This window comes from Gemmobacter caeruleus (assembly GCF_008271655.1).
Classification (GTDB): domain Bacteria; phylum Pseudomonadota; class Alphaproteobacteria; order Rhodobacterales; family Rhodobacteraceae; genus Gemmobacter; species Gemmobacter caeruleus.
This window is the reverse complement of record NZ_VKKX01000051.1, coordinates 108,713-163,532: the sequence shown is the minus strand read 5'-3', so window position 1 is coordinate 163,532 and position 54,820 is coordinate 108,713. Positions and strand designations below refer to the sequence as shown.

Annotated in this window: 60 protein-coding genes (2 of these 60 cut by a window edge); 45 read left to right on the top strand and 15 right to left on the bottom strand. The window is 66.8% G+C overall.

Features of this window, described 5'->3' with window-relative positions; translation table 11 throughout:
• From FOA17_RS16390 to FOA17_RS16380, 3 genes are all read right to left on the bottom strand, one after another.
• Positions 1-142, bottom strand: the 5' portion of a protein-coding gene (locus tag FOA17_RS16390; protein WP_238991855.1) for a UbiH/UbiF family hydroxylase. 1,049 nt of this gene lie to the left of the window's left edge; 142 of the gene's 1,191 nt are visible here — the first part of the coding sequence; the start codon lies at positions 140-142; its stop codon lies beyond the left edge, outside the window.
• Between the two features lie 81 nt (positions 143-223).
• The gene (locus FOA17_RS16385) at positions 224-463 is read right to left on the bottom strand and encodes a hypothetical protein (RefSeq protein WP_149142585.1); all 240 of its coding nucleotides are present in this window, start codon (positions 461-463) and stop codon (positions 224-226) included.
• An 83-nt stretch (positions 464-546) separates the two neighbouring features.
• A complete protein-coding gene (locus FOA17_RS16380) occupies positions 547-1,194 on the bottom strand; it encodes a pyrimidine 5'-nucleotidase (RefSeq protein WP_149142584.1) in 648 nt (215 codons plus the stop codon).
• Positions 1,195-1,308: 114 nt separating this feature from the next.
• Between FOA17_RS16380 and FOA17_RS16375 the strand changes: the two genes are divergently transcribed.
• The 3 genes from FOA17_RS16375 (at position 1,309) to FOA17_RS16365 (ending at position 3,511) form a co-directional block, all read left to right on the top strand.
• Positions 1,309-1,944, top strand: a complete 636-nt coding sequence (locus FOA17_RS16375) for a GntR family transcriptional regulator (protein WP_149142583.1) — start codon at positions 1,309-1,311, stop codon at positions 1,942-1,944.
• A 119-nt stretch (positions 1,945-2,063) separates the two neighbouring features.
• Positions 2,064-2,717 (top strand): rhodanese-like domain-containing protein, encoded by a 654-nt coding sequence (locus tag FOA17_RS16370; protein ID WP_149142582.1) that lies wholly within the window; start codon positions 2,064-2,066, stop codon positions 2,715-2,717.
• Entirely contained in the window at positions 2,714-3,511 is a 798-nt protein-coding gene (locus FOA17_RS16365) for a LysM peptidoglycan-binding domain-containing protein (RefSeq protein WP_149142581.1), read from the top strand. Before FOA17_RS16370 ends, FOA17_RS16365 begins: the two co-directional genes overlap by 4 nt.
• Here FOA17_RS16365 and moaA read toward each other — a convergent pair.
• Positions 3,508-4,506 (bottom strand): GTP 3',8-cyclase MoaA, encoded by a 999-nt coding sequence (gene moaA, locus FOA17_RS16360; protein WP_149142580.1) that lies wholly within the window; start codon positions 4,504-4,506, stop codon positions 3,508-3,510. The genes FOA17_RS16365 and moaA overlap by 4 nt on opposite strands.
• Before the next feature lie 112 nt (positions 4,507-4,618).
• On the opposite strand from moaA, the gene FOA17_RS16355 reads away from it, so the two are divergent.
• Entirely contained in the window at positions 4,619-5,128 is a 510-nt protein-coding gene (locus tag FOA17_RS16355; RefSeq protein ID WP_238991854.1) for a D-galactarate dehydratase, read from the top strand.
• Between the two features lie 144 nt (positions 5,129-5,272).
• Here the strand turns inward: FOA17_RS16355 and FOA17_RS16350 are convergent, their stop codons facing one another.
• Positions 5,273-5,956 carry a DNA alkylation repair protein gene (locus FOA17_RS16350; protein ID WP_149142579.1) on the bottom strand — a complete coding sequence of 228 codons (684 nt, stop codon included), beginning with the start codon at positions 5,954-5,956 and terminating at the stop codon, positions 5,273-5,275.
• Between the two features lie 123 nt (positions 5,957-6,079).
• On the opposite strand from FOA17_RS16350, the gene FOA17_RS16345 reads away from it, so the two are divergent.
• Positions 6,080-6,514 carry a hypothetical protein gene (locus FOA17_RS16345; RefSeq protein WP_149142578.1) on the top strand — a complete coding sequence of 145 codons (435 nt, stop codon included), beginning with the start codon at positions 6,080-6,082 and terminating at the stop codon, positions 6,512-6,514.
• Positions 6,515-6,526: 12 nt separating this feature from the next.
• On the opposite strand, the gene FOA17_RS16340 is transcribed toward FOA17_RS16345, so the two are convergent.
• Entirely contained in the window at positions 6,527-7,219 is a 693-nt protein-coding gene (locus FOA17_RS16340) for an HAD-IA family hydrolase (RefSeq protein ID WP_149142577.1), read from the bottom strand.
• A 612-nt stretch (positions 7,220-7,831) separates the two neighbouring features.
• Between FOA17_RS16340 and glmU the strand changes: the two genes are divergently transcribed.
• From glmU to FOA17_RS16325, 3 genes are read left to right on the top strand one after another with little or no spacing between them, the layout of a single operon-like run.
• Positions 7,832-9,181, top strand: coding sequence for a bifunctional UDP-N-acetylglucosamine diphosphorylase/glucosamine-1-phosphate N-acetyltransferase GlmU (glmU, locus tag FOA17_RS16335; protein ID WP_149142576.1), 1,350 nt, complete (start codon positions 7,832-7,834; stop codon positions 9,179-9,181).
• A gap of 5 nt (positions 9,182-9,186) precedes the next feature.
• Entirely contained in the window at positions 9,187-11,001 is a 1,815-nt protein-coding gene (gene glmS, locus FOA17_RS16330; RefSeq protein ID WP_149142575.1) for a glutamine--fructose-6-phosphate transaminase (isomerizing), read from the top strand.
• 49 nt (positions 11,002-11,050) lie between these two features.
• A complete protein-coding gene (locus FOA17_RS16325; protein WP_149142574.1) occupies positions 11,051-12,274 on the top strand; it encodes a DegT/DnrJ/EryC1/StrS family aminotransferase in 1,224 nt (407 codons plus the stop codon).
• Positions 12,275-12,443: 169 nt separating this feature from the next.
• Here FOA17_RS16325 and FOA17_RS16320 read toward each other — a convergent pair whose 3' ends face one another.
• The gene (locus tag FOA17_RS16320) at positions 12,444-12,902 is read right to left on the bottom strand and encodes a CreA family protein (protein WP_149142573.1); all 459 of its coding nucleotides are present in this window, start codon (positions 12,900-12,902) and stop codon (positions 12,444-12,446) included.
• A gap of 150 nt (positions 12,903-13,052) precedes the next feature.
• Here FOA17_RS16320 and FOA17_RS16315 point away from each other — a divergent pair, with 150 nt between their 5' ends.
• Complete coding sequence (locus FOA17_RS16315) at positions 13,053-14,213, top strand: isovaleryl-CoA dehydrogenase (protein WP_149142572.1); 1,161 nt, start codon at positions 13,053-13,055, stop codon at positions 14,211-14,213.
• A 68-nt stretch (positions 14,214-14,281) separates the two neighbouring features.
• On the opposite strand, the gene FOA17_RS16310 is transcribed toward FOA17_RS16315, so the two are convergent.
• Positions 14,282-14,875, bottom strand: a complete 594-nt coding sequence (locus FOA17_RS16310) for an OmpW/AlkL family protein (RefSeq protein WP_149142571.1) — start codon at positions 14,873-14,875, stop codon at positions 14,282-14,284.
• Between the two features lie 188 nt (positions 14,876-15,063).
• On the opposite strand from FOA17_RS16310, the gene FOA17_RS16305 reads away from it, so the two are divergent.
• The 30 genes from FOA17_RS16305 to FOA17_RS16160 all read left to right on the top strand — a co-directional run bounded on the left by FOA17_RS16305 (position 15,064) and on the right by FOA17_RS16160 (position 43,287).
• Complete coding sequence (locus tag FOA17_RS16305; protein WP_149142570.1) at positions 15,064-16,668, top strand: carboxyl transferase domain-containing protein; 1,605 nt, start codon at positions 15,064-15,066, stop codon at positions 16,666-16,668.
• A gap of 107 nt (positions 16,669-16,775) precedes the next feature.
• Positions 16,776-17,225 carry a thermonuclease family protein gene (locus FOA17_RS16300; RefSeq protein WP_149142569.1) on the top strand — a complete coding sequence of 150 codons (450 nt, stop codon included), beginning with the start codon at positions 16,776-16,778 and terminating at the stop codon, positions 17,223-17,225.
• Complete coding sequence (locus FOA17_RS16295; protein ID WP_149142568.1) at positions 17,222-18,268, top strand: NAD(P)H-dependent flavin oxidoreductase; 1,047 nt, start codon at positions 17,222-17,224, stop codon at positions 18,266-18,268. The genes FOA17_RS16300 and FOA17_RS16295 overlap by 4 nt, the downstream gene beginning before the upstream one ends.
• A 1-nt stretch (position 18,269) precedes the next feature.
• A complete protein-coding gene (locus tag FOA17_RS16290; protein WP_149142567.1) occupies positions 18,270-20,171 on the top strand; it encodes an acetyl/propionyl/methylcrotonyl-CoA carboxylase subunit alpha in 1,902 nt (633 codons plus the stop codon).
• Complete coding sequence (locus tag FOA17_RS16285) at positions 20,168-20,827, top strand: glutathione S-transferase family protein (protein WP_149142566.1); 660 nt, start codon at positions 20,168-20,170, stop codon at positions 20,825-20,827. The genes FOA17_RS16290 and FOA17_RS16285 overlap by 4 nt, the downstream gene beginning before the upstream one ends.
• Positions 20,820-21,674 (top strand): hydroxymethylglutaryl-CoA lyase, encoded by an 855-nt coding sequence (locus tag FOA17_RS16280; RefSeq protein WP_149142565.1) that lies wholly within the window; start codon positions 20,820-20,822, stop codon positions 21,672-21,674. The genes FOA17_RS16285 and FOA17_RS16280 overlap by 8 nt, the downstream gene beginning before the upstream one ends.
• Before the next feature lie 63 nt (positions 21,675-21,737).
• On the top strand, positions 21,738-22,520 hold the full coding sequence (locus tag FOA17_RS16275) for a crotonase/enoyl-CoA hydratase family protein (RefSeq protein ID WP_149142564.1): 783 nt from the start codon (positions 21,738-21,740) through the stop codon (positions 22,518-22,520).
• A gap of 340 nt (positions 22,521-22,860) precedes the next feature.
• Positions 22,861-23,226 carry an NADH-quinone oxidoreductase subunit A gene (locus FOA17_RS16270; RefSeq protein ID WP_149142563.1) on the top strand — a complete coding sequence of 122 codons (366 nt, stop codon included), beginning with the start codon at positions 22,861-22,863 and terminating at the stop codon, positions 23,224-23,226.
• Complete coding sequence (locus FOA17_RS16265) at positions 23,217-23,750, top strand: NuoB/complex I 20 kDa subunit family protein (protein ID WP_149142562.1); 534 nt, start codon at positions 23,217-23,219, stop codon at positions 23,748-23,750. The genes FOA17_RS16270 and FOA17_RS16265 overlap by 10 nt, the downstream gene beginning before the upstream one ends.
• Before the next feature lie 12 nt (positions 23,751-23,762).
• Positions 23,763-24,368: an NADH-quinone oxidoreductase subunit C gene (locus tag FOA17_RS16260; RefSeq protein ID WP_149142561.1), complete on the top strand. Its 606-nt coding sequence runs from the start codon at positions 23,763-23,765 to the stop codon at positions 24,366-24,368.
• A complete protein-coding gene (locus FOA17_RS16255; RefSeq protein WP_149142560.1) occupies positions 24,365-24,796 on the top strand; it encodes a thioesterase family protein in 432 nt (143 codons plus the stop codon). The genes FOA17_RS16260 and FOA17_RS16255 overlap by 4 nt, the downstream gene beginning before the upstream one ends.
• 1 nt (position 24,797) lies before the next feature.
• Positions 24,798-26,039 carry an NADH-quinone oxidoreductase subunit D gene (locus FOA17_RS16250; RefSeq protein WP_149142559.1) on the top strand — a complete coding sequence of 414 codons (1,242 nt, stop codon included), beginning with the start codon at positions 24,798-24,800 and terminating at the stop codon, positions 26,037-26,039.
• Positions 26,039-27,253, top strand: coding sequence for an NADH-quinone oxidoreductase subunit E (locus FOA17_RS16245; protein ID WP_149142558.1), 1,215 nt, complete (start codon positions 26,039-26,041; stop codon positions 27,251-27,253). Before FOA17_RS16250 ends, FOA17_RS16245 begins: the two co-directional genes overlap by 1 nt.
• A gap of 9 nt (positions 27,254-27,262) precedes the next feature.
• Positions 27,263-27,499 carry a DUF5337 domain-containing protein gene (locus FOA17_RS16240; protein ID WP_149142557.1) on the top strand — a complete coding sequence of 79 codons (237 nt, stop codon included), beginning with the start codon at positions 27,263-27,265 and terminating at the stop codon, positions 27,497-27,499.
• A 9-nt stretch (positions 27,500-27,508) separates the two neighbouring features.
• Positions 27,509-28,804, top strand: coding sequence for an NADH-quinone oxidoreductase subunit NuoF (gene nuoF / locus FOA17_RS16235; protein ID WP_149142556.1), 1,296 nt, complete (start codon positions 27,509-27,511; stop codon positions 28,802-28,804).
• 1 nt (position 28,805) lies between these two features.
• A complete protein-coding gene (locus tag FOA17_RS16230; RefSeq protein ID WP_149142555.1) occupies positions 28,806-29,162 on the top strand; it encodes a hypothetical protein in 357 nt (118 codons plus the stop codon).
• A complete protein-coding gene (locus tag FOA17_RS16225) occupies positions 29,159-29,479 on the top strand; it encodes a hypothetical protein (protein ID WP_149142554.1) in 321 nt (106 codons plus the stop codon). The genes FOA17_RS16230 and FOA17_RS16225 overlap by 4 nt, the downstream gene beginning before the upstream one ends.
• Positions 29,476-31,494 (top strand): NADH-quinone oxidoreductase subunit NuoG, encoded by a 2,019-nt coding sequence (gene nuoG, locus FOA17_RS16220; RefSeq protein WP_149142553.1) that lies wholly within the window; start codon positions 29,476-29,478, stop codon positions 31,492-31,494. The genes FOA17_RS16225 and nuoG overlap by 4 nt, the downstream gene beginning before the upstream one ends.
• Positions 31,495-31,498: 4 nt before the next feature.
• Positions 31,499-31,897 carry a hypothetical protein gene (locus tag FOA17_RS16215; protein WP_149142552.1) on the top strand — a complete coding sequence of 133 codons (399 nt, stop codon included), beginning with the start codon at positions 31,499-31,501 and terminating at the stop codon, positions 31,895-31,897.
• 27 nt (positions 31,898-31,924) lie between these two features.
• Entirely contained in the window at positions 31,925-32,962 is a 1,038-nt protein-coding gene (nuoH, locus tag FOA17_RS16210) for an NADH-quinone oxidoreductase subunit NuoH (protein WP_149142551.1), read from the top strand.
• A 1-nt stretch (position 32,963) separates the two neighbouring features.
• Positions 32,964-33,467: an NADH-quinone oxidoreductase subunit NuoI gene (gene nuoI, locus FOA17_RS16205; protein ID WP_149142550.1), complete on the top strand. Its 504-nt coding sequence runs from the start codon at positions 32,964-32,966 to the stop codon at positions 33,465-33,467.
• A gap of 5 nt (positions 33,468-33,472) precedes the next feature.
• Positions 33,473-33,883, top strand: a complete 411-nt coding sequence (locus FOA17_RS16200) for a carboxymuconolactone decarboxylase family protein (protein ID WP_149142549.1) — start codon at positions 33,473-33,475, stop codon at positions 33,881-33,883.
• On the top strand, positions 33,880-34,494 hold the full coding sequence (locus FOA17_RS16195; protein WP_149142548.1) for an NADH-quinone oxidoreductase subunit J: 615 nt from the start codon (positions 33,880-33,882) through the stop codon (positions 34,492-34,494). Before FOA17_RS16200 ends, FOA17_RS16195 begins: the two co-directional genes overlap by 4 nt.
• A gap of 90 nt (positions 34,495-34,584) precedes the next feature.
• On the top strand, positions 34,585-34,890 hold the full coding sequence (gene nuoK, locus FOA17_RS16190) for an NADH-quinone oxidoreductase subunit NuoK (RefSeq protein ID WP_054302297.1): 306 nt from the start codon (positions 34,585-34,587) through the stop codon (positions 34,888-34,890).
• A gap of 4 nt (positions 34,891-34,894) precedes the next feature.
• Positions 34,895-37,081: an NADH-quinone oxidoreductase subunit L gene (gene nuoL, locus FOA17_RS16185; protein ID WP_149142547.1), complete on the top strand. Its 2,187-nt coding sequence runs from the start codon at positions 34,895-34,897 to the stop codon at positions 37,079-37,081.
• Entirely contained in the window at positions 37,081-38,622 is a 1,542-nt protein-coding gene (locus FOA17_RS16180) for an NADH-quinone oxidoreductase subunit M (protein ID WP_149142546.1), read from the top strand. The genes nuoL and FOA17_RS16180 overlap by 1 nt, the downstream gene beginning before the upstream one ends.
• A 12-nt stretch (positions 38,623-38,634) precedes the next feature.
• Positions 38,635-40,071: an NADH-quinone oxidoreductase subunit NuoN gene (gene nuoN, locus FOA17_RS16175; protein ID WP_149142545.1), complete on the top strand. Its 1,437-nt coding sequence runs from the start codon at positions 38,635-38,637 to the stop codon at positions 40,069-40,071.
• Entirely contained in the window at positions 40,061-40,819 is a 759-nt protein-coding gene (locus tag FOA17_RS16170; protein WP_149142544.1) for a biotin--[acetyl-CoA-carboxylase] ligase, read from the top strand. The genes nuoN and FOA17_RS16170 overlap by 11 nt, the downstream gene beginning before the upstream one ends.
• Positions 40,820-40,831: 12 nt before the next feature.
• Positions 40,832-41,611, top strand: coding sequence for a type III pantothenate kinase (locus FOA17_RS16165; RefSeq protein ID WP_149142543.1), 780 nt, complete (start codon positions 40,832-40,834; stop codon positions 41,609-41,611).
• Positions 41,608-43,287: a ribonuclease J gene (locus FOA17_RS16160; protein ID WP_149142542.1), complete on the top strand. Its 1,680-nt coding sequence runs from the start codon at positions 41,608-41,610 to the stop codon at positions 43,285-43,287. Before FOA17_RS16165 ends, FOA17_RS16160 begins: the two co-directional genes overlap by 4 nt.
• Positions 43,288-43,360: 73 nt before the next feature.
• On the opposite strand, the gene FOA17_RS16155 is transcribed toward FOA17_RS16160, so the two are convergent.
• From FOA17_RS16155 to FOA17_RS16135, 5 genes are all read right to left on the bottom strand, one after another.
• On the bottom strand, positions 43,361-44,968 hold the full coding sequence (locus FOA17_RS16155; RefSeq protein ID WP_149142541.1) for a DEAD/DEAH box helicase: 1,608 nt from the start codon (positions 44,966-44,968) through the stop codon (positions 43,361-43,363).
• Between the two features lie 148 nt (positions 44,969-45,116).
• Positions 45,117-46,133 carry a glycosyltransferase family 2 protein gene (locus FOA17_RS16150; protein WP_149142540.1) on the bottom strand — a complete coding sequence of 339 codons (1,017 nt, stop codon included), beginning with the start codon at positions 46,131-46,133 and terminating at the stop codon, positions 45,117-45,119.
• A gap of 151 nt (positions 46,134-46,284) precedes the next feature.
• A complete protein-coding gene (locus tag FOA17_RS16145; protein WP_149142539.1) occupies positions 46,285-47,883 on the bottom strand; it encodes a peptide chain release factor 3 in 1,599 nt (532 codons plus the stop codon).
• Positions 47,884-47,934: 51 nt separating this feature from the next.
• Positions 47,935-48,354, bottom strand: coding sequence for an FG-GAP repeat protein (locus FOA17_RS16140; RefSeq protein ID WP_149142538.1), 420 nt, complete (start codon positions 48,352-48,354; stop codon positions 47,935-47,937).
• A 61-nt stretch (positions 48,355-48,415) separates the two neighbouring features.
• On the bottom strand, positions 48,416-49,411 hold the full coding sequence (locus FOA17_RS16135; protein ID WP_238991853.1) for a Hint domain-containing protein: 996 nt from the start codon (positions 49,409-49,411) through the stop codon (positions 48,416-48,418).
• A 161-nt stretch (positions 49,412-49,572) separates the two neighbouring features.
• Here FOA17_RS16135 and FOA17_RS16130 point away from each other — a divergent pair, with 161 nt between their 5' ends.
• Entirely contained in the window at positions 49,573-50,352 is a 780-nt protein-coding gene (locus FOA17_RS16130; RefSeq protein WP_149142537.1) for an SDR family oxidoreductase, read from the top strand.
• Between the two features lie 138 nt (positions 50,353-50,490).
• Entirely contained in the window at positions 50,491-51,573 is a 1,083-nt protein-coding gene (locus FOA17_RS16125) for an ABC transporter ATP-binding protein (protein WP_149142536.1), read from the top strand.
• On the opposite strand, the gene FOA17_RS16120 is transcribed toward FOA17_RS16125, so the two are convergent.
• Together FOA17_RS16120 and FOA17_RS16115 are read right to left on the bottom strand one after the other, a co-directional pair.
• Entirely contained in the window at positions 51,527-52,246 is a 720-nt protein-coding gene (locus FOA17_RS16120) for a helix-turn-helix transcriptional regulator (RefSeq protein ID WP_149142535.1), read from the bottom strand. The two genes, FOA17_RS16125 and FOA17_RS16120, sit on opposite strands and share 47 nt — an antisense overlap.
• Before the next feature lie 32 nt (positions 52,247-52,278).
• A complete protein-coding gene (locus FOA17_RS16115; protein WP_149142534.1) occupies positions 52,279-52,647 on the bottom strand; it encodes a hypothetical protein in 369 nt (122 codons plus the stop codon).
• Positions 52,648-52,812: 165 nt separating this feature from the next.
• On the opposite strand from FOA17_RS16115, the gene FOA17_RS16110 reads away from it, so the two are divergent.
• The 4 genes in view from FOA17_RS16110 to FOA17_RS16095 are tightly spaced (at most 27 nt apart) and all read left to right on the top strand, a layout consistent with a single transcriptional unit that may run on beyond the window.
• Entirely contained in the window at positions 52,813-53,031 is a 219-nt protein-coding gene (locus tag FOA17_RS16110) for a twin-arginine translocase TatA/TatE family subunit (RefSeq protein ID WP_149142533.1), read from the top strand.
• A 27-nt stretch (positions 53,032-53,058) separates the two neighbouring features.
• Positions 53,059-53,604, top strand: a complete 546-nt coding sequence (gene tatB, locus FOA17_RS16105; RefSeq protein ID WP_149142532.1) for a Sec-independent protein translocase protein TatB — start codon at positions 53,059-53,061, stop codon at positions 53,602-53,604.
• On the top strand, positions 53,601-54,458 hold the full coding sequence (gene tatC, locus FOA17_RS16100; protein ID WP_149142531.1) for a twin-arginine translocase subunit TatC: 858 nt from the start codon (positions 53,601-53,603) through the stop codon (positions 54,456-54,458). The genes tatB and tatC overlap by 4 nt, the downstream gene beginning before the upstream one ends.
• Positions 54,451-54,820, top strand: the beginning of a protein-coding gene (locus FOA17_RS16095) for an ATP-binding protein (protein WP_149142530.1). Its footprint extends 476 nt past the window's final position; the window shows 370 of its 846 coding nt (coding positions 1-370); the start codon lies at positions 54,451-54,453; its stop codon lies off the right edge, out of view. Before tatC ends, FOA17_RS16095 begins: the two co-directional genes overlap by 8 nt.

Sequence of the window (54,820 nt, the reverse complement as noted above, 5' to 3'; positions counted from 1 at the left end):
CCGATCCGCTGGCCTCTTCGGCCGTGACGGGCGGGTTCGGCTCCACGCAGATCACGCGAAACCCGGTGGCGCCAAAGGCGCAGGCGGCGGCAAGGCCCGCGACCCCGCCGCCGGAGATCAGGATGTCGGTCATGTCGCGCATCGTTCGCTCCGCTGCTTTGCCTTACCTAGATAGGGCAAAGCGGCGGGGGCGTCCACGCGACCGCTTGTCAGATCGCGTGGTTCAGCCGCGGGTGATGGCGATCAGCAGCGCGAAATAGACCGGCACCAGTGCAACGGCGGTCAGCGACAATGCGACAAGGCCCCAGGTCATGACGGCCAGCGTCAGCAGGGTCACGAAGATCGTCAGCAGGTAGAAGACGACATTCACGTCGCGGGCGATGTCGCGGGCGATGAAGCCGATCAGGGGCAGGGCGGCAAAGCCCGTCGGGCGGGGGGCAAGCGGGGTCGTGAGGCTGGTCATGGCATGTCTCTCCTGTTCGCGGGGCCGTTATGGCGGCGGCGAAAAGGCGAATCCAGAATGCATCTTGTCGCAGGCTTAGCCGGTCAGCCGGTCAGCCGGGCGAGGAAGGCCGCCAGATCGTCGGTATGGTGATGCACATGCGGCGCCGGTTGCGGAGTGGGGGCGACATGCACGGTGCGCATCCCCATCTCATGCGGGGCGGCAAGGTTGCGGGCGTCATCCTCGAACATCGCGGCGGTATCGGGCGCCAGGCCATCGGCGGCAAAGACGGTTTCAAAGGCCGCGCGGTCGGGCTTGGGACGAAAGCCCGCATGTTCCACGCCATAGACCGCGTCGAACAGGCCCGTCAGGCCGCGCGCCGCCAGCACCTTTTCGGCATAGGGGCGGGTGGCATTGGTATAGACGATGCGCCGCCCGGGCAGTGCCGCGATGCCGGCGGCAAGCTGCGCATCGGGGGCCAGCACGCCAAAGTCGATCTCATGCACCTCGTGCAGGTAGCCATGCGGATCGACGCCATGTTCGGCCATCAGGCCCGCCAGCGTGGTGCCATAGAGATCCCAATAATGCTGGCGCAGGCGGTTGGCCTCGGGCTGCTCAACACCCAGCTCGCGCATGACCCAGGCGGTCATGCGGATCTCGATCTGGTCAAAGAGCCGCATCGCCGGCGGATAAAGCGTGTTGTCCAGATCGAAGACCCAGGTCCGGACGTGAGAGAAGTCTTGTGCCACCATGCCGCAGGGCTAGCGCAAAGCCCGGGCGCGGGCAATGGTGCGCGCGTGGCGCGACGCTCTTGTCAGGGCGGGGGACGGCGCTTAGGGTCGGCGCGGGAAAGACAGGAAGGTTCCGTGCAGAAAGACGCCTATACGCTGATCCTGGAGGCCATCGAGGCCGGGGTCTACAAGCCGGGCGACCGGCTGGTCGAATCGGAACTGGCCGAACGGCTGGGCGTGTCGCGCACCCCGGTGCGCGAGGCGCTGCAACGGCTGGAGACGCAATCCATGCTGTCGCGCGACGGGCGCAGCCTGATCGTCGCCTCGCTCGATCACAACCAGTTGGCCGAGCTTTATACCGTGCGCACGGAACTGGAGGGGCTGGCCGCGCGGCTGGCCGCCCGCCACGCGACCGAGGAGGAGATCCGCGTGTTGCGCATCATGGCCGAGGAGGATCGCGCGCTTCTGGGGGGGGATCCGCGGGCGCTGAGCCGGGCGAACAAGCGGTTCCACAAGCAGATCCATCTGGCCAGCCACAACCGTTTCCTGGTGCAGCAGCTTGATCTGGTGCATCGGTCGATGGCCTTGATGGCCAATACATCCTTCGCGGCCGAGGGGCGCGACGAAGTGGCGCTGGCGGAACATGAGGCGATCGTGGCGGCGATTGCCGCGCGCGATGGCGACGCGGCCTATACTGCCTTGCGGGCGCATATTTCCAAGGCATTCGAGACGCGGCTGCGGGTCGAGGCGGGTGAGCTGAAGCTGCGCTGATCGCGCGGGGCGAGAGCCAAAAAAATCATACGGAACCGCAATATATAGGCGATTTTTACGTCCCGCCACGATAGGATGCGGCGGGTGTTGGGTTAAGGGCGTTTGGTGGGGGTGTGTTCATGGCGGGCAGGACGGGGCTTCTGTGGCTTTGCGCCATGGGTCTTGGGATCTGTGCGACGGCGGCAAATGCCGAAGGCAACCGCCTGACGGTCGATCTGGCCGGGGTGCAGCTCTCGGTCAATGGCCAGCGCTATGACATCGCGCGCAGCGCCGATCCGCAGGCGCGGCTGAGCGGCGATTTCGCCAAGGTGGCGCGGCAATGCCCGCCTTTCTGTCTGCAACCCATGCAGGCGCTGCCGGGGGTGCAGACGCTGGGCGAACTGGAGCTTCTGGCCTTCATGCAGGGGCCGCTGACTACGGGCGAGGGGGCGCTGATCGACGCGCGATTGCCTGACTGGTTCGACAAGGGCAGCATCCCTTCGGCGGTCAATGTGCCCTTCACCACGCTGGCGCCGGCCAATCCGTTCCGCAACGATATCCTTGTCGCGCTTGGCGCGCGGCCGCTGGGCGGGGCGGCCTTCGATTTCAGCGCCGCGCTCGATCTGGTGGTGTTCTGCAATGGCGCCTGGAGCGATCAGGCCCTGCGCGCGCTGACCGCGCTGCGCGAGGCGGGCTATCCGGCGGAGAAGCTGCGTTATTACCGTGGCGGCATGCAGGATTGGGTCATGCTGGGTCTGACGCAAAGCGCCCCGGCGGGGGGCAGCGGCGGATGATCCGGCTGGCGCTGATCTATCTGGCCATCGTCGTGGTCATCGCCGGCATCTTTACCGGCGCTCCTTGGGTGTTTCTGGGCCGGGGCAGCGAGGCGGTGACGCTGTTGCCCGACGGGCCGGAGCCGCTGGCGGTGCTGCGGGGTGACGGGCAGGCGGGATCGGCGGCCGACCGGCTGCTGGACAGCCTGCCGGAGGCCGCCGGGGCGGCGGTGCCCGCGCCGGTGCTGCGGCCCGAAGGGGCGGGGCTGGAACAGACCACCGCCACCATCCTGCGCGATCTGGCGCTGCTCAAGGCGGGCGATCCCGAACAGGTGGCGTTGCAGCGCATGTCCTCGGGCGCGATCGAGGCGCTGAACGGCCTGCGCGGGCAGGCCGCCGCCCCGGTCACGCTGGAGGGGCTGGTGGCGCAGGCCCTGCGCGAGGGGCAGACCGATGCCTATATCGACGCTCTGGTGAACGAGGCCGCCGGCGCCGGGCGCATCTCGGTGCCCGAGGGGCTGATGACGGCGGGCGGCAAGGTCGATACGGCGGTGCTGCTGGCCGCGCTCTTGCGCGAGGCGCAGGCGGCGGCGCGCAACACGCCCGCACAGGTCGCCCCGCCGCCCGAGGCGACGGCGCAGGGCCAGACCTATATCGTGCGCGAAGGCGACAGTCTGGGCGCCATCGCGCTGCATTTCTACGGCAGCATGGCGCTCTATCCGGTGATCCTGAAGGCCAATGCCGACCGCCTTGCCGGCCCTGACCGGCTGACGCGCGGGCAGGAATTGCGCATCCCCGCCCTCGGGGCGCCCTAGCCGCCGGTATGGCTCATGTGGCGCGAGATCTGGCCGGCGACGCGCTGGCGGGAATAGTCGAAATCATGGCCCTTGGGCTTGCGCGCGATGGCGGCGCGGATCGCGGTTTTCAGCACGGCCGGGTCGTCGCTGGCGCGCAGCACGCCGCGCAGGTCGCTGGCCTGTTCCTGGCCCAGACAGGGGAACAATTCGCCGGTGCAGGTCAGCCGCACCCGGTTGCAGCTTTCGCAGAAATTATGGGTCAGCGGCGTGATGAGGCCGATCTTCTGCCCGGTTTCCTCCAGCCGCAGATAGCGCGCGGGGCCGCCTGTGCGTTCGTCCAGATCGGTCAGGGTGAAACGCGCGGCCAGCCGGGCGCGCAGGTCGGTCAGCGGCCAGTATTGGTCCAGCCGATCCGCCATGTCGCCCATCGGCATGACCTCGATGAAGGTCAGGTCATGGCCTTCGCGCGCGCACCAGTCGGTCAGGGTGAACAGTTCTTCCTCGTTCACGCCTTTCAAGGCGACGGCGTTGATCTTGATCCGCAGCCCGGCGGCACGGGCGGCGGCGATGCCCTCCAGCACCTGATCCAGCCGGCCCCAGCGGGTGATCGCGGCGAATTTCGCCGGATCCAGCGTGTCGAGCGAGACATTGACCCGCCGCACCCCGCACGCCGCCAGATCATCGGCAAACCGCGCAAGCTGGCTGCCATTGGTGGTCAGCGTCAGTTCGTCCAGCGCGCCGCTCTCCAGATGCCGCGCCATCGCCTGAAAGAAGGTCAGGATGCCGCGCCGCACCAGCGGCTCGCCCCCGGTCACGCGCAACTTGCGCAGCCCCAGCCCGATAAAGGCGGAACAGAGCCGGTCCAGCTCCTCCAGCGTCAGAAGGTCGGCCTTGGGCAGAAAGGTCATGTGTTCCGCCATGCAATAGGTGCAGCGGAAGTCGCAGCGATCGGTGACCGAGACCCGCAGGTATCGGATGGCACGGGCGAAGGGGTCGATCAACGGCGCGGTCATGGGGCGGACCCTACGCCCTGCGGCGAAACCCGGCAAGACCCGGCACCGACAGTTGATCGGCCGCGAGCGTCTGGGTAGGCTTGGGCAAGGACCACAGGCAAGGGGGTGCAGGATGCAGGTGCAGGTCATGATGCGGCTGACGGGGGCAGGGGTGCTGGCGCTGGCACTGGCGGGATGCGCGGGCGGGCTGCCCTTTGGTCGGGGCGGTGCGGCCGCCCCCGCGCCGCAGAACAGCCCGGTGCCGCCCGCCGACCCCGCCCCGCAGGTCAGCCTGCCGGAACTGGCCGCGCCGCCGCCGCGCCCCGGCGCCCGCACCGCCGAAACGCTGGACACCACCACGCCTGAGCAGCGCGCCGCCGCCACCGCGACGCCCGCCCCCGCCGCCGAGGCCGCCCTGGGCCGGGTATCGGTGACATTGGGCGACCCGACCGCGCCGGGGTTCTGGCTGAAGTCCGGGCTTGTCTCCTCGGTGCGGCCGGGCCTCGTCAAGACCACAGGTGGCCAGACCGTGCAGGTGGAACTGCAACCCGGCGACGGGGCGGCGCAATTGTCGCTGGCGGCGTTCCGCGCGCTTGGCCTGTCGCTGACCGATCTGCCCGAGGTGGAGGTTTTCGGCCGTTAGGGCCCGCCCGCCGAACGGTGTCTCTCCATGGTCCCGGGGCCTGATGTCCCCGGCGCTGCCCGGCACGCCTTGGGGCATTTGCCGGCGGTGCGAGGGTGCGCATCGGCCGCTTTCCCGGCGGGCCTGGCAGGCGGTTTCGCGCGATCAGGCGGGCAGGTGCAGCGCGGCTTCCCGGCGGGCAAAGGGCTTCATCGCCGCGCCGTGATCGGCCAGAAAGGCGCGCACGCGCGGCGCGTCATGTTTCGACAGGTCACGCAGCCACCAGCCGACCGCCTTCTGGATGAACCATTCCGGGTCGGTCACATAGGTCGCCGCCCAGCCCAGCACCCGCTCGCGCGCGGCCGTCTCGTCGGGTTTGGGGAAGTTCAGCTTGGCCAGCGGCAGGGTGATGACCAGGGCCGCGCGGCGGGTCCAGAAACTGTCGGCGCGGGTCCAGGCCTCGACCGTATCCAGCCGGGAAAGATCGGCCATCAGCCGCTTTTCCCCGGCCTTGCAGGCGTGATCGGCAATCGCCCAGGCGTCGAAATCGGGCACCCAGCCGGCGATGGTCTGCCAGACCGCCTCGTCGGGGCGCAACCGCGCCTGGGTCAGCAGTTTCGCGGCGGCGACGCGGGCCTCGTGAATATCGCTTTGCCACAGCGCCTGCGCCAAGGCCGCGCGCTGATCGGGGTCGCCCCCTTCGCGCCAGGATTTCGCCAGCGCGTCGATCTCGGGCACGGTGACGCCCAGATAGCGGCGCGGCGCCTTGTGATAGGCCGCCATCTCGGCCGCCTTCTCGGGCTGGGCAAGGGCCTCAAGCGCCGCAAGCGCCGCGTCGGGGGAAATCATGGGCGAATGCTCCGTGCTGATGCCCCTCTCTAGCAAGGTGGCGGGCAAAGGCCAACCGGGTCGCTTGACCGGCGCGGGGCGGGCGTGACAGGCTGGGCGCGCGGGATCGGGAGGAGGGCACCGATGGGCCTGCGCGGCATGTTGTGGATCGGTCTTTCCCTGCTGGCCTCAGCCGGCCCCGCGCTGGCGCAGGGTGGGGCCGCGCCGGATGCGGTGATCCTGTCCAATGGCGGGGCGTTCGGCGGCGGGTCGTCGCTGGTGGTGACCGCCGATGACCGCGCGACGATGACGACCTATGGCCCCTTTGACGACAAGGCGCAGCCGCATGTCCGCAGGCTCCGCCCCGGCACCTATCGCAAGCTGCGCGACCATATCCGCGCGCATCCGATTCCGCGCGCGCGCCTGCCCGCGCCCGATGCGCTGGCCTGCCCGGATTACGGCGCCGACAGCATCATCCTGCGCGAAAAGGGGCGCGAGCGCGGCTATGTGACCACCTGCCCGAATGAGGCGATCAGCGCGCTGGACGCCCGATTGCGGGCCTTGATCGCGCAAGAATAGCGGCGCGCGCCCCTAGCCCAGCAGCCGGGCCGCCAGTGCGGGCAGGTCGGCATAGCGGTGCAGCATCGCCTCGGGCGCAAGCCGCGCGATGCCGGGGCCTTCGGGGCCGAAGCTGACCAGCACGCAGGGCACGCCGGCGGCGGCGGCGGTCTTGCGGTCGGTTTCGGTATCCCCGATCAGGATCGACCGCGCGGGGTCGCCGCCGGCCCCGCGCGCGGCGGCCAGAAAGGGCGCCGGGTCGGGCTTTCTGACCGGCAGCGTATCGGCGCCGATCAGGCTGCCGAACAGGCCGCGCACTCCCAGCCGGGTCACCAGCGTCTCGGCCAGGCCCTCGGGTTTGTTGGTGCAGATGGCGGTGGCGTAGCCGGCGGCGCGCAAGGCCTCCACCGCCTCGGCCGCGCCGGGATAGAGCCTGGTATGGGTGTCGATCCCCTCGGCATAGGCCGCAAGCAGCACGGGATATTGCGCATCCACCGCCGCCTCGTCGCCGCCGCCCAGCCGCGAAAAGCCCAGCCGCAGCATGGCCCGGCCGCCGTGAAAGGCGGTCAGCGCATCGGCCACGGGGTCGAGAAGGTCACCATGGCCGAGGCCGCGAAAACAGGCATTCGCCGCCGCGATCAGATCGGCCGAGGTATCGGCCAGCGTGCCGTCCAGATCAAAGACCACCACGGGCCGACCGCCCGTTGCCGCCGCTTGCTGTGCCATGCCTGTCTCCTGCCCCTGTCGCTGCGCCCAAGGCTTAGCCGCGCGCCCGGGGCGGCACAATGGCGAAGGCGGATGTTGTCGCCCGGGGGGCTTTGGGTCACGGGCGCGGGATGTGCCGCTCAGATTTCGGTGCAAAGCCCGAAATCGAGACCCAGAGCTCCCCCCCCGGGCTTCGGCGCGGTTTTTGAAATCGTCGGTGCAGAAGATCGTTCCGGTCACCTCATCGGCCCAGAGGCTCCGCCCCGTGGCGGTGGCGGTGGCGGCATGGACGATCCTTTGCACGGGATAGGTCGCCGAAAGCCGGATCGAGGTCTAGTCCAGATGCGGCCAGATATGCGCGCCGATATGATGGGCCGCGACCAGAGATATATCGACGCGATAAATTGTCATACGCTTGCACGAACCGACAACGCGGCACGACACGCATCATGCCGCGAAGAATGTCAGTCCACTGTCCCCACAGGTTGACCACCATGAATTGCCCGGCCCGCAGCGAAAGGCAACAGGGCAAGGCGCGCGCTGAAACCTGCCGAAAGGATGTGTGATGCCGCCCCCGCTTGCGCCGGGCGCGCAGGGGGTTAAAACGGGCGCAGTTTTTGCGGAAGGGGTGTCATGCCTGTATTCTTGGTCATTCTGGCGGCGGGCCAGGGGACGCGGATGAATTCGGACCTGCCGAAGGTTCTGCACAAGGTGGCCGGGGTTCCGCTTCTGCATCATGCGATGCAGGCCGGGGCCGCGCTGTCGCCCGGCAAGGTCGTGGTCGTCGCCGGCCATGGCGCCGAGGCCGTGATCCGCGCTGCCCGCGACTTTGACCCCGATTGCGAAGTTGTGGTGCAGGCAGAGCAACTGGGCACCGCCCATGCCGTCGGTCAGGCGCGCGCCGCGCTGGCGGGGCTGACGGGCGATTGCGTCGTGCTTTATGGCGACACGCCCTTCATCCGCCCCGAGACGCTGGAGGCGATGCTGGCCGCGCGGTCGCGCCACGCGGTTGTCGTGCTGGGATTCGAGGCGCGCGACCCCGGGCGCTATGGCCGTCTGGTCGCGCAGGGCGAGGCGCTCGACCGTATCGTCGAATTCAAGGATGCGACCCCGGCCGAACGTGATCTGACGCTGTGCAATTCCGGTGTAGTCTGCGCCGATGCCGCCACGCTGTTCGACCTGATCGACGCCGTGGGCACCCAGAACGCGGCGGGCGAATATTACCTGACCGATATCGTGGCGATTGCCCGGTCGCGCGGCCTGTCCGCCGGCGTGGTGATCTGCCCCGAGGCCGAGACGCTGGGCGTGAACACGCGGCAGCAACTGGCCGAGGCCGAGGCCGCCTTTCAGACCCGCGCCCGGGCCGAGGCGCTGGAAAATGGCGTGACGATGACCGCGCCGGAAACGGTGTTCTTCGCGCTTGATACCGTGGTGGGGCGCGATGCGATCCTTGGGCCGAACGTGATCTTCGGCCCCGGCGTCACCATCGAAAGCGGCGCCGAGATCAAGGCCTTTTGCCATCTTGAGGGTTGCCATGTCTCGCGCGGGGCCGATGTCGGGCCGTTCGCCCGGCTGCGCCCCGGGGCGGAACTGGCCGAGGATGTGCATGTCGGCAATTTCGTCGAAATCAAGAACGCCATCCTTGATGAGGGCGTGAAGGTCGGCCACCTGACCTATCTGGGCGATGCCGATGTGGGCGAACGCACCAATATCGGCGCAGGCACGGTGACCTGCAATTACGACGGGGTGATGAAGCACCGCACCGTGATCGGCAAACGCGCCTTCATCGGGTCCGACACCATGCTGGTGGCGCCGGTCCGGGTGGGCGACGATGCGATGACCGGCTCAGGCTCTGTCATCACCGAGGATGTGCCGGCCGAGGCCATCGCGCTTGGCCGGGCGAAACAGGTGGTCAAGCCGGGCCTTGCCACGGTGTTTTTCGACCGGCTGCGCGCCATCAAGGCGCAAAAGGCAAAGGGGTAAGCGGCATGTGCGGGATCGTCGGGGTTCTGGGGCGCAATCAGGTGGCCCCGCTTCTGGTCGAGGCGCTGAAGCGGCTGGAATATCGCGGCTATGACAGCGCCGGCATCGCCACGGTGAATGACGGGCGGCTGGATCGCCGCCGCGCCGTGGGCAAACTGGTGAACCTGTCGGATCTGCTGGTGCATGAGCCGCTGGCGGGCCGCGCCGGCATCGGACATACCCGCTGGGCCACCCATGGTGCGGCGACCGTGGCCAATGCGCATCCGCATCGCGCGGGCGGGGTCGCGGTCGTCCATAACGGCATCATCGAGAATTTCCGCGACCTGCGCGCCGAACTGACCGCCGCCGGCTACAGCTTTGAATCCGAGACCGATACCGAAACCGTCGCGCTCTTGATGCGGCAAGAGCGCGATGCCGGCAAGGATGCGCGCGCCGCCACCGCCGCCGTTCTGGCCCGGCTGCATGGTGCCTTCGCGCTGTGTTTCCTGTTCGAGGGCGAGGACGATCTGATGATCTGCGCCCGCAAGGGCAGCCCGCTTGCCATCGGTCATGGCGAGGGCGAGATGTTCGTCGGCTCCGACGCCATCGCGCTGGCGCCGATGACCGACCGCATCACCTATCTGGAGGAAGGCGACTGGGCGGTGATCACCCGTCAGGGCGCCGAGATCTTTGACGCCGAAGGCCGCCGCGCCAATCGCGCCATGACCCGCATCCAGATCGACGCGACGCGCATCGAAAAGGCCGGGCACAAGCATTTCATGGCCAAGGAAATCGCCGAACAGCCGGTGGTGCTGGCCGATGCGCTGCGCCATTACACCGCCGGCGACGCGCTGAACCTGCCGGCCGATCTGGATTTTCGTGCGGTGGAGCGGCTGACGCTGGTCGCCTGCGGCACCGCGCATTACGCCTGTCACGTCGCGAAATACTGGTTCGAAAGCCTGGCGGGCCTGCCCTGCGACATCGACATCGCCTCGGAGTTCCGCTATCGCGAACCGCCCTTGTCGGACAAGGGCTGGGCGCTGTTCGTCAGCCAGTCGGGCGAAACCGCCGATACGCTGGCGGCGCTGCGCTATGCCCGGGAACGGGTCGCGCGCATCCTCTCGGTGGTGAATGTGCCGACCTCCTCCATCGCGCGGGAAAGCGATCTGGCGCTGCCGATCCTGGCCGGGGTCGAGGTGGGCGTGGCCTCCACCAAGGCCTTCACCTGCCAATTGGCGGTGCTGGCGCTGCTCGCGCTCAAGGCCGCGCAGGATCGCGGGCGGCTGGATGCGGCGGGCGTCGCCGCGCATCTGGCGGAATTCCGGCTGCTGCCGGGGCTGATGAACCACGCGCTCACCCTCGCCCCCGAGATCGAGGCGCTGTCGGAACATCTGGCCGAGGCGCAGGACGTGCTGTTTCTGGGGCGCGGGCCGATGTATCCGCTGGCCCTGGAAGGGGCGCTGAAGCTCAAGGAAATCAGCTATATCCACGCCGAGGGCTATGCCAGCGGCGAGCTGAAGCACGGGCCGATCGCGCTGATCGACAATCGCGTGCCGGTCATCGTCATGGCCCCGCGCGACGGGCTGTTCGATAAGACCGTCTCCAACATGCAAGAGGTGATGGCGCGGCATGGCAAGGTGCTGCTGATCTCTGACGCGACCGGCATCGCCGAGGCGGGGCAGGACTGCTGGGAAACCCTGACCCTGCCCGAGGCCCCGGCGCTGCTGGCGCCGATCCTCTATGCCATTCCCGCGCAGCTCCTCGCCTATCATACCGCCATCGCCAAGGGCACCGATGTGGACCAGCCCCGCAACCTTGCGAAATCCGTGACGGTGGAGTGAGACGCGCCCCGGCGTTGACAGCCGCGCGGCGCGGGTGCAGAGGTCGGGGATGGAATGTTTCACCGGCAGCTTCACCCAGCAGGAACCGATCCCCGAGGCCGCCATCGCGGCCGCGCTGCGGGTGATGCAGTCGGGGCGCCTGCACCGCTACAACACCGCCCCCGGCGAGATCGCCGAAGCCGCGCTGCTGGAGGAGGAATTCGCCGCCGCGACCGGAGCGCGCTATTGCCTCGCCGTGGCCTCGGGCGGCTATGCGCTGGCGACCGCGCTGCGGGCGGTCGGGGTGCGGCCCGGCGACCGGGTGCTGACCAATGCCTTCACGCTGGCCCCGGTGCCGGGGGCCATCGCCTCGGTGGGGGCGGTGCCGGTCTTTGTCGGCGTGACCGAGGGGCTGGTGATCGACCTCGATGATCTGGCTGCCCGGGCCGAGGGCGCGCGGGTGCTGATGCTGAGCCATATGCGCGGGCATGTCTGCGACATGGCGGCGCTGATGCGTGTGTGCGAGGCGCGGGGCATCATGGTGATCGAGGATTGCGCGCATACGATGGGCGCGGCCTGGCAGGGCCGCCTGACCGGCCGTTGGGGGGCGATCGGCTGTTTCTCGACCCAGACCTACAAGCACATGAATTCGGGCGAGGGGGGATTGCTGATCAGCGACGATCCCGGGCTGATGGCGCGGGCGGTGCTGCTGTCGGGCAGCTATATGCTCTATGATCGCCACCGCGCCGCGCCGCCGCCCGAGGCTTTTGCCGATCTGCGGCTGACCACGCCCAATATCTCGGGGCGGATGGACAATCTGCGCGCGGCGATCCTGCGGCCGCAACTGGCCGACCTGCCGCGCCAATGCGCGCGCTGGAACGAACGCTACCGCGTGGTCGAGGCGGGGCTGGCCGCGACGCCGGGCCTGACGGTGATCGACCGGCCTGCGGCCGAGGGGTTCGTGGCCTCGTCCTTCCAGTTCCTGCTGCTCGACTGGGCGCCGGCGGCGATCCGCGCGGTGCTGGCGCGCTGCGCGGCGCGGGGGGTGGAACTGAAATGGTTCGGCGCGGCAGAGCCCGCGGGCTTTACCAGCCGCTACGCGAACTGGGCCTATGCGCCCTCGGCGCCCATGCCCGCCACCGACCGAATCCTGCACGGCATCCTGGACATGCGCCTGCCGCTGACCTTCAGCCTGGAGGATTGCGCCCAGATCGCGCGCATCATCCGGGCCGAGGTCTCGGCCGTGTTTCAGGGCGATACCAGCGCCCCCGATCTGACCGCCCGCGCCGATTGACCCCGTGCCGGGGGCTTTGCGCCCCCACGGCTCCTGCGGAGCCTCCCCCGCAGGATATTTGAAAACAGATGAAAGACCGGACCCGCGGCTTTTCATCTGTTCAAAAATATCCTCGGGGGTGAATTGAGCCGCAGGCTCAAGAGGGGGCAGACAGCCCCCTTCGCCTGGCTCAGGGTTTCGGGCCGAGGGGCACGACCGAGAGCGACATCTTGCCCGAGCCTTGGGTCAGTTCGCTGGCATGGGCGAGGTAGATCAGGGCGTTGTTCTTTGCGTCATAGATCCGCGTCAGCTTCAGCGCCTTGAAGATCAGCGAGCGGCTTGCGCTGAACACCTCCTCGCCGTCGCGGCCCTTGTCTATATTGCCCAGCGTGATCGGGCCGGTCTGGGTGCAATCGACGGCGGAATAGCTGGGATCCTCGAACCAGTTGCCCTGGCTCAGCCGGTCGATCAGCGAGCGGTCGAAATAGGCGAGGTGGCAGGTCACGCCCTGCACCTTGGGGTCGGCGATGGCCTCGATGACGATATCGTTGCCGACCCAGTCCACCCCCACCTGCCCGACCTCCTCGGCCTCGGTCGGGGCGGCGAGGAGCAGCGCGACGAAGGGGGCAAGCAGCAGCGATCGGGGCATCGGGGTGTCCTTTCTGGTGGACCCGAGGTGGGGGTCGCGGGGGCAACGCGCAAGAGTGACGTAGCGTTCCGTCGTGCGGCGGTGGAAAGGCTTGACGCGACTCGGGTTCCGGCTTTAATTGAACACATGTTCATTTCCTGGGAGGGGACCATGTTCACATCGCCGATGCGCTTTGATCTGGGTGAGGATGTCGCGGCGCTGCGCGACATGGTGCATCGCTGGGCGCAGGAGCGGGTGAAGCCGATCGCCGCGCAGGTGGATCGCGACAACGTCTTTCCGGCCGAGCTGTGGCGCGAGATGGGCGAGCTGGGTCTGCTGGGCATCACCGTGTCCGAGGAATATGGCGGGGCGGGGATGGGCTATCTGGCCCATGTGATCGCCACCGAGGAAATCGCCCGGGCCTCGGCCTCGATCAGCCTGTCTTATGGCGCGCATTCCAACCTGTGCGTCAACCAGATGAAGCTGAACGGCAGCGCCGAGCAGAAGGCGAAATACCTGCCGGGTCTGGTCTCGGGCGAGCGGGTGGGCGCGTTGGCGATGAGCGAACCGGGCGCCGGGTCCGACGTGGTGTCGATGAAGCTGCGGGCGGAGAAGCGGAATGGCTATTACGTTCTGAACGGCAGCAAATACTGGATCACCAATGGCCCGGATGCCGATACGCTGATCGTCTATGCCAAGACCGATCCCGAGGCCGGGCCGAAGGGCATCACCGCCTTCATCGTCGAGCGCGGCTTCAAGGGCTTTTCGACCTCTGTGCATTTCGACAAGCTGGGGATGCGCGGGTCAAACACGGGCGAGTTGATCTTCGAGAATTGCGAAGTGCCGTTCGAGAATGTGCTGGGGCAGGAAGGCAAGGGCGTGCGCGTGCTGATGTCGGGTCTCGACTTCGAGCGCGTGGTGCTGTCGGGCATCGGCACCGGCATCATCGCCGCCTGTCTGGACGAGGTGCTGCCCTATGCGCGCGAACGTCAGCAATTCGGCCAGCCGATCGGGAATTTCCAGCTGATGCAGGCCAAGATCGCCGACATGTATGTGGCGCTGAATTCGGCCCGGGCCTATGTGTACGAGGCCGCGCGGGCCTGCGACCGGGGCGAGGTCACGCGCGCCGATGCGGCGGGTTGCGTGCTGTACGCCAGCGAACAGGCCATGGTGCAGGCGCATCAGGCGGTGCAGGCGCTTGGCGGGGCGGGGTTCCTGAATGACAGCGTGGTCAGCCGGCTGTTCCGTGACGCCAAGCTGATGGAGATCGGCGCCGGCACCAGCGAGATCCGCCGCATGCTGATCGGTCGCGAGCTGATGGCGCAGGGATGACCCGCGGCATGGAAAAAGGGTGTGGTGAGACGCCACACCCTTCCGCACCTTTCCGACCGGGGGTCGGGTCAGAACTTCATGACATAGGACACGCCCGCGACCAGCGGATCGACCTCGACCCGGCCGACCTTGGCGCCGTTCAGCTTCACGTCGCTGTCGATGTCGATATAGCGCAGGTCCATGCGCAGCGCGCCCTTTTCGCTCAGCGCGTAATCCACGCCCAGATGCGCGGCCAGGCCCCAGCTGTTGTCGATCTTCAGATCGCCCAGCGGCGAGCGGTCCTGGAAGAACAGCGTGGAGTTCACGCCGAGGCCGACAAAGGGCGTCAGCGCGCCGCCGGTCGGGAAGTGGTAATTGAGCGAGAGCGTGGGCGGCAGATGCTTGGTCACGCCCGCCTTGGCGCCGCCGACATTGATATCATGCTTGAAGGGCAGCGCGGCCAGCAACTCGATCCCCAGATTGTCGCGGATGAAGTATTCGAAGGTCACGGTCGGCCGGGCATTGCCGTCGATCGTGGTGGTGCCGCCGGCGACGATGCCATTGTCGGATTTCGGGTTCACAAAGCCCAGGCCCAGGCCCAGCGTCATCTCGCCCGCCGATTGGGCAAGGGCGGGGGCGCCCAGGGTGACAGCGGCCAGACAGGCAAGTGCAAGGGTTTTCATCGGTCTTCTCTCAGGTTGATTGCGGGCCGAGACTGGCCCCCGATCCGCCGGGGCGGCCTTGATGTGAATCAAATCGCGCCGGTTTCGGCCTGCGGCATTCTGGCGCGCAAGGCATTGAAAAATATGGAAAACATGAATTGCCCGCGCCGGTTTTCCGGCCGGGCCCCGATCAAGGGCAGGGCTTTGGCATGAAACTTGTCTCTCGCATCCTTACCGGCTCCGACGGCTTCAGGGCCAATCGCGCCGCGCATCTGGGCATGCTGGATACCGTGGCGCAGGCGGCTGCCCTTGCGGCGGCCGGGGGCGGCGACAAGGCGATGGCGCGGCATGTGGCCCGCGGCAAGATGGCGCCGCGCGACCGGGTGGCGGGCTTGCTCGACCCCGGATCGCCCTTTCTGGAGGTGGGCGCAACGGCCGCGCATGGGCTTTATGACGGGGCCGCGCCTTGTGCCGGGGTGATCGCCGGCATCGGGCGGGTGCATGGGCAAGAGGTGATGGTCGTGTGCAACGACGCCACCGTGAAGGGCGGCACCTATTACCCGATGACGGTGAAAAAGCACCTCCGCGCGCAGGAGATCGCCGAGGAATGCGCGCTGCCCTGCATCTATCTGGTCGATAGCGGCGGCGCCAACCTGCCCAATCAGGATGAGGTGTTTCCCGACCGCGACCATTTCGGCCGCATCTTCTATAATCAGGCCCGGATGAGCGCCAAGGGCATCCCGCAGATCGCCGTGGTGATGGGGTCTTGCACGGCCGGTGGCGCCTACGTGCCGGCGATGTCGGATGTGACGATCATCGTCAAGGAACAGGGCACGATCTTTCTCGCCGGCCCGCCGCTGGTCAAGGCCGCGACGGGCGAGGTGGTCAGCGCCGAGGATCTGGGCGGCGGCGATGTGCATACCCGCCTGTCGGGCGTCGCCGATTATCTGGCCGAGGATGACGCGCATGCGCTGGCGCTCGCCCGCCGCGCGGTCAGCCATCTGAACCGGGCGAAACCCGCCACCGTGCAATGGCAGGCGGTCGAGGCCCCGGACTATGACCCCGAGGAAATCCTGGGCGTCGTGCCGGGCGACCTGCGCACGCCCTATGACATCCGCGAGGTCATCGCCCGGGTGGTGGACGGCTCGCGCTTCGATGAATTCAAGCCGCGCTTCGGCGAAACCATCGTCACCGGCTTTGCGCATGTGATGGGCTGCCCGGTCGGCATCGTCGCGAATAACGGCGTGCTGTTTTCCGAAGCCGCGCAAAAGGCCGCGCATTTCGTCGAACTGTGCAGCCAGCGCGGCATCCCGCTGGTCTTCCTGCAAAACATCACCGGCTTCATGGTCGGCCGGAAATATGAAAACGAGGGCATCGCCCGCCACGGCGCCAAGATGGTGACGGCGGTGGCGACGACGAATGTGCCCAAGATCACCATGCTGGTGGGCGGCTCGTTCGGCGCCGGCAATTATGGCATGGCAGGTCGCGCCTATCAGCCGCGTTTCCTCTGGACCTGGCCGAACAGCCGCATCTCGGTCATGGGCGGCGAACAGGCGGCCGGCGTGCTGGCCACCGTCAAGCGCGACGGGATCGAACGCGCCGGCGGCTCCTGGTCGCCCGAGGAGGAGGCCGAATTCAAGCGCCCCACGATCGAGATGTTCGACCGGCAGAGCCACCCGCTCTATGCCTCCGCGCGCCTGTGGGACGATGGCATCATCGACCCCCGCCGCACCCGCGAGGTGCTGTTCCTCTCGCTTTCCGCCGCGCTGAATGCCCCGGTGGAACCGACACGCTTCGGCGTGTTCCGCATGTGATGGCGATGCGCCCGGCGCCTCGCCCCAGACCCCGCGCGCCGCTGCGCCCCCTTGCCGGGCGGGCCTGCGCGCGGCATCAGGGTGGTCGGGCCATCAGGGGGAATGCCATGCGGGTGCCGCCCGATCTGGTGCTTTATGTCGCGCTCACGCTGTTCGGGCTGCGCCTCGCCGCCGACCGGCTTGCACCCTATGAGGGGCTGAGCGAGCGGGGCTGCCGCATCGGCGCGGTGCTGGACGGCGATACGGTGGAGCTGCTCTGCGGTGCCACCCGCGAAAGCGCGCGGCTTCAGGGCTTCGATACGCCCGAAACCCGCGATGCGCGCTGCGCGGCGGAACGCGCGCTTGGCAAGCAGGCGACGGCACGGCTGCGGGCGCTGATGGCCGGGGCTCAGCCCGGCATCACCGATCTGGGCCATGACAAATACCGCCGCCGGCTGATCCGGCTGCGGCTGGACGGGCGCGATGTTGCCGCGCAGATGATCGCCGAGGGGCTGGCCGTGCCCTATGACGGCGGCGCCCGCATCGACTGGTGCGCAAGGCTGGGGGAACGGCCATGATCGAGACCCGCTTTACACGTGCCTTCGGTCTGCACCACCCCGTCGCACTGGCGCCCATGGCCGGTGTGACCGGGGGGCGTCTGGCCGGGGCGGTGGCGCGCGCCGGGGGCCTCGGCCTTCTGGGCGGCGGCTATGGCGAGGCCGACTGGATCGCCCGCGAATGGGCGCTGGCCGGCGGCGCCCCGATCGGCATCGGCTTCATCACCTGGCGGCTGACCGCCTCGCTGCTGGCGCAATGCCTGGAACGTGGCCCGCGCGCGGTCATGCTGTCCTTCGGCGATCCCGCGCCCTTTGCCGCCGCGATCCAGGATGCCGGCGTGCCGCTGATCTGCCAGTGCCAGACCCTCGATCACGCGCGCGCCGCACTGGATGCCGGGGCCATGACCCTGGTCGCCCAGGGCGCCGAGGCCGGCGGCCACGGCCAGACGCGCGGCACGCTCAGCCTCGTGCCGGAACTCGCCGATCTCCTCGCCGCCCGCGCCCCCGAAACGCTGCTGCTGGCGGCGGGCGGCATCGCCGACGGGCGCGGCCTGGCAGCGAGCCTGATGCTCGGCGCCGATGGCGTGCTGGTGGGCAGCCGCTTCTGGGCCGCGTCCGAGGCACTGGTGCCCCCCGGCTTTCATCAGGCCGCGCTGGAGGCCGGGGGCGATGCCACGCTGCGCTCCTCGGTGCCCGATGCGGTGCGCGGCCTCGACTGGCCGGCGCCCTTCACCATCCGCACGATGGCTTCGGCCTTTACCGACCGCTGGCAGGCCGATCCGCAGGCACTCCGCGCCCCCGCCCAGGCCGCCACCCGCACCGCCTGGGCCAATGCGCAGGCCGCGGGCGATGCCGCCAACGGCACCCCCGTCGCGGGCGAGGCCGTGGGCCTGATCCATGACATCGCCCCCGCCGCCGGGATCGTCGCCCGCCTCACGGCCGAGGCCATGACGCGCCTCTCGTCTTCATCTGTTCAAAAATATCCTCGGGGGGAGCGGGCGCAGCCCCCGCGGGGGGCAGACAGCCCCCCGTCCGCCCCCGATCACCCCGCGCCGGAGGTCTGACATGTTCCAGAAAATCCTGATCGCCAACCGTGGCGAGATCGCCTGCCGCATCATCGCCACCGCCCGCCGTCTGGGCGTGGCAACCGTCGCGGTCTATTCCGAGGCCGATGCGCAAGCCCGCCATGTCGCCCTGGCCGATGAGGCCGTGGCCATCGGCGGCCCCGCGCCGCGCGACAGCTATCTGCGGGGCGACGCGATCATCGCCGCCGCAAAGGCCACCGGCGCGCAGGCGATCCATCCGGGCTATGGCTTCCTGTCGGAAAACCCCGATTTCGTCGATGCGGTCGAGGCCGCGGGCCTTGTCTTCATCGGCCCCTCGGCCCGCGCCATTCGCGCCATGGGCCTCAAGGACGCGGCCAAGCGCCTGATGGCCGAGGCGGGCGTGCCGGTCGTTCCGGGCTATCACGGCGACAATCAGGATCCCGAACATCTGGCCGGCGCGGCCGATGGCATCGGCTATCCGGTGCTGATCAAGGCGGTGGCCGGCGGCGGCGGCAAGGGGATGCGCAAGGTCACGCGGGCGGAGGATTTCGCCGCCGCCCTCGACAGTGCCCGGGGCGAGGCCGCCACCGCCTTTGGCAATGACGCCGTGCTGATCGAGAAATATGTCGAAAAGCCCCGCCATATCGAGGTGCAGGTCTTTGGCGACGGCCACGATGCGGTGCATCTGTTCGAACGCGACTGTTCGCTGCAACGCCGCCACCAGAAGGTCATCGAAGAGGCCCCGGCCCCCGGCATGCCTGACGCGATGCGCGCCGCCATGGGCGAGGCCGCCGTGCGCGCCGCCCGCGCCATCGGCTACAAGGGGGCGGGCACGATCGAATTCATCGTCGATGCTTCCGAAGGGCTGCGCCCCGACCGTTTCTGGTTCATGGAGATGAACACCCGCCTTCAGGTCGAACACCCCGTGACCGAGGCGATCACCGGCGTCGATCTGGTGGAATGGCAATTGCGCGTGGCCTCGGGCGAGGCGCTGCCCCTGCGGCAGGATCAACTGGCCATCACCGGCCATGCCTTCGAGGCCCGGCTTTACGCCGAGGACGTGCCGGCGGGCTTTCTGCCCGCCACCGGCACGCTGGCGCATCTGGCCTTTCCCGAAGGCGCCCGCGCCGATACCGGCGTGCGCAGCGGCGACCGGATCAGCCCCTGGTATGACCCGATGATCGCCAAGGTCATCGTCCACGGCCCGACCCGCGCCGCCGCGCTGCAACAATTGTCGCGCGCCCTGGCGGGCACGCAGGTGGCCGGCACCACGACGAACCTTGTCTTTCTGGGCGCGCTGGCGCGGCATCCGGGCTTTGCCGCCGGCGATGTGGATACCGGCCTGATTGAGCGCGATCTGACCAGCCTTGTCGCCGAACCCGCGCCCTCGGTCGCGGTCAGGGCCGCGGCGCTTCTGGCCAGTGCCGCGCCGCTGCCGGCGGCGCTGCCAGGTTTCACGCTCTGGGCGCCGCTCGTTCGCTCGCTGGCGCTGCGCCGGGGCGAGGAGGTGACCGAGGGCCAGTTGATCCTGCGGGACGGCGTGCCGCATGTGCTGCTGGAGGGGGTGGAGATGCCCGCCCCGGCGCTGCCGGTGATCCGGGCGGGCGATGACATCCACGTCTTTTCCGCCGGGCAGTGCTTCAGCTTCACCCCGGTTGATCCGCTGGCGCGCGAGGCCAGCGCGGGGGCGGCGGGTAATGCCACGCTCTCGCCCATGCCGGGGCTGGTGAAGGCGGTCTTCGTCACGGCGGGGCAGGAGGTGCGCGCGGGCGACCGGCTGGCGATCCTTGAGGCGATGAAGATGGAACATACCCTGACCGCCGCCCGCGACGGTGTGGTGGCCGAGGTGCTGGCCAGTGCCGGCACCCAGGTTGAGGCCGGCGCCGCGCTGATCCTGCTGGCCGAGGAGGTGCCGGCATGATCCGGCTGCACCATGTCGGCGGTTCGCGCTCGTTCCGCATCCTGTGGCTGCTGGAGGAGCTGGGGTTGGAATACGAGATCCGCCACTGGCGGCTCGATGACGGATCGACCCGCGCGGCGGAGTTCCTGGCCCTCTCGCCCACGGGCCGGGTGCCCGCGCTGGAAATCGACGGGCTCGCGATCTTTGAAAGTGCGGCGATCGTGCAATATCTGTGCGAACGCCACCCCCAGTCCGGGCTGGCCCCGTCCCCCGGCACCGCGCTGCGGGCGCGCTGGCTGGAATGGCTGGGTTTTGCCGAAACCCAGGCGGCGATTCTGGAACAGCTCAATATCCAGCACATCTTCCTGCGCCCGGCCGAGGCGCGCTCTCCCGTGCTGATGAAGCTGCTGGCGCGGCGGCTGGCCGCGACGATGCAGGTGCCCGAGGCCGCGCTGGCGGGGCAGGAGACGCTGTTGCAAAGCGGCTTTTCCGCCGCGGATGTGATGCTGGGCTTCAACCTGCCGGCGGTGTTCCGCTTCGTGCGGGCCGAAGGGTTCCCGCAGCTGGCCGCCTATGGCGCCCGGATGGCCAGGCGCCCGGCCTATCAGCGCGCCCTGGCCCGGGCGGGCGAGGACCGGCTTTATACCCGCGATTTCTATGAGGTGCCGGATGTCTGACGCCGTTGACATCGTCGAGATGGGCCCGCGCGACGGGTTGCAGAACGAAAAGCGCCTGATCGCCACCGCCGACAAGATCCGGCTGGTGGACATGCTCAGCCGGGCCGGCTTTCGCCGGATCGAGGTGACCAGCTTTGTCAGCCCGAAATGGGTGCCGCAGATGGCCGATGCGGCCGAGGTGCTGGCGGGGATGCAGCGCGCGCCGGGCATCCGCTATGCGGCGCTGACGCCGAACCTCAAGGGCTATCAGGCGGCGCGGGCGGCCGGGGCGGATGAGGTGGCGATCTTTGCCAGCGCCTCCGAAGGGTTCAGCCGGGCGAACCTCAATTGCTCCATCGCCGAAAGCCTGGAGCGCTTTGCCCCGGTGGCCGAGGCCGCGCGCGCCGACGGCATGCCGCTGCGGGGCTATGTCTCGGTGGTGACGGATTGCCCCTTTGACGGGCCGACCCCGCCGGCACAGGTGGCGCGGGTGGCGGCGGCGCTGCGGGCCATGGGCTGTTACGAGATCAGCCTGGGCGACACGATCGGCCATGGCACGCCCGCCACGATCCGCGCCATGCTGGAGGCGGTGCTGGCCGAAATGCCGGCATCCGCTCTGGCCGGGCATTACCATGATACGCAGGGTCGCGCGCTGGAGAATATCGAGGCGTCGCTGGCACTTGGCCTGCGCAGCTTTGACGCGGCGGTCGGGGGGCTGGGGGGCTGCCCCTATGCGCCGGGGGCGGCGGGCAATGTGGCGACCGAGGCGGTGGCCGCGCGGCTGGCGGCGCTCGGGTTTTCGACAGGGCTGGATGCGGCGGTGCTGGACGAGGCCGCGGCCTTTGCCCGGCGGCTGCGGTCGGGCTGATCCGATTTTTCGACGAAAAATCGGCGCCCGGCGGGGGCGAATGCGCAAGATGATGAGGTTGGCATGTTCGAGACGATCCTTCTTTCCACCGATGCGCGGGGCGTGGCGACGCTGCTGCTGAACCGCCCCGACAAGCATAACACCCTGTCGGCGCAGATGATCGCCGAACTGACCGAGGCGGCGGCCCTGCTGGGCGCCGATGAGGCCGTGCGCGTGGTGGTGCTGGCGGCGGCGGGCGAGAGCTTTTGCGCCGGCGGTGACCTGACCTGGATGAAGGCGCAGATCGAGGGTGGCGAGGCCGCGCGCCGCGCGGGGGCGATGGCGCTGGCGCGGATGCTACAGGCGCTCAACACCCTGCCCAAGCCGCTGATCGGCCGGGTGCAGGGCCAGGCCTATGGCGGCGGGCTGGGTATGATGTCGGTCTGCGATGCCTGTATCGGGGTCGAGGGCGCGCGGTTCGGCCTGACCGAGACGAAGCTGGGTCTGATCCCGGCGACGATCTCGCCCTATGTGGTGGCGCGGATCGGCGCGGCGGCGGCGCGGCGGCATTTCCTGTCGGCCCGCCTGTTTGGCGCGGAAGAAGCGCATCGCATCGGGCTTCTGGCGCAGGTCGCCGCGCCCGGCGATCTGGATGCGGCGGTGGCGGCGGAGGTGGCGCCGTTCCTGGCATGTGCGCCACGCGCGGTCGCGGCCTCCAAGCAGCTGGTGGCGCGGCTGACGCCCCCCATCGACGAGGCGGTGATCGCGGCCACGGTGGACCTGCTGATCGCCCGCTGGGAAGACCCCGAGGCGGCCGAGGGGATCGCGGCCTTTCTGGGCAAGCGCAAGCCCGACTGGGTGCGCTGAGACGCGCTGCCCGAGCAGGGCTGACGCGGTTGCGCCGTGCTGTCGGGCGGGTGTCGCGGGGCCGGGCGGTGCGGCGCGGGCGGGCGGCAATCCTTAGAGATTCCATTGGCTATCGCGGCGGCCCGGGGCCTTGCTCTGCGGCAAGCTGACACATCGGCACCGGGGAGGGCACTTCCTTCGGTGTGCAATTGCATACAATCAACGAAATCACGGTGTCTGCGCGGCATTTTCGTTCCGCCTTCGGTTGACCCGGCCAAAGGGCGAGAGTAAACGGAACTCAGCAACCATCCGCGCGCGCCGGGCGTTTCACGCCGATTGCCGCCAGCCGAAGGAGCCACCTGTGGACGGACTTCTCCGTGAATACCTTCCCATCCTCATCTTTCTGGCACTTGCGGTCGGCCTCGGCCTGGTGCTGATCCTGGCCGCCGTCGTGCTGGCGGTGCGCAACCCGGACCCCGAAAAGGTCTCGGCCTATGAATGCGGCTTCAACGCCTTTGACGATGCGCGGATGAAGTTCGACGTGCGCTTCTACCTCGTGTCGATCCTGTTCATCATCTTCGACCTCGAGGTCGCCTTCCTGTTCCCCTGGGCCGTGGCCTTTGGCGAGATGTCGATGGTCGGCTTCTGGTCGATGATGGTCTTCCTGGGCGTGCTGACCGTGGGCTTTGCCTATGAATGGAAGAAAGGGGCGCTGGAATGGGCGTGAGCACTTCGGCCAACCACGCGGCCAATGATCTGGACGCGGGCCTTGCCGCGATGAATCGCGACTTGCAGGACAAGGGGTTCCTGCTGACCACGACCGAGGACATCATCAACTGGGCGCGCACCGGCTCGCTGCACTGGATGACCTTCGGCCTGGCCTGCTGCGCGGTGGAGATGATGCACACCGCCATGCCGCGCTATGACGTGGAGCGGTACGGCTTTGCGCCGCGCGCCTCGCCGCGCCAGTCGGACGTGATGATCGTCGCGGGCACGCTGACCAACAAGATGGCGCCGGCCCTGCGCAAGGTCTATGACCAGATGCCCGAGCCGCGCTATGTGATCTCGATGGGCAGCTGCGCCAATGGCGGCGGCTATTACCATTACAGCTATTCGGTGGTGCGCGGCTGCGACCGCGTGGTGCCGGTGGATATCTATGTGCCCGGGTGCCCGCCCACGGCCGAGGCGCTGATGTATGGCATCCTGGCCTTGCAGCGGAAGATCCGCCGCACCGGCACGCTGGTCCGCTGAGGAGGGTCGAACATGTCCGAAGCGCTGAGCCAGCTGGCCGAACATCTGCAACTGAAACGCCCGCAGGCGGTGGTCGGCGTGTCGATCGCCCTGGGCGAGCTGACGGTGGAGGTGGCGCTGCCGCATCTGCTGTCTTTCGTCGATTTCCTGAAGACCGATCCGGCCTGCAAGTTCTCGACCCTGGTCGATATCACGGCGGTCGATCACCCGGAGCGCGTGGCGCGGTTCGACGTGATCTATCACCTGCTGTCGATGTATCAGAACCACCGCATCCGGCTGAAGGTCGCGGTGCGCGAAGATGACATGGTGCCGTCGATCATCGCCGTCCACCCTTCGGCCAACTGGTTCGAGCGCGAGGTGTTCGACATGTTCGGCATCCTGTTCTCGGGCCACCCGGATCTGCGGCGGATCCTGACGGATTACGGCTTCCGCGGCCATCCGCTGCGCAAGGATTTCCCGACCACCGGCTATACCGAAGTCCGCTATGACGAGGCGCTCAAGCGCGTGGTCTACGAGCCGGTGAAGCTGGTGCAGGAATACCGCCAGTTCGATTTCCTCTCGCCCTGGGAAGGCGCGCAATATGTGCTGCCCGGCGACGAGAAAGGGGCGGCCAAGTGAAGGAAGGCCTGAAGATCGGGGCAAGGGCGGAACAGCGCCTCAAGGTCGAGGAGCGGCACAGCGTGCGCGCGCTTTTCGCCCAGGAGGGCGCGTTCCCGGCCATGCCCGCGGTCTTTGCCACGGCCTATATGACCGGGCTGATGGAATGGGCCTGTGTCGAGGTGATCCGCCCGTTCTACGCGGACGGCGAGGACAGCCTTGGCATCCATGTCGATTTCAGCCACGTCGCGCCGACCCTGCCGGGGCAGGTGGTCACGGTGACGGCGGAATTGACCGGGATCGAGGGGCGCAAGTTCGACTTTCGCGTCTCGGCCCATGACGGGATCGACCTGATCGGCGAGGGGCGCCACCAGCGCGCGCTGATCGACACGACGAAATTCGCAAACCGGCTGGCGGCCAAAGGCGCCGCCGCGGGGCTGGAGGGCTGAGATGGACGGCGACATCCGCGTGAACACCTATGACGACGGCAGCCGCGATGCGGTGACGGGCGAACAGCAGATCCGCAATTTCAACATCAACTTTGGCCCGCAACACCCTGCGGCGCATGGCGTTTTGCGTCTGGTGCTGGAACTTGACGGCGAAATCGTCGAACGCTGCGACCCACATATCGGCCTGCTGCATCGCGGCACCGAAAAGCTGATGGAAAGCCGGACCTATCTGCAAAACCTGCCCTATCTGGACCGGCTGGATTATGTGGCGCCGATGAACCAGGAACATGCCTGGTGTCTGGCCATCGAAAAGCTGACCGGCACCGTGGTGCCGCGCCGGGCCTCGCTGATCCGGGTGCTTTATTCCGAAATCGGCCGCGTCCTGAACCACCTGCTGAACGTCACCACGCAGGCCATGGACGTGGGCGCGCTGACCCCGCCGCTCTGGGGGTTCGAGGAACGCGAAAAACTGATGGTGTTCTATGAGCGTGCCTGTGGCGCGCGTCTGCACGCCGCCTATTTCCGCCCCGGTGGCGTCCATCAGGATCTGCCGCCCGCGCTGATCGACGATATCGAGCAATGGGCCAACGAATTCCCGCGCGTGCTGGACGATATCGACGGGCTGCTGACCGAGAACCGCATCTTCAAGCAGCGCAATGCCGATATCGGCATCGTCACCGAGGAAGACATCCAGAACTGGGGCTATTCCGGTGTGATGGTGCGCGGATCGGGCCTCGCCTGGGATTTGCGCCGCGCGCAACCCTATGAATGCTATGACGAATTCGACTTCATGATCCCCGTGGGCAAGAATGGCGACTGCTATGACCGCTATCTCTGCCGCATGCAGGAAATGCGGGAATCGGTGAAGATCATCCATCAGGCCATCGCCAAGCTGCGCGCGCCGGAAGGCAAAACCGACGTGCTGGCGCGCGGCAAGCTGACCCCGCCCAAGCGCGGCGAGATGAAGACCTCGATGGAGGCGCTGATCCATCACTTCAAGCTTTATACCGAAGGGTTCCATGTGCCCGCCGGTGAGGCCTATGCCGCCGTGGAGGCGCCCAAGGGCGAATTCGGCGTCTATATCGTGGCCGATGGCACCAACAAACCCTATCGCGCCAAGCTGCGTGCGCCCGGGTTCCTGCATCTGCAATCCATGGACTACATCGCCAAGGGCCACCAGCTCGCCGATGTGGCCGCCATCATCGGCACGATGGATGTCGTGTTCGGGGAGATCGACCGCTAATGCTCCGCCGTCTGCATAAAGAACAGCCTGCCTCTTTCGCCTTCACGCCCGCCAATCTGGCATGGGCGCAGGGGCAGATTTCCAAATATCCCGAAGGCCGGCAGGCCAGCGCCATCATCCCGCTCTTGTTCCGCGCGCAGGAACAGGAGGGCTGGCTGACCCGCCCGGCGATCGAACATGTGGCCGACATGCTGGGCATGGCGCGGATCCGCGCGCTTGAGGTCGCGACCTTCTACTTCATGTTCCAGCTGCAACCCGTTGGCACCGTTGCGCATATCCAGATCTGCGGCACCACGTCCTGCATGATCTGCGGCGCCGAAGACCTGATCGCGGTCTGCAAGGAACTGATCTCGGCCCATCCGCATACGCTCTCGGAAGACGGCAAGTTTTCCTGGGAGGAAGTGGAATGCCTTGGGGCCTGCGCCAATGCGCCCATGGCCCAGATCGGCAAGGATTATTACGAAGACCTCAGCCCCGAACGCCTGCGCGAGATGATCGGCAAGTTCCGCGCCGGTGCCGTGCCGGTGCCGGGCTCGCAGACCGGGCGTTTCTCGTCGGAACCCGCCAAGGGCCTGACCGCGCTCAAGGAATTCGAATCCGGTCGCACCCAGTATAACGCTTCGGTGCAGCGCGCGGTGGATATCGGCGATACGGTCAAGCGCATCGACGGAACCGAAGTGCCGCTGCTGACGCCGTGGCGCGGCAAGGCCGCCCTGGCCGACAAGGCCGACGCCGCCCCGACCCCGGCGGCGGGCGGCATCGCGCCGCAGACCGCCGAGGCCCTGGCCACCGGCAAGCCCGAGGTGAAGGTCGCCAAACCCGCCGGCGTGGCCGAGGCCGCGCCCGGACAGAACACCGCCACCGGCGACAAGCCCGCGGGCGCCCGGCTGGCCGACAGCGTGCCGGAAGCCGCAGCCGGCACCGCCGAAGCGGCAAAACCGCAGGGCCTGATGGCCGCGCGCGAGGGCAAGGCCGACGATCTGAAACAGATCGAAGGCATCGGCCCGGCGCTGGAAAAGCTGTGCCATGAGCTTGGCATCTTCCATTTCGACCAGATCGCGCAATGGGGCGCGGCCGAAATCGCGTGGATGGACAGCAATCTCAAGGGCTTCCGGGGTCGCGTGACCCGCGACAAATGGGTGGCCCAGGCGAAGATCATCGTGACCGAGGGGCTGGACGCCTTTCTCGAGCGCGCGAAGACCAACGATTACTGAGGGCCGGGAATGAACGCCTCCTCCCCCGACAAGGACCGGCTGAAGCGCGAGGCGCGGATGGTGGCCTTTGTCATCGCGGGGACCATGCTGTTGTGGATGGGGGCGCAATGGATCGGCGGGACGGTGGGGCTTGAGGCCCGCTATGCCTTCCTGTTCGACCTGGCCGCACTGGCCGCGTTCTTCTGGGCGCTGGTCGTCACGTTTCAGATCTGGCGGCGGAACAAATCCGTCCACCGGGGCAATTGAGGGCAGAACATGCTGAAGGATCAGGACCGGATCTTTACCAACCTCTACGGGATGCATGACCGCAGCCTGAAAGGGGCCATGGCACGCGGCCATTGGGACAAGACCGCCGACCTGCTGGCGCTTGGCCGCGACGGCATCATCCAGATCATGAAAGACAGCGGCCTGCGCGGCCGGGGCGGCGCGGGTTTCCCGACCGGCATGAAATGGTCCTTCATGCCCAAGCAATCGGATGGGCGCCCGTCCTATCTGGTGGTGAATGCCGACGAATCCGAACCCGCGACCTGCAAGGACCGCGAGATCATGCGCCACGATCCGCATACGCTGATCGAAGGCTGTCTGGTCGCCGGTTTCGCCATGGGCGCGGTGGCGGCCTATATCTATATCCGCGGCGAATATGTCCGCGAGAAAGAGGCGCTTCAGGCCGCGATCGACGAATGCTATGACGCGGGTCTGATCGGAAAGAACGCCTGCAAGTCGGGCTATGATTTCGACGTCTACCTGCATCACGGGGCCGGCGCCTATATCTGTGGCGAGGAAACCGCGCTCCTGGAAAGCCTTGAGGGCAAGAAGGGCATGCCCCGGATGAAGCCGCCTTTCCCGGCGGGCTCGGGCCTTTACGGCTGCCCGACCACGGTGAACAACGTGGAATCCATCGCGGTGGCGCCCACCATCCTGCGTCGGGGTGCCGCCTGGTTCGCGAGCTTCGGCCGCCCGAACAATGCTGGCGTCAAGCTGTTTGCGATGTCGGGCCATGTGAACACGCCCTGCGTCATCGAGGAATCGATGTCGATCCCGATGAAGGAACTGATCGAAAAGCATGGCGGCGGCGTGCGCGGCGGGTGGAAGAACCTCAAGGCGGTGATCCCCGGCGGGGCGTCCTGCCCGGTGATCCCGGCCGACAAATGCGAAGACGCGATCATGGATTATGACGGGATGCGCGCGCTGCAATCCTCGTTCGGGACCGCCTGCATGATCGTGATGGATCAGCAGACCGACATCATCAAGGCGATCTGGCGGCTGGCCAAGTTCTTCAAGCATGAAAGCTGCGGCCAATGCACGCCCTGCCGCGAAGGCACCGGCTGGATGATGCGGGTGATGGACCGTCTGGTGCGCGGCGAGGCGGAGGTCGAGGAAATCGACATGCTGCTGAGCGTGACCAAGCAGGTCGAGGGTCACACGATCTGCGCGCTTGGCGATGCGGCGGCCTGGCCGATCCAGGGTCTGATCCGGCATTACCGCGAGGAAATCGAGGACCGCATCAAGGCCAAGAAGACCGGCCGCATGGGCGCGATGGCGGCGGAATAAGATGACCCTCAACCCCTTCATCCTGTCGGGCATGGCACTGGGCCTTTCGGCCTGTGTCGGCACGCCCGCACCGCAGGAAGGTGCCGCCGCGCAGGCGGGCGCCTTTGCGGTGATGCATGAAGGGGGCAGCTATCAGGCGCAGATTCTGGCCGGCGCGCCCGGCCATGCGCTGACCCGCGCCGGCGCGCAGGCCGTGCCGGGCATGACCGTGTCCGTGCAACCCCTTGCCATGGATCAAGGCCGCCGCGCCAAGGCCGTCGCCGCGGAGGCCTGCGCCCAGGCGCGCGGCCGGTTCCAGCCGCAGGCCGTGGGGCGCTTTGCCCAGGGCGCCTGGGTCTTTCAGGGGGGCTGCGCATGATGGATGGTTTCAGCCTTCTGCAAGGCATTCTCAGCCTGATCCAGACCGCCGCGCTGATCGGGCTGATGGTCGCGCTGTTCTACAAGGCCGGGCTGCGCGGCCCGGTGATGGCGACCGCCTTTCTGCCGCTGGTCGGCAGCGCGCTGAATACGATGCTGACGCCGATGCTGATGCGCGGCGACACCGACCCTTCGGTCTTTCTGCTGACCTTCCATCTGGTCAACGCGGTCTGCTACCTGACCCCGCTTCTGTTGCTGGTCGTGATGAAATGGCCAGCCCTCAATAACTCCCGCGCCAAAGTGGAGATCTTCAAGTGAGCAACCTCAAGAAAATCATCATCGACGGCATCGAGGTCGAGGTCGACGGCGCGATGACGATCATTCAGGCAGCCGAAGTCGCCGGGATCGAGATCCCGCGTTTCTGCTACCATGAGCGGCTCTCCATCGCGGGCAATTGCCGGATGTGTCTGGTCGAGGTCGTGGGTGGCCCGCCCAAACCCGCCGCCTCCTGCGCGATGCAGGTGCGTGACCTGCGCCCCGGCCCGAATGGCGAACCGCCGGTCGTGAAGACCAATTCGCCCATGGTCAAGAAGGCCCGCGAAGGGGTGATGGAGTTCCTGCTCATCAACCACCCGCTCGATTGCCCGATCTGCGACCAGGGCGGCGAATGCGATCTGCAAGATCAGGCCATGGCCTATGGCGTGGATTTCTCGCGCTACCGCGAACCCAAGCGCGCGAGCGAGAACCTGAACCTTGGCCCGCTGGTCAAGACCGAGATGACGCGCTGCATTTCCTGCACCCGCTGCGTGCGCTTCACCACCGAGGTGGCGGGCATCACCCAGATGGGCCAGACCGGGCGCGGCGAGGATAGCGAGATCACCTCCTATCTGAACATGACGCTGGATTCGAACCTTCAGGGCAATATCATCGACCTGTGCCCGGTCGGCGCGCTGACCTCCAAGCCCTATGCCTTTACCGCCCGTCCGTGGGAACTGACCAAGACCGAGTCGATCGACGTGATGGACGCGCTCGGGTCGAATATCCGCATCGACACCAAGGGCCGCGAAGTGATGCGCATCGTGCCGCGCAACCATGACGGCGTGAACGAGGAATGGCTGTCGGACAAGTCGCGTTTCATCTGGGACGGTCTGCGCCGTCAGCGGCTGGACACGCCCTATATCCGCGAGAATGGCCGCCTGCGGAAGGCAAGCTGGGCCGAGGCGCTGGCCGCCGCCGCCGCCGCGATGCGCGGCAAGAAGGTCACCGGGCTGGTGGGCGACCTTGTGCCGGTCGAGGCAGCGTACAGCCTGAAGACGCTGGTGGAATCGCTGGGTGGCACGGTGGAATGCCGCGTCGATGGCGCGCGTCTGCCGGCGGGCAACCGCGCGGCCTATGTCGGCACCGCCACGATCGAGGATATCGACGCCGCGCGCCAGATCCTGCTGATTGGCACCAATCCGCGCCAGGAGGCGCCGGTGCTGAACGCGCGTCTGCGCAAGGCCTGGACCAAGGGTGCCAATATCGGGCTGATCGGCGCGCCGGTCGATCTGACCTATGACTATGGCCATATGGGCGCCGACCGCGCCGCGCTGGCGCGGGTTGCCGAGTCCGACCTGTCGCGCTTCCGTGGGCAGAGGGGCATCGTGATCGTGGGGCAGGGCGCGCTGCGCGAGGCCGATGGCGCCGCCGTGCTGGCACTGGCGATGAAGATCGCTGCGGCGTCGGAATCGAAGCTGCTGGTCCTGCACACCGCCGCCGGGCGCGTGGGCGCGATGGATGTGGGCTGCGTGACCGAAGGCGGGCTGAAAGGCGCGACCGAAGGGGCCGAGGTGATCTATAACCTGGGCGCGGACGAGGTCGAAATCGACGCCGGCGCCTTCGTGATCTATCAGGGCAGCCATGGTGACCGCGGCGCGCATCGCGCCGACATCATCCTGCCGGGCGCCGCCTATACCGAGGAAAACGGCCTGTTCGTGAACACCGAAGGCCGCCCGCAACTGGCGCTGCGCGCCGGCTTTGCGCCGGGCGAGGCCAAGGAAAACTGGGCGATCCTGCGGGCGCTGTCGGCCGAGATCGGCTCGACCCTGGCCTGGGACAGCCTGGCGCAACTGCGCGCGCGCATCGTGGCCGCGCATCCGCATCTGGGCCGCATCGACGAGGTGGCCGCGAATGACGGCCCGGCCCTGCCGGTGGCGGCGCTTGGCAATGCGCCCTTCCTGCCGGCGGTCGGCGACTATTACCTGACCAATCCGGTCGCCCGCGCCTCCAGCCTGATGGGGGAATTGCAGGTGATGGCCAAGGCGCGGATCGACGCGCCGCTGGCGGCGGAGTGAACCGATGACGCAGCGCGCGCGCATCGCTGGCCTGATCACCGCCCTGGCGGTGCTGGCCGGCTGCGCGAGCGATGCGGGCAATGCGCCCCCGCGATCTGCCGCCTATGACGGGATCGAGACGATCCTGCTGGACGGCGAACTGGTGAATTTCCGCGTCTCGATGCGGAATGCCGGCGACAAGGGGGATGTGGAGGCCTATGCGCGCTGCGCGGCGGCCCAATATGCGCTGATCCGGGGGTTCGGGTTCGCGCGGCATGTGCGCACGACGGTTGCGCAGAACGGAAACGCTTGGCGGGGCGACGCGGTCTATGTGATCTCGGCCGCGCTGCCCCGGGGGGTCCGCACGATCGACGCCGAAGTGACGGTGCGCGATTGCGGGGCGCTCGGCATACCGACGATATGAGACTTGGGTTGAGGGACCAGAGGCAACATGGCTGAATTTCTGCAAACGGGTCTGGGGACGGCGCTGCTGATCGCGGCACAAAGTCTTCTGGTCATCGCCTTCGTGATGATCTCGCTCCTGTTCCTCGTCTATGGCGACCGCAAGATCTGGGCCGCGGTCCAGATGCGGCGGGGCCCGAACGTGGTGGGCGCTTTCGGTCTGCTGCAATCGGTGGCGGATGCGCTGAAATATGTGCTGAAAGAGGTGGTGATCCCGGCCGGCGCCGACCGCCCGGTGTTCTTCCTCGCCCCGATGCTGAGCTTTGTGCTGGCGATGATCGCCTGGGCGGTGATCCCGTTCAGCGACGGCTGGGTGCTGGCCAATATCAACGTGGCCATCCTTTACGTCTTCGCCATCTCCTCGCTGGAGGTGTATGGCGTGATCATGGGTGGCTGGGCCTCGAACTCCAAATACCCGTTCCTCGGCTCGCTGCGGTCGGCGGCGCAGATGATTTCCTATGAGGTCAGCCTGGGCCTGATTATCATCGGCATCATCATCTCCACCGGCTCGATGAACTTCTCGGCCATCGTGGCGGCGCAGAAGGGCGATTACGGGCTGCTGAACTGGTATTGGCTGCCGCATCTGCCGATGGTGGCGCTGTTCTTCATCTCGGCGCTGGCGGAAACCAACCGCCCGCCCTTCGATCTGCCCGAGGCGGAATCCGAACTGGTGGCGGGCTATCAGGTGGAATATTCCTCGACCCCGTTCCTGCTGTTCATGGCGGGCGAATATATCGCCATCTTCCTGATGTGCGCGCTGATCTCGCTCTTGTTCTTCGGTGGCTGGCTGTCGCCGATCCCGGGTCTGCCGGACGGGGCGTTCTGGATGGTCGCCAAGATGGCGTTCTTCTTCTTCCTGTTCGCCATGGTGAAGGCGATCGTGCCGCGTTATCGCTATGACCAGCTGATGCGCATCGGCTGGAAGGTGTTCCTGCCGCTGTCGCTGGCCTGGGTGGTGATCGTGGCGTTCCTTGCAAAATACGAAGTGCTTGGCGGCCTCTGGGCACGCTGGACCATCGGAGGCTGACATGGGCCAACAACGCGCCATCGACTTCAACCGCGCCGCGAAATACTTTCTGCTGGTGGATTTCATCAAGGGCTTCGGCCTGGGGCTGAAGTATTTCTTCGCGCCGAAGGCCACGCTGAACTACCCGCATGAAAAGGGGCCGCTCTCGCCCCGCTTCCGCGGCGAACACGCGCTGCGCCGCTATCCCAATGGCGAGGAACGCTGCATCGCCTGCAAGCTGTGCGAGGCGGTCTGCCCGGCGCAGGCGATCACCATCGACGCCGAACCGCGCGAGGACGGCTCGCGTCGCACCACGCGCTATGACATCGACATGACCAAATGCATCTATTGCGGCTTCTGTCAGGAAGCCTGCCCGGTGGATGCCATTGTCGAGGGGCCGAATTTCGAATTCGCCACCGAAACCCGCGAGGAGCTTTACTACACCAAGGAAAAGCTTCTGGATAACGGCGCCCGCTGGGAAGCCGAGATCGCCCGCAACCTCGAGCTTGACGCGCCCTATCGGTGATCCCCATGCATGAAGACTTCACCAAACTTTTCAAGTCGATGATGGAGCAGGGCCAGGAGATGGTCCGCGCCTTCAATCCGGCGCTTGAGAACCTTTCGGTGAAGGGAATGGAGACCTTCATCCCCACCATGACGAAAGACATGATGGAGATGTGGTTCGGCAAGACCTTCAACCGCGAGGGGCTGGATGCCAAGACCCGGCTTCTGGTCACCATCGCGGCGCTGACCGTTCTGGGCGCCCATGCCGAGCCGCAGCTGAAGCTGGCGGTGCGGCACGCGCTGGAGGCGGGGGCGACCCAACGCGAGATCGCCGAGGTGATCTGGCAGATGAGCATGTTCGGCGGCCTGCCCGCCATGCAGAAGGCGCTTGAGATGGCTCAGGCGGTTTTTGCGGAAACCGAGGAGAAAGCGCCATGAGCGTTGCGGATATCGCCTTTTATTGCTTCGCCGTGGTGACGGTGGCGGCGGGCCTGATGGTCACCGTATCGCGCAACCCGGTGCATTCGGTGCTGTGGCTGATCCTGGCCTTCCTGTCTTCGGCGGGGCTGTTCGTGCTGCTGGGCGCGGAATTCGTCGCGATGCTCTTGATCATCGTCTATGTCGGCGCGGTGGCGGTGCTTTTCCTGTTCGTCGTCATGATGCTGGACGTGGATTTCGCGGAACTGAAGGGCGAAATGGCCCGCACCATGCCGCTGGCCCTGTTGATCGGGGTCATCATCATCCTGCAATTCGCCATGGCCTATGCGGCCTGGGTGCAGGCCGATGGCGCGCTTGGCCTGCGTCAGGCGGTGACGCCGGATGCCGCGCAGGTGGAAAACACCAAGGCGCTTGGCCTGCTGATCTATGACAAATACCTCTACCTGTTCCAGGCCTCGGGCCTTGTGCTGCTGGTCGCCATGATCGGCGCCATCGTGCTGACGCTGCGCCACCGCAAGGACGTGAAGCGCCAGAACGTGCTGCACCAGATGTGGCGCGACCCGGCCAAGGCGATGGAGCTGAAGGACGTTAAACCGGGGCAGGGGCTCTGACATCTCAGAGGGGCGCAGCCTGATGCGCCCCCAATCGCGGGCCTGTCTCGCAAGCAGAACAATTACGGGCAAACACCCGGAGGGACGAGAATGGTAGGACTGGAACATTACCTGACGGTGGCGGCGGCCTTGTTCGTCATTGGCATCTTCGGCATCTTCCTCAACCGGAAGAACGTGATCGTCATCCTGATGTCGATCGAGTTGATGCTGCTGTCGGTCAACATCAACCTCGTCGCCTTTTCCAGCTTCCTGGGCGATCTGGTGGGGCAGGTCTTCACCATGTTCGTGCTGACCGTGGCGGCGGCCGAGGCGGCGATCGGCCTTGCGATCCTGGTGAGCTTCTTCCGCACCCGCGGCACCATCGACGTCGAAGACGCCAACGTGATGAAAGGCTGAACGCATGGCCACGATCATTCTTCTTGCGCCCCTGGTCGGCGCCCTGATCTGCGGCTTCGGCTGGCGCTTCATCGGTGAAAAGGCCGCGCAGGTCTTTACCACCTCGATGATCTTCCTCGCCGCCGCGCTGAGCTGGATCATCTTCCTGACCTTCGACGGCACCACCCAGCACATTCACCTGCTGACCTGGATCCAGTCGGGCAGCCTCGATACCGAATGGGCGATCCGGCTGGACCGGCTGACCGCGATCATGCTGGTCGTGGTGAACTCGGTCTCGGCGCTCGTGCATCTCTACAGTTTCGGCTACATGGCGCATGACGACAACTGGCACGAGGGCGAGCATTACAAGGCGCGCTTCTTCGCCTATCTGTCCTTCTTCACCTTTGCCATGCTGACGCTGGTGACCAGCGACAACCTGGTGCAGATGTTCTTCGGCTGGGAAGGGGTGGGGGTCGCCTCCTATCTGCTGATCGGCTTCTACTACCGCAAGCCGAGCGCGAATGCCGCCGCGATGAAGGCCTTCATCGTGAACCGGGTCGGCGATTTCGGCTTTGCCCTGGGGATTTTCGGTCTGTTCTTCCTGACCGACTCGATCCGCTTTGACGATGTGTTTGCCGCCGCGCCGCAGCTTGCGGAAACCAGCCTGAGCTTCCTGTGGGGCGAATGGAATGCCGCGAACCTGATCGGGGTGCTGCTGTTCATCGGCGCCATGGGCAAATCGGCGCAGCTGGGCCTGCACACCTGGCTGCCCGACGCGATGGAAGGCCCGACGCCCGTTTCGGCGCTGATCCACGCCGCGACCATGGTGACGGCGGGGGTGTTCCTCGTCTGCCGCATGTCGCCGCTTTACGAATTCGCGCCGAGCGCGCTGGCTTTCATCACCGTGCTGGGGGCGACCACCGCCTTTGTCGCGGCGACGATCGGCCTGGTGCAGAACGACATCAAGCGCGTGATCGCCTATTCCACCATGTCGCAGCTTGGCTACATGTTCGTGGCCGCCGGCGTGGGCGTCTATTCGGTCGCGATGTTCCACCTGTTCACGCATGCCTTCTTCAAGGCGATGCTGTTCCTTGGCGCCGGTTCGGTGATCCATGCGACGCATCACGAACAGGACATGCGCAATTATGGCGGCCTGCGGAAGAAGATCCCGCTGACCTTCTGGGCGATGATGATCGGCACGCTGGCCATTACCGGCGTGGGCATCCCGCTGACGCATTTCGGCTTTGCCGGTTTCCTGTCGAAGGATGCGGTGATCGAAAGCGCCTGGGTCGGCTCGCATTACGCCTTCTGGCTGCTGGTCGTCGCGGCCTGCTTCACCAGCTTCTATTCCTGGCGGCTGATGTTCCTGACCTTCTATGGCGAAAGCCGCGCCCATGCGAACGGGCACGGGCATGGCCATGGTCACGGGCATGACGATCACGGCCATGGCGATCATGAGCCGCATGAAAGCCCGATGATCATGCTGATCCCGCTGGGGGTGCTGGCGCTTGGCGCGGCCTTCTCGGGGATGCTGTGGTATAACGTCTTCTTCGGCGACGAGGCCAAGATGCGTGCCTGGTTCGGGATGGAGGCCGCGGTGGAACATGCCGTCGCCGAGGGCGAGCATGCCGCTGCCCCCGCCGCCGAGGGTCATGCCGCCCCGGCCGAGGCTGCGACCGAGGGCCATGCCGCCCCGGCTGCGGATGCCGCGACCGAAGGCCATGCCACCCCCGCCGCCGAGGCGCATGCCGCCGTCGCGCCGAAAGGGGCGATCTATCTGGGCGCCGACAATCACATGATCCATGCCGCGCATGGCGTGCCGACCTGGGTCAAGGTCTCGCCCTTCATCGCGATGCTGATCGGCCTGTTCACCGCCTGGATGTTCTACATCAAGAACCCCAGCCTGCCCAAACGCCTGGCCGCGGCGCAGCGTCCGCTCTACGAATTCCTGCTCAACAAGTGGTATTTCGACGAGCTGTATAACGCGATCTTCGTGGTGCCGGCGCGCTGGCTTGGCAACTTCCTGTGGAAGAAGGGCGATGGCAAGGTCATCGACGGCTCCATCAACGGGGTTGCCATGGGCCTGGTGCCGATGGTCACCCGTCTCGTGAACCGGGCGCAGTCCGGCTACATCTTCCACTACGCTTTCGCCATGGTGCTGGGCATCGCTGCCCTGATCACCTGGATGTCGCTCTCGGGGGGCGCGCACTAATGGAATACGTCCTTTCCATCATCACCTTCACCCCGGCGGTGGCCGCGCTGATCCTTGCGCTGTTCCTGCGCGGGAATGACGCGGCGGCGCAGCGGAATGCCAAATGGGTGGCGCTGGTCGCCACGACCGCGACCTTCCTCGTGTCGCTGACCATCCTGTCGCGTTTCGACCCGGCCAATACCGGCATGCAGTTCGTCGAAGAGGCGGACTGGATCCTCGGCCTGAAATACAAGATGGGCGTGGACGGGATCTCGGTCCTGTTCGTCATGCTGACCACCTTCCTGATGCCGATCACCATCGCCGCCTGCTGGGAGGTGGAGCATCGCACCAAGGAATACATGATCGCTTTCCTGCTGTTGGAAACGCTGATGCTCGGCGTGTTCTGTGCGCTGGATCTGGTGCTGTTCTACCTGTTCTTCGAGGCCGGCCTGATCCCGATGTTCCTGATCATCGGCATCTGGGGCGGCAAGGAACGCATCTATGCGGCGTTCAAGTTCTTTCTCTATACCTTCCTCGGCTCGGTGCTGATGCTGGTGGCGATGATCTTCATGTATGTGGATGCCGGCACGACCGACATCCCCTCGCTGATGAACCATACCTTCGCCTCTGACACGCTGTCGCTGGGCGGGTTCCAGATCGTCGGCGGCATGCAGACGCTGCTTTTCCTGGCCTTCTTTGCCAGCTTCGCGGTGAAGATGCCGATGTGGCCGGTGCATACCTGGCTGCCCGATGCCCACGTTCAGGCGCCGACCGCCGGGTCGGTGGTGCTGGCGGCGATCCTGCTGAAGATGGGGGGCTATGGCTTCCTGCGCTTCTCGCTGCCGATGTTCCCGGTGGGGGCCGATGCGATGTCGGGCCTCGTGCTGTGGATGTCGGCCATCGCCATCGTCTATACCTCGCTGGTGGCGCTGGCGCAGAGCGACATGAAGAAGCTGATCGCCTATTCCTCGGTCGCGCATATGGGCTATGTCACCATGGGCATCTTTGCCGCGAACCAGCAGGGCATCGACGGCGCCATCTTCCAGATGCTGTCGCACGGTTTCATCTCGGGCGCGCTGTTCCTTTGCGTCGGCGTGATCTATGACCGGATGCACACGCGCGAGATCGACGCCTATGGCGGGCTTGTCATCCGCATGCCGGCCTATGCGCTGGTCTTCATGTTCTTTACCATGGCCAATGTCGGCCTGCCGGGCACCTCGGGCTTCATCGGGGAATTCCTGACGCTGATGGGCATCTTCCAGGTCAATACCTGGGTGGCCGCGGTGGCGACGTCGGGGGTGATCTTCTCGGCGGCCTATGCGCTCTGGCTATATCGCCGGGTGGTGTTCGGCGACCTCATCAAGGAGGCGCTGAAATCCATCACCGACATGACCACGCGGGAGCGGGCGATCTTTGCGCCGCTGGTGGTGATGACCCTGCTTCTTGGAGTCTATCCGTCGCTGGTGACCGATATCATCGGCCCGTCGGTGGAAACGCTTGTGACCAACTACAAAGCCGCGCTGCCTGTCGTTGCCGACATGGCCGAAGCGGCCTCGCATTGAGGGGCCAGAGCCATGACCGGCACTGATTTCAACATCGTCCTGCCCGAGGTTCTGCTGGCCGTCTATGCCATGGCGGCGCTGCTGTTCGGCGTCTATACCGGCAAGGACAAGCTGACCGGGGCGCTCACCTGGGCCACCGCCGCGCTGTTCGTGGTGCTGGCCTTCTGGATCGGCGTGAATGGCGAGGGCGAGCGGACCGCCTTTGGCGGGCTGTTCAACGATGACCCCTTTGCGCGCTATGCCAAGGTGACCATCCTTCTGTCGGCGGCGGCGGTTCTGGTGATCAGCCTCGATTACCTGGTGCGGCGCGGGCTGGCGCGGTTTGAATACCCGATCCTCATCACGCTGTCGGTTGTCGGCATGATGATGATGGTTTCCGCGGGCGATCTGATGGCGCTCTATGTCGGGCTGGAGCTGCAATCGCTCGCGCTTTACGTCGTGGCCTCGTTCCGCCGCGACAGCGCGAAATCGACCGAGGCGGGGCTGAAATATTTCGTTCTGGGGTCGATGTCCTCGGGGCTGCTGCTGTATGGCGCCTCGCTGACCTATGGCTATGCCGGCACCACGCTGTTCTCGGGCATCCTGTCCACGCTGCATCATGGCGCGCCGCTGGGCCTGCTGTTCGGGCTGGTCTTCATGCTTTCGGGCCTGGCGTTCAAGGTTTCGGCGGCGCCCTTCCACATGTGGACGCCGGATGTCTATGAAGGGTCGCCGACGCCGGTGACGGCTTTCTTCGCGACCGCGCCCAAGGTGGCCGCGATGGGGCTGTTCGCGCGGCTGGCGCATGACGCCTTTGGCGCAATCCCGGGCGACTGGAGCCAGGTGATCGCCGTTCTGGCGGTGCTGTCGATGTTCATCGGCGCCATTGCCGCGATCGGGCAGCGCGACATCAAGCGCCTGATGGCCTATTCCTCCATCGCCCATATGGGCTATGCCCTGATGGGTCTGGCGGCGGGCACCGCGCTTGGCGTGCAGTCGATGCTGGTCTACATGGCGATCTACGTCACGATGAATATCGGCACCTTCGCCTTCATCCTGTCGATGGAACGCGATGGCCAGCCGGTGTCGGATATCGCGTCGCTCAACATGTTCTCCAAGCGTGAGCCGCTCAAGGCGCTGGCGCTTCTGGTCCTGATGTTCAGCCTCGCGGGCGTGCCGCCGATGGTGGGCTTTTTCGGCAAGTTCTATGTGCTGAAGGCCGCGCTGGATGCCGGGCTGGGCTGGCTGGCGATTGCCGGGGCCGTGGCCTCGGTCATCGGTGCCTTCTACTATCTGCGCATCGTCTATTTCATGTATTTCGGTCAGGAATCCGAAGGACTGGAAAGCCGGATGAGCCCGGCGCAATGGGTGGCGCTGGTGGGCGTTGCGGTGATCATGGTGCTGGGCGCGGTGAACCTGCTGGGCATCGACCCCGCCGCAGCCGTGGCGGCCGAAGCCCTTGTCCGCTGACCCGCTTTGGCCCGAGGGCGTGGCGCGCCACGTCCTCGACCGGGTGGACAGCACCAATGCGCATGCGATTTCCCTCGCGCCGGGCCTGACAGGTCCGGCGTGGGTCATTGCGGGGGAACAGACCGCGGGGCGGGGGCGGCGCGGCCGGCCCTGGATCAGCCCGCGCGGCAATTTCTATGGCAGCCTGATCCTGCGCCCCGAAGGCCCGGCCGATCAGGTCGCGCTTTACAGCTTTGTCGCCGCGCTCGCGCTGCGCGATGCCTGTGTGGCGCTGACCGATCTGCCGGCGGCGTTCAGCCTGAAATGGCCCAATGACGTGCTGCTGAATGGCGGCAAGCTGGCGGGGATCCTGCTGGAAAGCAGCGGTGTTGCGGGCCGGGTCAGCCATCTGGTGATCGGGATCGGCGTCAACCTGATCGGCGCCCCGCCGGTCGAGGCGGTGGAGCCGGGCGCGGTGCCGCCGGTCAGCCTGCTGGCAGAGACCGGGCTGCGCATCGCGCCCGAGCGGTTCCTGACCCATCTTGCCGCCGCTTTTGCCCATTGGCAGGGGGTGCTGGAAACTGGGGGCTTTGCGCCGATCCGTGCCGCCTGGCTCGACCATGCCGCCCGTCTGGGCGAGGTGATCCGCGCCCGCACCGGCCAGACCGAAAGGCGCGGCCGGTTCGAGACCATCGACGCCAGCGGCGCGCTGGTGCTGAATATCGACGGACGGCGCGAGGCGATCCCCGCCGCCGATGTGTTCTTCTGAGGGGGGGCGCCCATGCTGCTGGCCATTGATTGCGGCAATACCAACACGGTCTTTTCCATCTGGGACGGCGCGCGTTTCATCGCCACCTGGCGTATCGCTACCGATCACAAGCGCACGGCGGACGAATATTACGTCTGGCTGCAATCGCTCATGGTGCTGAAAAAGCTGGATACGACGATTACCGAGGCGATCATCTCCTCGACCGTGCCGCGGGTGGTGTTCAACCTGCGCGTCCTGTGCAACCGCTATTTCGATTGCCGGCCCTATGTGGTGGGCAAGCCGGGCTGCGAATTGCCGGTGGCGCCGCGCGTCGATCAGGGCACCACGGTCGGCCCCGACCGGCTGGTCAATACCGTGGCGGGCTTTGATCGCCATGGCGGCAATCTGGTGGTGGTGGATTTCGGCACCGCGACCACCTTTGACGTGGTCGATGTCGATGGCGCCTATATCGGCGGCGTCATCGCGCCGGGCGTGAACCTGAGCCTTGAGGCGCTGCATATGGCGGCAGCGGCGCTGCCGCATATCGACATTGCCCGCCCCGCCAGCGCCATCGGCACAAATACGGTGGCCTGTATGCAGGCCGGGGTGTATTGGGGATATATCGGCCTCGTCGAAGGCATCGTGCGGCAGATCCGGGCCGAGCGCGAAAGCCCGATGAAGGTCATCGCGACCGGGGGCCTTGCCCCATTGTTCCAGCAGGGAACCGATCTATTTGACTCGGTGGAGGACGATCTGACCATGCATGGTCTTGTCCTGATCCACCGCTACAACAAGGAACTGGAAACCGCATGAGCGTGAAGAACCGCCTGATCTATCTGCCCCTGGGGGGTGCCGGCGAGATCGGGATGAACACCTATGTCTATGGCTACGGCCCCGAGGATCGCGAGCGGTTGATCGTGGTCGATCTGGGCGTGACCTTTGCCGACATGGACACCACGCCGGGCGTCGATCTGATCATGGCCGATATCTCCTGGCTGGAGGCGCGGGCCGACCGGATCGAGGCGATCTTCATCACCCATGCGCATGAGGATCACATCGGCGCGCTTGGCCATCTGTGGCCCAAGCTGAAAAAACGGGTCTATGCCCGGCGCTTTACCGCCGCCATTGGTCGCCTGAAATTCGAGGAACAGGGCCATCCGACCGATGTGATCCACACGGTCGAGCCGCGGCCCACCGTGGTCGAGGCCGGGCCGTTCCGGGTGCAATTCGTGCCGCTGGCGCATTCGATCCCCGAAAGCTCGGCGCTGATTATCGACACGCCGGCCGGTCGCATCCTGCATTCGGGCGATTTCAAGCTGGACCCGACCCCGATCGTCGGCGAGGGCTGGGATGAGGCCGCCTTCCGCGCCATTGCCGACGAGACGCCGATCAAGGCGCTGATGTGCGATTCGACCAATGTCTTTTCGCCCCATCCCGGCCGGTCCGAGGCGACCTTGGCCGACCCGATCCACGGGCTGATCGCCAATGCCGGCGGCATGGTGGTGGCGACGACCTTTGCCTCCAACGTGGCGCGGCTCAAGACGCTGGCCGAGGCGGGGCGCGCGGCGGGGCGGTCGGTCTGCCTCTTGGGCCGCGCGATGCAGCGCATGGTCAAGGTGGCGCAGGAAACCGGCGTGCTGACCGATTTCCCGAATGTCATCCCGTCGGAACAGGCGGCCGAGGTTTCGCGCCAGAATCTGATGCTGATCGTGACCGGCAGCCAGGGTGAACGCCGCGCCGCCACCGCGCAGCTCAGCCGTGGCAAGTATCTCGGGCTGGAGCTGAAAGAGGGCGATCTGTTCCTGTTCTCGTCCAAGACCATTCCGGGCAATGAACGCGATGTGCTGCGCATCATGAACGCCTTTTCGGAAATGGGCGTGGATGTGGTCGATGATACCGGCGGGCGCTATCACGTCTCGGGCCATGCCAACCGCCCGGATCTGGAGCTGATGCACCAGGTCTTGCGGCCGCAGATGCTGATCCCGATGCATGGCGAACACCGCCACCTGCGCGAGCATGTGAAGCTGGGCGAGGCGCGCGGCATTCCGGGCGAGATCGCGACCAATGGCATGATGATCGACCTGACCGGCGATGTGCCGGAAGTGGCCGAATATATCGAGACCGGGCGGCTGTATCTGGACGGGTCGGTGCTGATCGGCGCGATGGACGGGGTGATCCGCGACCGGATCCGCATGGCGCTGAACGGTCATGCCATGGTGAACGTCATCCTGGACGAGGAAGATGCGCCGCTGGGCGAGGCCTGGGTGGAGCTGATGGGCCTGCCCGAGGTCGGCAAGCGCGGGCAGGGTCTGGCCGAGCTGATGGAGGCCGAGATCACCGAATTCCTCGACCGCGCGCCGGCCAAGGTCATGCGCGACGATGACAAGCTGGACGAGGCGCTGCGCCGCATCCTGCGTCAGGTCGCGGTGGAGGAGATCGGCAAGAAACCCGAGGTGACTGTGGTGGTCAGTCGTCTGGCGGTGGAATAGAGGGGCGACCGCGCCCCCACAAAACCAAAGGGGCGCCCGAGGGCGCCCCTTTTTCATGCGGCAACCGGGCGGATCATTCCGGCTCGGCCACGCTTTCCAGTTCCGGCGCCTCATCGGCGGTTTCGGTCGCAGGACGCGCCTTCAGCTTGAAGCTGCGCAGGATGAAATCGGGGACGTGGTCGCCCATGCCGACCACGCGGTCGTCGCGGTCATGGCGGCGGCGATCGTCACGACGATCGTCGCGGCGGTCTTCGCGACGTTCCTCGCGGTGGTGATGGCCGTGGGGGGCGGTGCCGTGGGTATGGATCTGCGGCTTGGGCGCGCGGTCTTCCCGGCGCTCCTCGCGCCGATCTTCGCGCCGGTCTTCACGGGGCGCGGCCTCACGCCGATCTTCACGCCGATCCTCGCGGGGGGCCTCGGCGGTGTCGCGCGACTCGCGGTTCTCGCGGGCTTCGCGCGCCGGTTTGCCACGGCCCTTCGGCCCACGCTCATCGCGGCGCTCCGACCGTTCGCGCGGCTCGGGCAGGGCAAAGCCCTCGGGCAGCGATCCGCGCGGGATCGTCTGTTTCACCAGATTCTCGATATTGGTCAGGTATTTCTCATCCGACGGGGTCGAGATGGAAAAGGCCTTGCCCTTGCGCCCGGCGCGGCCGGTGCGGCCGATGCGGTGGACGTAATCCTCGGGATGCGACGGCAGGTCAAAGTTGAACACATGGCTGACCGAGGGGATGTCCAGCCCGCGCGCCGCCACATCCGAGGCGACCAGCAGCTGCAACGACCCGTCGCGGAACCCGTCCAGCGTCTTCATCCGCTGGCTCTGATCCAGGTCACCATGAATCGGCGCCGCGTTGAAACCGTGCGATTTCAGCGATTTGGCGACGACATCCACATCCATCTTGCGATTGCAGAAGATGATGGCATTGGTGCAGGTCTCGCCCTCGGCCTGGATGAGCGCGCGCAGCACGGCGCGCTTTTCGGCAAAGCTGCGGTCCTTGCGGCTGGGGGTGAATTGCACCAGCGCCTGTTCGATGGTCTCGGAGGTGGTGGATTGGCGCGCCACCTCGATCTTGGCGGGGTTCGACAGGAAGGTCGAGGTGATCCGCTCGATCTCGGGCGCCATGGTGGCCGAGAAGAAGAAGGTCTGACGGGTGAAGGGGGTCAGGCTGAAGATGCGTTCGATATCGGGGATAAACCCCATGTCGAGCATGCGGTCGGCCTCGTCCACCACCATGATCTGCACGCCGGTCAGCAGCAGCTTGCCGCGTTCGAAATGATCAAGCAGCCGGCCCGGCGTCGCGATCAGCACATCGACGCCGCGGTCGATCAGCTTGTCCTGTTCGCCAAAGGCCACGCCGCCGATCAACAGCGCCTTGGTCAGCTTGGTATGCTTGGCATAGGTGTCAAAGTTTTCGGCAACCTGCGCGGCCAGTTCGCGCGTCGGGCACAGCACCAGGCTGCGCGGCATGCGGGCGCGGGCGCGGCCCTTGCCCAGCAGCGTGATCATCGGCAGCGAGAAGCTGGCGGTCTTGCCTGTGCCAGTCTGGGCGATGCCCAGCACGTCGCGGCCTTCAAGCGCATGGGGGATGGCCTGGGCCTGAATGGGGGTGGGCGTTTCATAGCCCGCTTCGGAAACGGCTTGCAGCACACGCGGGTCGAGCGCGAGATCGGAAAATTTGGTCATCAGCGTCCTGTGTCGGCGGGATCGGCCCGCGATAGGGTCTATGGGACGCAACTGTTCCGGGCGCCCCGGCGTCTTGGCCCATCCGGGCCGCCTTTGGCCGTTAGCGGATATGCGCGCCCGCGTCAAGTCACAGCGCGGAAACAATGGGCTAGAGATAGTCGCTGAGCGGCCCCAGCAGCGGCACATGCCCCTCGAATTTCAGGCAATCGCGGCGCAGGGCGCGCATTTCGGGATCGTCCATCAGGATCACGAATTTCTCCTTGTGCAGCGCGATGGATTGCCGCCGCAGCCGCATCAGCCGCCCGCCCGAGGCCTCGTCCAATGCGCGCATCCGCGCGACGATACGCGGCAGAAAGCGGGTGATCGACAGATCCTCCACATAATTGCGGTTGCGATGCGCCCAGTAGCGCAGGCCGACATCGCGGTCGTCATTATGCGCCGAGCCGCGCTGCGTCTTGACGAGGAAACTGTCGAGATCGCGCACGATGTAATGGTTGATCTGCGCCAGCGCCTGCCCGCCCGGATCGGTGGAGTTGTAGTTGCGCACCTGATAGCGGTCGAGCGGCAGGCCCGAGCCATTGACCACCCGCAGGCCGGCAAAGGGTTCCTCTGCCTCGGGCGGCTTGTGGATGCCGGGGCGGCTGAAGGGGCCGGGGCGGAACAGCGCCTTGTAGGCGTTGAAATGTTCGTCATCGGCCATGACGTAATCGGCCATGGTAAAGCGTTCGGACTGGAGCTGATAGCCCTGCATCTTGCGCCCGCCATGGCCGAACAGCCGCCAGTTCACCATCATCAGGTCGAAATCCGGGGCGGCGGCGATCAGGTCGGCCAGGGTGCCGTCGCCGGTCTTGACCACCAGCATCTCGTCCAGATCAAGCGCCATGACCAGATCGGCGGCCTGATATTCGGGCAGGTCGGCCGCGCGGGTATAGGCCTTGACTTGATGCGCGCCGCGCCGAGCAGGGTTGCGGAAATACTGGATCGCCCCGAGATCGGCCAGACAGCGGGCGATTTCCGGGGTCAGGTCATCGGAATCGTTCTGGAAAAGCGCGATATCGGTGAAGCCGAGTTCCAGGTGATGCGCCACCCATTCGAGGATATGGGGGCCTTCATTCTTGGCGGTGCCCACCAGAAACGCACGCGGACCGGAAAGCGGGGCAGACATCGGACCTCCTGTCACCTGTGCGGATTAGACCGCAGCGCGCCCGGAAGGGCAAGCGGGGGCGCGAGGGGCACGGACGCCGGAGGGGTTTTGCACCCCTCCGGACCTCCCCGCAGGATATTTTTGAACAGATGAAGGGGAGGCGGGCGCCGCCTCAGGCCATCATTTCCTTGGTGGCGGTCAGCCGCAGGTCGGGATAGTCGCGCTGGACGCGGTCGATATCCCATTGCAGGCGGGTCAGGAACACGGCGTCGCCGTCGTGATCCTCGGCCATGTGGCCCTTGTTGACCGCGATCAGCTTTTCCATCTCGGCCTTGGGGCCGGCGACCCAGCGGGCGGAATTGAACTGGCTGGGTTCAAAGCGGACGGGCAGGCCGTATTCCTGTTCGATCCGGCTGGCCAGCACGTCGAATTGCAGCGCGCCGACCACGCCCACGATGAAGCCCGAGCCGATCATGGGTTTGAACACCTTGGCGGCGCCTTCCTCGGCGAATTGCATCAGGGCCTTTTCAAGATGCTTGGCCTTCATCGGGTCGCCCGCGCGCACGCCTTGCAGCAATTCGGGGGCGAAGGAGGGGATGCCGGTGAAGCGCAGCTTTTCGCCCTCGGTCAGCGCGTCGCCGATGCGGAGCTGTCCGTGATTGGGGATGCCGATGATGTCGCCCGCCCAGGCCTCTTCGGCCAGTTCACGGTCGGCGGCAAGGAACAGCACCGGGTTCGACACCGCCATGGGTTTGCCCGTGCGGACATGGGTCAGCTTCATGCCGCGTTCGAAATGGCCCGAGGCGAGGCGCAGGAAGGCCACGCGGTCGCGGTGCTTGGGGTCCATATTGGCCTGCACCTTGAACACAAAGCCGGTGACCGGGCTTTCCTCGGGGCCGACCTTGCGGCCGGCCGTGGGTTGCGGTTGCGGTTCGGGGCCGAAATTGCCGATCCCGTCCATCAGTTCCTTGACGCCGAAGGAATTGATCGCCGAGCCGAACCAGATCGGCGTCATATGGCCTTCGAGAAAGGCCTTGCGATCGAAGGCGGGCAGCAATTCGCGCGCCATTTCCAGTTCTTCGCGCAGTTTGGCAAGCAGCGCGGCGGGCACATGTTCGGCCAGTTTCGGGTCGTCGAGGCCCTTGATTTCCAGGCTTTCGGCGACGCGGTTGCGATCGGCGCGGTCCATCAGTTCCAGCCGGTCGTTCAGGATGTCGTAGCAGCCGAGGAAATCGCGGCCCGAGCCGATGGGCCAGCTGGCGGGCGAGACGTCGATGGCCAGGTTTTCCTGGATCTCGTCGATGATCTCGAAGGTGTCGCGGGCCTCGCGGTCCATCTTGTTGCAGAAGGTCAGGATCGGCAGGTCGCGCAGGCGGCAGACCTCGAACAGCTTGCGGGTCTGGCTTTCCACGCCCTTGGCGCCGTCGATCACCATGATCGCCGCATCTACCGCCGTCAGGGTGCGGTAGGTGTCTTCGGAAAAGTCGCTATGGCCGGGCGTATCGACCAGATTGAAGCGATATTGCCGGAAATCGAAGGACATGGCCGAGGCCGAGACGGAGATGCCGCGATCCTGTTCCAGTTTCATGAAGTCGGAGCGGGTGCGTCGCGCCTCGCCCTTGGCGCGGACCTGGCCGGCCATCTGGATCGCGCCGCCGAACAGCAGGAACTTTTCGGTGAGTGTGGTCTTGCCGGCATCCGGGTGTGCGATGATCGCAAAGGTCCGGCGGCGGGCGATTTCGGGCGGAAGGGTGGGGCGATTGTCCAGCATGGCCGGGAAATACCGCGCCTGTGCCGCTTGCGCAATGGTGTGGGCGGGGTCTCAGCGCAGGCCGAAGCGCATCTCCTCCAGCCGCGAGGGGCAGCAGCGCGGGTCGTTCGGCGCGTAGCTGCGCAGGCGCAGCACCAGTTGGCCGCCCTCGCGCCGGGCGGTCTCGATCCCGCCGGGCAGGTCGAGCCGGCGCCAGGGCAGATGGCCGCCGCCGGGCTGGGCGGCAAAAATCCAGTGATGCAGCACCCAGGCATTGCCGCCCTCGGGAAAGCTGAAGGCGCCCTGCACCAGCAGGTCTGGCAGGCCGTCACCGGTCAGGTCGCCCTGCCAGACCCGGGCGCCGTCGAACAGCATCGGCTCGGACAGCAGCGGCGGCAGGACGGTGGCCATGGCGGCGCTTGGCGTGACTTCGGTCAGTTCTTGCGCCATGGCGGCGCAGGGCAGCAGACAGAGCAGGGCGATCAGGCGCATCGGGGCGATCCTTTCCGGGCGCGGGCCGTGGTCGCGATGGTGGCTTGCCGCGGACGGGCGGTCAACGTCCGCCCGCGCTGCCGCGCCCGCGCAGGGGGGGAAGCGTTTCCAGCACCTGCCGCCCGGCCTCGGTGCCGAAATGCTGGTTCTGGCTCAGGCCCGGAAAGCGCGCCTTGACCTCGGCCGACAGGCTGCCTGGCAGGCGGTTCAGCACGGCTTCGGAGACCATCAGGCTTTCGGCGGGAATGCCCTCGGCATAGACGATCTCGTGGCGGTCGAAGACCAGGCTGAAATAATCGACAAAGCCGCCCTCGCGCAGAAAGATGCTGTCCTCGTTCACCAGATGACGCGCCTGGACCAGCAGTTCCGAGGTGGTGGTGCCAGGGGCGCGGCGGCGTTGATAGAGGAACATCCGGTGGTGCTGGCTGACGATCAGATCGCCCGAATTGCCCATGGCGCCCGCGGTGATCACCACCGGCGCAAAGGCACCCACGGCGCGCAGCGTGACATGGCCCACCCATTGCACCGCCTGGGGCCCGTGGTCGCGGGTCAGCACGCGGTCGCCGGGCGCGAGCGTCTCGATGGTGCATTGGCTGCCATCGGCCATGGTGATCAGCGTGCCGCGCGCGAAGCTGACGCAAAGCAGGTCGGAGAGCGCGGCATGGTCGGGCGCCTCCTCGACCTTCAGCAACTGATAGCCGATGCCTTCGCCCATCGGGGACAGCGGCAGGGCGTAAAGCCCGGCATCGCGGCCTTGCAGCGACAGGATCAGCAGTTCCACCCGGTCGCCGTCATCGCCCATCAGCGTGTAGCGCGACAGGATCTCCAGCCGGTCGCCGGGCGCGCCCAGTTGCGAGCCGGGGGCGACGGCATTCCCCGCCAGCGACAGGCGCAGCGCGGCGCCGGCATGATCGAGTTCGTAGATATCGCCCGGGCAGACCTCGTCCGGGCCAAGCAGCCCGTCGCCCAGATTGACGCCATGCGCGACAAAGATCAGATCGGCGGGAAAGACCATGCAGGCCTGTCCGGGCACCGTTCCGTCACCTTCGCCTTGCATTCTGGTCCCCTTCCATCGCGTCGCGGCGCTTCTATCGGGCATTTTCCCGTTTGAATACAGCATTTTTCCGGCAGGGCCGGGCCAGAGATGTGGCGGCGGCGGAAATTGCCTGCGCCGGGGGCATGCGCTAGGGTCGGGCGGACAGGAACAGGAGGAACGGCATGGATCTGGGCATTCGGGGCAAGCGGGCGCTGGTCTGCGCGGGGTCGAAGGGGCTGGGGCGCGGCTGTGCCGAGGCGCTGGCCGAGGCCGGGGTCGATCTGGTGCTGAACGCGCGCGGCGCCGAGGCGCTGGAGGCGACGGCCGCGGCGATCCGGGCGCGCCATGGCGTCACGGTGCAGGCCATCGCGGCCGATATCACCTCCGAGGCCGGGCGGGCCGAGGTGCTGGCGGCGGCGGGCGAGGTGGATATCCTGGTGACCAATGCCGGCGGCCCGCCCCCCGGCATGTGGAGCGACTGGAGCCGGGAGGATTTCATCCGTGCGCTGGATGCCAACATGCTGACGCCGATCGCGCTGATGCAGGCGCAATTGCCGGGCATGATGGCGCGCGGCTGGGGGCGGGTGATCAACATCACCTCGGCCTCGGTGCGTTCGCCCATCGGGGTGCTGGGCCTGTCGAACAGCGCCCGCGCCGGGCTGACCGGCTTTGTCGCCGGCACCGCGCGGCAGGTGGCGGCGCGGGGGGTGACGATCAACAACCTGTTGCCCGGCATCCATGACACCGACCGCGCGACCGCGCTGGATGGCGGCGTGGTCAAGGCGCAGGGCATCACGATGGAGGCGGCGCGGGCGCAGCGCATGGCGACGATCCCGGCCAATCGCTATGGCACCCCGGCCGAGTTCGGCGCGGCTTGCGCCTTTCTGGCCTCGCAACATGCGGGCTTCATCGTGGGGCAGAACATCCTGCTGGATGGCGGCGCCTTCAACGCGACGGTCTGAGCCTGGCGCCCTTGGCCGTGCCGCGGCCTTGCGCCTGCGGCGTGCTCTGGCCTTGCGCCTGCGGCGTGCTGCGGCCTTGCGCCTGCGGCGCGGGGCTGCTAGCAGGAAACCCGATGATTTCACTCGGATAGCCCGCCTGTGCCGCAGACCCCCCGCCTGGAGATCGAGAACCTGACCCGCAGTTTCGGCGGGCAGCCGGTGGTGGATCACGTCTCGCTGGGCATCGCGCCGGGGCAGGTGACCTGCCTGCTGGGGCCGTCGGGCTGCGGCAAATCCACCACGCTGCGCATGATCGCCGGGGTGGAGACGCCCGATAGCGGCCGCATCCTGATCGACGGTCAAGAGGTTTGCGGCCCCGCCCGCATCCTGCCGCCCGAGGCGCGCGGCGTCGGGCTGATGTTTCAGGATTTCGCGCTGTTTCCGCATCTGACCGTGGCGCAGAATGTGGGCTTTGGCCTGCGCGGCGACCGTGAGGCGCGCACGCGCCGGGTGGCGGAGCTGCTGGAAAAGGTCAACCTGCCGGGCTATGCGGGCAAGCATCCGCATGAATTGTCGGGCGGCGAACAGCAGCGCGTGGCACTGGCCCGCGCCCTGGCGCCGCGGCCGCGGCTCATGCTGATGGACGAGCCGTTTTCCGGCCTCGACAACCGCCTGCGCGACGGCATTCGCGACAGCACGCTGGAGGTGCTGAAGGAAGAGCGCACCGCGGTGCTGCTGGTCACGCATGAGCCGGACGAGGCGCTGCGCATGGCCGATGAAATCGCGCTGATGCGGGGCGGGCGCATCGTGCAGCGCGGCTCGCCCTATAACGTCTATAACAGCCCGGTGGACAAGGCTGCGGCGGCTTTCTTCAGCGATATCAACGTGATCCGGGGCGTTTCGCGCGGGGCGCTGACCGAAACGCCCTTTGGCGAATTCCTGACTCCCGGCCATGCCGATGGCGCGGCGGTGGAGATCGTGATCCGGCCGCAGCACCTCAAGATCGACTTTGACCGCGCCGGGCGCGGCCCCAACCCCACCCCGCAAGAGGGCACGCCCGCGCGCGGCACCGTGCAGCGCGCGCGCTTTCTGGGCCGCGAAAGCCTGGTGGAGTTTCGCATGGATTTCGAGGGCGCGCCCCTGACCGCCGCCGTGCCGGGCGTGTTCCTGCCCAAGCCCGGCACGGTGCTGTGGCTCATGATCCGGCGGGATCGGTGCTTCGTGTTTCCGGCGAAAGTGTAGCATCCGCCGCGATGCGGGCGCGGTAATCCTCCAGCTCGCGGCCCGGTTCGCGGGGGAAGACCTCGCCCGTGTCCTGCACCGCGACGATGCGGTCCAGCCGGAAGCTGCGGAAATCGCCGCGCGCCTCGCACCAGGCGGCCAGCGTCCAGACCCGGCCCCAGAATTCCAGTTGCAAGGGCCGGATGTCGCGATGCGTCTCGCCGCCGGTCACGTCGATATAGCTGATCGACAGGCGCTGCCGCGCGCGGATGGCGTGGCGGATCGTCGGCAGATGCGGGGCTGCGCGGGTGGTCTCGTCGCCGGTGAAGACAAACAGGTCGTCCGGCTCTGCCGTGGGGGCGGCGGGCATCACGGCGGCGATCTTGGCCGCCAGGCCGCGCGCGGCGCGCCCCAGCCCCGGATCGGCGCCCTCGGCCACCAGCCGCACGCCCAGGCGCAGCGCCTCCATCTCCTCGCTGGTCAGGATCATCGGCGGCAGGGTGATCGGCGCGCGCAGGATATAGCCCACGCCGCGCTCACCCTCGACCGGCAGGCCCGAGGCCATGAGCGTGGCCATGTCGCGCCAGATGGTGCGGACCGAGACCTCCAGCCGCGCGGCCAGTTCCGAGGCGCGATGCAGCCGCCCGTCGCGCAGGATCTGGATCAGGTCGAACAGGCGGTCGGTGCGGCGCATGGGGCCGAGCATTCCCGACCGCCCGGGCGGCGTCAATCGGTCATCGACCAGATCACCGCCTCATGCGCCATGCTGACGCTGCTGACATCAATCGCCGCCATATAGGGGCCAAAGGCCGGGTCGGCGGTCACCTGCGCCGCCGCCGCCTGCGCCTCGGCCCGTCCGGACCACAGCACAAGATCGGTCCAGCCGCCGGTTTCATCGCGCAACAGATGCCGCGCCAGAAAGCCGGGCTGGGCGCGCACCAAGGCGTCAGTCGCCCGGGCGGCATCGGCAAGCTGTTGATCCGTTGTGTCTTTTGCGGCGCGAAAGCGCACCACCTCCATCACCGGCTGCGGGGTGTCGGGGCTGGTCTGGCCGGGGCGCGCCTGGCTGGCGGTCGGTTTCGATTCGGTCTGCATCGCGGTCTCCCTTGTGTTGGCGATGCGGTTTTCTCGCATGGGGCAACTGACATATAGCTGTCAGCAATCGTCAGCGCTTTTGCGTTTTTCTGCTGCGGGCGCGGCCCCTTTGCGCGAAAAGGGCGTCAACCCGCCGCCTGCGCGCGGCGTTCAGGAGTGTGAGACATGCTGAACAATATCGGCCTTCCCGGCCTTCTTCTTATCGCCGTCATCGTCCTTGTGCTGTTCGGCAAGGGCAAGGTCAGCTCGCTCATGGGCGAGGTGGGCAAGGGCATCACCGCCTTCAAGAAAGGCGTGAAGGACAGCGCCGAGGAGCTGGAGAAATCGAGCGCCGATGCCGCGCGCGACGTGACCCCGCCGCCCTCCGACAAGGACAAGGTCTGAGCGTCCGCGACGCAGAGGGCATGACGCATGCTGGATATCGGCGGAACTGAGATTCTGGTCATCGCCATCGTGGCGCTTGTGGTGGTGGGGCCGAAAGACCTGCCACGCATGTTCCATACGCTTGGCCGTTTCACCGGCAAGCTGCGCGGCATGGCGCGCGATTTCCAGTCGGCCATGAATGACGCGGCGCGCGAAAGCGGGCTGGACAGCGTGCGCCAGGATATCGGCGACGTGGTGTCGAAGAAAAACCTCGGGCTGGATGCGCTGGAAACCGCCGCCTCGCGGTTCGAGCAATGGGATCCGACCAAGGCGCGCAGCCCTGCCGCAGCAGCGGCGGCCGCGGCGGCCACCGCCTCGGAAATCGCGGCGGATGAGGATATGGCCGACAGCCTGGCCGAAGCCGCGCCTGCCCCCGTGCAGGCGCCTGCGCCGAAACCGCCCGCCAAACCGCGCAAGCCCCGCGCCACACCTACCGAGGCGAAACCCGCCGCCCCGCCGGCCGCAAAAAAGCCCGCCGCGAAACCGGCTGCCAAACCGGCCGCAAAGAAACCGGCGAAAAAGAGCGAGTCATGACCGACGACAGGATCGAAGACAGCGCAGCGCCCCTGGTCGAACATCTGGCAGAGCTGCGCAAGCGGCTCATCTGGTCGGTGCTGGCCTTTGTCGCGGCGATGTGCGTGGTGTTTCCCTTCGCGGGCCATGTCTTCAACTTTCTGGCCCATCCGATCTGCGACGCGCTGGCCGCCAATGGCCAGGATTGCATGCTGCAACTGATCAAGCCGCAGGAAGGCTTTTTCGTCGCGATGAACATCTCGCTGTTCGGCGGGCTGATGCTGGCCTTTCCGGTGATCGGCTATCAGCTGTGGCGCTTTGTGGCGCCGGGTCTCTACCGGTCGGAAAAGAACGCGCTGCTGCCCTTTCTGGTCGGCTCGCCGGTGATGTTCTTCCTGGGCGCGGTGTTTGCCTATTACGTCGTGCTGCCGATGGCCTTCGGGTTCTTCCTGTCCTTCCAGCAGATCGCGCCGGGCGTCGCCGAAACCGCGACGGATGCGGCCAGCGGCGAAACCTCCAGCCTGCCGGGCATCGTGTTCCAGGGCTCGGCGCAGGAATATCTGGGCGTCACGATGAAATTCGTGCTGGCCTTTGGCCTGTGCTTTCAGCTGCCGGTGCTGCTGGTCCTGCTGGGCAAGGCGGGCATCATCTCGTCGCGCGGGCTGGCGGCGTTTCGCAAATATGCCATCGTCGGCATCCTGATCCTGGCCGCCGTCGCGACACCGCCCGACATGATGAGCCAGCTCATCCTGTTCTGCGCGATCTACCCGCTCTACGAAGTCTCGGTGGTTCTGATCCGCATGATCGAGAAAAAGCGCGAGGCAAAGCTGCGGGCCGAAGGTCTGTGGGACGAGGATGAAGACGGCGATGACTGAGAGCGACAGCCTGCGCCGCATCGCCGAGGCGCTTGAACGCCTCGCCCCCGCGCCGGCGCCGCTGCCCGATGTGACGGCCGCCGAGGCCTTTGTCTGGCATACCGGCCCCGACCGGCTGGAACCCGTGGACCGGGTGGCGCGGGTCGAGCTGGACCTGCTGGTCGGCGTGAACCGGGCGCGCGACACGCTGCTCGACAATACGCTGCATTTCGCGCAGGGCCTGCCGGCCAATAACGCGCTGCTCTGGGGCGCGCGCGGCATGGGGAAATCGAGCCTGGTCAAGGCGGTGCATGCGGCGGTGCGGGCGCGCGGGCTGGATCTGAAGCTGGTGGAACTGGCGCGCGAGGATCTGCCCTCGGTCG

Bases quoted from the DNA above. Each gene is read 5' to 3' on its own strand.
- FOA17_RS16225 (WP_149142554.1), top strand. From the start codon at position 29,159: ATGATGGATGGTTTCAGCCTTCTGCAAGGCATTCTCAGCCTGATCCAG.
- tatB (WP_149142532.1), top strand. From the start codon at position 53,059: ATGCTGGATATCGGCGGAACTGAGATTCTGGTCATCGCCATCGTGGCG.
- FOA17_RS16195 (WP_149142548.1), top strand. From the start codon at position 33,880: ATGAGCGTTGCGGATATCGCCTTTTATTGCTTCGCCGTGGTGACGGTG.
- FOA17_RS16115 (WP_149142534.1), bottom strand. From the start codon at position 52,647: ATGCAGACCGAATCGAAACCGACCGCCAGCCAGGCGCGCCCCGGCCAG.
- FOA17_RS16350 (WP_149142579.1), bottom strand. From the start codon at position 5,956: ATGATTTCCCCCGACGCGGCGCTTGCGGCGCTTGAGGCCCTTGCCCAG.
- nuoK (WP_054302297.1), top strand. From the start codon at position 34,585: ATGGTAGGACTGGAACATTACCTGACGGTGGCGGCGGCCTTGTTCGTC.
- nuoF (WP_149142556.1), top strand. From the start codon at position 27,509: ATGCTGAAGGATCAGGACCGGATCTTTACCAACCTCTACGGGATGCAT.
- FOA17_RS16230 (WP_149142555.1), top strand. From the start codon at position 28,806: ATGACCCTCAACCCCTTCATCCTGTCGGGCATGGCACTGGGCCTTTCG.
- FOA17_RS16145 (WP_149142539.1), bottom strand. From the start codon at position 47,883: ATGCTGGACAATCGCCCCACCCTTCCGCCCGAAATCGCCCGCCGCCGG.
- FOA17_RS16265 (WP_149142562.1), top strand. From the start codon at position 23,217: ATGGGCGTGAGCACTTCGGCCAACCACGCGGCCAATGATCTGGACGCG.
- glmU (WP_149142576.1), top strand. From the start codon at position 7,832: ATGCCTGTATTCTTGGTCATTCTGGCGGCGGGCCAGGGGACGCGGATG.
- FOA17_RS16340 (WP_149142577.1), bottom strand. From the start codon at position 7,219: ATGGCACAGCAAGCGGCGGCAACGGGCGGTCGGCCCGTGGTGGTCTTT.
- FOA17_RS16135 (WP_238991853.1), bottom strand. From the start codon at position 49,411: ATGCAAGGCGAAGGTGACGGAACGGTGCCCGGACAGGCCTGCATGGTC.
- FOA17_RS16305 (WP_149142570.1), top strand. From the start codon at position 15,064: ATGAAACTTGTCTCTCGCATCCTTACCGGCTCCGACGGCTTCAGGGCC.
- nuoL (WP_149142547.1), top strand. From the start codon at position 34,895: ATGGCCACGATCATTCTTCTTGCGCCCCTGGTCGGCGCCCTGATCTGC.
- FOA17_RS16150 (WP_149142540.1), bottom strand. From the start codon at position 46,133: ATGTCTGCCCCGCTTTCCGGTCCGCGTGCGTTTCTGGTGGGCACCGCC.
- FOA17_RS16320 (WP_149142573.1), bottom strand. From the start codon at position 12,902: ATGCCCCGATCGCTGCTGCTTGCCCCCTTCGTCGCGCTGCTCCTCGCC.
- FOA17_RS16165 (WP_149142543.1), top strand. From the start codon at position 40,832: ATGCTGCTGGCCATTGATTGCGGCAATACCAACACGGTCTTTTCCATC.
- FOA17_RS16310 (WP_149142571.1), bottom strand. From the start codon at position 14,875: ATGAAAACCCTTGCACTTGCCTGTCTGGCCGCTGTCACCCTGGGCGCC.
- FOA17_RS16130 (WP_149142537.1), top strand. From the start codon at position 49,573: ATGGATCTGGGCATTCGGGGCAAGCGGGCGCTGGTCTGCGCGGGGTCG.
- FOA17_RS16295 (WP_149142568.1), top strand. From the start codon at position 17,222: ATGATCGAGACCCGCTTTACACGTGCCTTCGGTCTGCACCACCCCGTC.
- FOA17_RS16215 (WP_149142552.1), top strand. From the start codon at position 31,499: ATGACGCAGCGCGCGCGCATCGCTGGCCTGATCACCGCCCTGGCGGTG.
- glmS (WP_149142575.1), top strand. From the start codon at position 9,187: ATGTGCGGGATCGTCGGGGTTCTGGGGCGCAATCAGGTGGCCCCGCTT.
- tatC (WP_149142531.1), top strand. From the start codon at position 53,601: ATGACCGACGACAGGATCGAAGACAGCGCAGCGCCCCTGGTCGAACAT.
- FOA17_RS16180 (WP_149142546.1), top strand. From the start codon at position 37,081: ATGGAATACGTCCTTTCCATCATCACCTTCACCCCGGCGGTGGCCGCG.
- FOA17_RS16160 (WP_149142542.1), top strand. From the start codon at position 41,608: ATGAGCGTGAAGAACCGCCTGATCTATCTGCCCCTGGGGGGTGCCGGC.
- FOA17_RS16315 (WP_149142572.1), top strand. From the start codon at position 13,053: ATGTTCACATCGCCGATGCGCTTTGATCTGGGTGAGGATGTCGCGGCG.
- FOA17_RS16380 (WP_149142584.1), bottom strand. From the start codon at position 1,194: ATGGTGGCACAAGACTTCTCTCACGTCCGGACCTGGGTCTTCGATCTG.
- nuoH (WP_149142551.1), top strand. From the start codon at position 31,925: ATGGCTGAATTTCTGCAAACGGGTCTGGGGACGGCGCTGCTGATCGCG.
- FOA17_RS16245 (WP_149142558.1), top strand. From the start codon at position 26,039: ATGCTCCGCCGTCTGCATAAAGAACAGCCTGCCTCTTTCGCCTTCACG.
- FOA17_RS16200 (WP_149142549.1), top strand. From the start codon at position 33,473: ATGCATGAAGACTTCACCAAACTTTTCAAGTCGATGATGGAGCAGGGC.
- moaA (WP_149142580.1), bottom strand. From the start codon at position 4,506: ATGACCGCGCCGTTGATCGACCCCTTCGCCCGTGCCATCCGATACCTG.
- FOA17_RS16250 (WP_149142559.1), top strand. From the start codon at position 24,798: ATGGACGGCGACATCCGCGTGAACACCTATGACGACGGCAGCCGCGAT.
- FOA17_RS16290 (WP_149142567.1), top strand. From the start codon at position 18,270: ATGTTCCAGAAAATCCTGATCGCCAACCGTGGCGAGATCGCCTGCCGC.
- FOA17_RS16140 (WP_149142538.1), bottom strand. From the start codon at position 48,354: ATGCGCCTGATCGCCCTGCTCTGTCTGCTGCCCTGCGCCGCCATGGCG.
- FOA17_RS16355 (WP_238991854.1), top strand. From the start codon at position 4,619: ATGCAGGTGCAGGTCATGATGCGGCTGACGGGGGCAGGGGTGCTGGCG.
- FOA17_RS16275 (WP_149142564.1), top strand. From the start codon at position 21,738: ATGTTCGAGACGATCCTTCTTTCCACCGATGCGCGGGGCGTGGCGACG.
- FOA17_RS16240 (WP_149142557.1), top strand. From the start codon at position 27,263: ATGAACGCCTCCTCCCCCGACAAGGACCGGCTGAAGCGCGAGGCGCGG.
- FOA17_RS16385 (WP_149142585.1), bottom strand. From the start codon at position 463: ATGACCAGCCTCACGACCCCGCTTGCCCCCCGCCCGACGGGCTTTGCC.
- FOA17_RS16110 (WP_149142533.1), top strand. From the start codon at position 52,813: ATGCTGAACAATATCGGCCTTCCCGGCCTTCTTCTTATCGCCGTCATC.
- FOA17_RS16155 (WP_149142541.1), bottom strand. From the start codon at position 44,968: ATGACCAAATTTTCCGATCTCGCGCTCGACCCGCGTGTGCTGCAAGCC.
- FOA17_RS16120 (WP_149142535.1), bottom strand. From the start codon at position 52,246: ATGCGCCGCACCGACCGCCTGTTCGACCTGATCCAGATCCTGCGCGAC.
- FOA17_RS16345 (WP_149142578.1), top strand. From the start codon at position 6,080: ATGGGCCTGCGCGGCATGTTGTGGATCGGTCTTTCCCTGCTGGCCTCA.
- FOA17_RS16325 (WP_149142574.1), top strand. From the start codon at position 11,051: ATGGAATGTTTCACCGGCAGCTTCACCCAGCAGGAACCGATCCCCGAG.
- FOA17_RS16300 (WP_149142569.1), top strand. From the start codon at position 16,776: ATGCGGGTGCCGCCCGATCTGGTGCTTTATGTCGCGCTCACGCTGTTC.
- FOA17_RS16260 (WP_149142561.1), top strand. From the start codon at position 23,763: ATGTCCGAAGCGCTGAGCCAGCTGGCCGAACATCTGCAACTGAAACGC.
- FOA17_RS16370 (WP_149142582.1), top strand. From the start codon at position 2,064: ATGGCGGGCAGGACGGGGCTTCTGTGGCTTTGCGCCATGGGTCTTGGG.
- FOA17_RS16365 (WP_149142581.1), top strand. From the start codon at position 2,714: ATGATCCGGCTGGCGCTGATCTATCTGGCCATCGTCGTGGTCATCGCC.
- FOA17_RS16280 (WP_149142565.1), top strand. From the start codon at position 20,820: ATGTCTGACGCCGTTGACATCGTCGAGATGGGCCCGCGCGACGGGTTG.
- FOA17_RS16285 (WP_149142566.1), top strand. From the start codon at position 20,168: ATGATCCGGCTGCACCATGTCGGCGGTTCGCGCTCGTTCCGCATCCTG.
- nuoI (WP_149142550.1), top strand. From the start codon at position 32,964: ATGGGCCAACAACGCGCCATCGACTTCAACCGCGCCGCGAAATACTTT.
- nuoN (WP_149142545.1), top strand. From the start codon at position 38,635: ATGACCGGCACTGATTTCAACATCGTCCTGCCCGAGGTTCTGCTGGCC.